The sequence below is a fragment of the Chitinophaga sp. sic0106 genome, from assembly GCF_019219075.1.
Taxonomy (GTDB): Bacteria; Bacteroidota; Bacteroidia; order Chitinophagales; family Chitinophagaceae; genus Chitinophaga.
The window spans coordinates 1-57,671 of sequence record NZ_JAHUWJ010000009.1 but is presented as its reverse complement, the minus strand read 5'-3'; the positions used below and the strand labels follow the sequence as shown (position 1 = coordinate 57,671).

Sequence of the window (57,671 nt, the reverse complement as noted above, 5' to 3'; positions counted from 1 at the left end):
CTGAATACTTCAGGGAAAGGACCAATGATGGTATTGACAGTGGAAGTGATGCTGGCAAATTTCGCATTGGCAATGGAGCCGCTTTTTACCAGCTTGCCATCTACATAAAAGGTGGTCATCAGGGAAGTGCCGCTTGGGCGTACCACACCGGTGAGTGCATGCCAGTTACCATCCGGATAGGTAGGATCAGATGGGAGCTCTGATTTCACCGTGCCATCTGCTACGTAAAACGCGAATTTCTCACCATTGCGGAAAAAGGCCCAGCCAGCGGTGGTACCTGATCTGGCAGATGTTTTACCAAAAAATGGCGGGTGGCCGTAACTGTAGTTACCGGAAGCATTTTTCAGCATTTTTATTTTGCATTCAAACGTCATTTCTTTTGTGGTGATATTGAATGCACCGGCATCATTGAGTTCAGCGCGATTAAAAGCACCGGCGGTTTTGGGATCTCCCTGCATGCGTACCGCTTTACCTTCATAGGCTACACGGATCTTTTCAGGTCTGGCGATAGGCGCTGCTACAAACCTTGGATTATAGAAGAAAGTAAAGCTGTTTACTTCCGGCATGCTGAATACGGTACCGTCGTCTTCTGCTGCGGGCAGCGTCCATTTACCGCCTTTATTGGAGGTAACGATCACCAGCCAGTCTTCCTTACCGTAATTTTTACGGGCGCGCAGGGCGCTCAGGAGTTTACCTACCTGCTGATCTGCTTTTTGAATGGCTGCCACGTATTCAGGAATGGATTCATCGTAGCCGTATTGCTTACCGGCTTCGTCCACATCGTTATATTCAGCGAAGATGATATCTGCTTCGTCTTTTGCCAATTCGGCAACGGTATTGGTGGTCACCTCTTCATCGGTGGCCAGTACCTTGTTTACGTCCATGCTATTGCCGATCAGTTGCTGGCTCAGGGCTGCGGAGGCACAGAAGGCTGCGCTGGACTGTATAAGACCGGCTTCTTTGAGGCGTTTGGTAAACACCGGGTAGTCGTTGAGGTTAGCGGTGGACAGATCCTCACTGGTGACACCGTTTTTAGCAGGCAGCACCCCTGTGAGCATAGCGGCCCAGTTGGCACCGTTGGTACCGGAAGCATCCGATACGCCCGCCCAGGTATATACGGCGCTGTCGCGCATGCCCCACAGCACGGCTGGCTGGAGCGAACGTACAGTATTTCCTCTCACCCCATCCAGTACAACAAACAGTACTTTTCGTTCTCCGGTAGTCAGTGCAGGATCATTTTTGTAATCGGTGCCGGACATCATATCGGATTTATCCTTGTTACAGGAAACCGTGGTGATGATAGCGGCCATTCCCAGCAATGAAATGATCTTTTTCATATGATTGAATGATTGTGGTGTTACAGATAATTATTTAGCCAGTACCAAACGGAACAGGTTACCAACAGTGGTGTTATCGAATGAAGGAATGAATCCGTAAATCAATACTGCTGTTTCACCTTCCGCAGAGGTAGTTTCCAACATACCTAACACCCCACCGTTTAAGTCGCCGGTGTTGTTATAGGCCGTAGCATAGGAGCCATCTGCATTCAGTATAACCAGCCCTCTTTTACTGCGGGTACCGTATTTTTCGAAGGAGCCGGTAATAACCACCATGCCGCTTTTCAGCTGCAGTGCATTGGACGGATAGCCGTTTACAAATACCTCCGTCTGGAAATTAGTTGCCGGAGAACCGTCTTCATTCAGCAACAGCACACCGTTGCAGGCCTGCCCGTTGAAGCTGGTAAACTTACCGGTGATAAGGAACTTGCGGGTAGTTTTATTAAACGTAATGGAATGAATATCTCCATTGGCACCGGCGCCCGCTTTGAAGGTATTGTCTACCTGTCCGTTTGCATCGAGGCGTATGATATTACCTGCGGCAACGCCATCAAAGCGCAGATATTTGCCTGCCAATACCAATTTCCCATCGTCCATCAGTACGGCATCCGAAACGTATCCATCGGCGCCCGGCAAACCTTCGTGGTTGGTCAGGTCGTAGTGGTAGGTGGAGTCCAGGTTACCTTCCAGGTCCATGGCTATTACGGTGTGTATTTTTCGTATATCCGTTACCTTGGCATTGCGGGTACTGGACTTATAGTAGACCTGCTGATAAAGGCTCATACTACCAAAAGCAATCACACGGCCATTATGCTCAAATATTCTGCTGGGCGAAGAGCTGGTGCCACCGTTGAAAGACGACACGGTATCTTTCGACAACGCCTCTGTCATATCCGGGAGTCCGGCATCCGGATCGTAGTTGTACTCTTCCGGGATAACGGTTTGTACAGTAGTATCTATTTTTCCGGAGATATTAATGCGTGCGAAATTGAAGAGGCCTTTTTTATAACCATAAGAGTTGAAAGGACCGGCTACAATGAAACGGCCGTCCTGCATTTCGGCGGCTGAATAGATGCTGCCATAGCGACCGGCAGCAGAGTCCGTACTCATATCGGCTACATACTGTCCATGCTTTTCGATTTTAGCGATGCCATTGAGCCAGTTGCCCTGACCGTTGCTGTTATATAAGCGGAAGTCGCCGGTGAGCAGGAAGCGGTTGTCGGAAGTAGGAATGATCTGGTAAATAATACCATCGGTACCGCTACCCGACTTAAAAGTATTATCCAGTTTAGCTTTACCGTTTACGCGAAACAGTGGTGCAGGAAATACCTGTGCGCCGATGGCGATCCATCCGGTGCCGGAGCTGGCGCTGGCCGGCACGGTGATGGTGAGCGTAGAATCGGTCACGTTGCTGATGACTGCTTCTTCTCCATTCTGAAAAAAGTGAATGGAATCTTTATACGCCAGCAGGCCTTTTACCTTATAGGTAATTTTTTCACCCGGACCACCGGAAACCGGGCTAGGCAGCGCTTCGCTGAACTTCACGCCCAACTGCGGTTTACCTCCGGCATAAGGATCAGGGAAGAATTTGTCATTATCTTTCTGGCAACCTGCTACCAGGCCGGCCGCCAGTGTGATGAACATTATTTTATTTCTCAGTGATACTGTCATGTTTGAAATTTGAAGGGTGACTACTTACCGGTGTAACCATAAAACAGGCAGCGATTGTAAAAATCAAACACCGAAAATCCGAAGTCGTGCGTGGCGGTGGCCAGTGCATGCACCACACCATTGGTGGGCTCAATATTCACCGATGCTACCGCTGAACTCATGAAGCCACCGGATTGCTGCGGTGTAGGCACATAGGACAGATACAGCTGCCTGTATCCCACGTATTTCGCGGAGCCCTCATCGTGGTATACCACCCCGATATGCATAATCACATCATCATAGGATTTCATGTACACACCCGGATAGGTGGTGAAAAATGCCCAGTCGACCTGTGGAAAATCATTCAGCTTATATTTCCCGCGGAAAATATATTTCCCCAGCATTTCCCGCCACAGTGCTGCCGGCACCTGTTCCAGCGTTTTGATAGTATCCTTTCCGGACTGGTACAAAAACGCGTTTGCTTCGTGAATGGTGCTGTCGATAGACATATCATTGGGTGCGAAGAATGTCACCTGTTCCTTACTCAGCACATCTTCCAGCTTGGCCAGTTTAATCACTTTCACCAATTTGGTAAAGTAGTCGCTGCGGGCTTCCAGGTACTGCATGATGGTGCCATCATATTGTCCTTTTGCCAGACCGGTATCCTGGTAATAATCCTTTTTGCAGGCACCCAACAGCATGATTACTGCTGCCACACCGATTACGATAAAGAAGTTATGTTTTTTCATTTTCAGCTGTGTTTAGGTTTAGCGCCAATATTCGTTGAGTGTCATTAATGGGTTATTACTGAGTGCACTTTCATCGATAGGCCATGTCCATGCGCCGCGCAGGAAGGCTGACTGGCTGATAGGTGCGGTGCAGTATTCTGAGTTCAGGATACGGTGCGTGCGTACCAGGTCGTAGTAGGCATGTCCTTCACCCATGAGCTCTTTGGCGCGCTCCCAGAAGATGGCATCTTTGAGGGCTTCACCGCCGGCACCCACGTACAACGGTGTTTCTGCCCTTGCGCGTATCAGGTTCATCAGGCGGATAGCTTCCGGCTCAGTAGCACTACCCAATTCCGCGTTGGCCTCTGCCGCGAGCAGAATAGCGTCTGACAAACGGAAAAAGATCAGGTTACCATCAAAAGCAATATTGCTACCTGCGTTAGCGGCAAACTTGCGGAACTCCACCAGGTTACCATTGGTATACAAGGTGTTTACATCAAACCAGAGGTCCCTTCTTTTATCGGCCACGCCCAGCGGATACATCTTCTTCATAGCTGCTGCTACAGGAGCTACATAGGCATAACCACTACCAGCCCCATGTTCCAGCACGTTATCGTTGAGGTACTGATAACCCAGGCCTCTTACTTCTCCATAGTTCACGTTCTGGGTAAATTCAAATAATCCTTCTTCACTACCGCCTCTGAAGAGCGTTTTAAATTCGGAAATCGTCAACAGGCGGTAGGCGCCGTTGTTTTTCTCCAGCAGCTCCTTGCCCAGGTCCACGGTAGCCTGGTAATACTTATCCTTGTTCACCTCATCAAAACCTGCATTCCACATGTTCATGTGCATCATCAGGTCCAGTGCGGCGCCACGGGTAGGCCTTACCGCTTTCATTTTGGTATTGGTATATGCCCAGGGCAGGTCATCTTTCACTGCTGCCAGGTCGGCAATGCAGGCGTTGAGCACATCCACAAATTTGGTACGGCCAATGATTTTATCGAAGTAAGGTTCATTGTAATAAGGCACGTCGCCGTATAAACGAACCATGATAAAATAGAGGAAGCAGCGCATCCATACGCCCTCTGCGCGATAACGGCGTTTATCCTCATCCGATAGTTCGGCTTTGGAAATATCCATCACGTTATCCTGCAGAATGCCGGCGGCCTGTATCACTTTGAAGTAGGGCGCCCATTTGCGGATTTCATCGAAATGGAAAAAGCCATTCCAATAGTCGTGCACGTTAAGCGTGCGCATATCGTTATACACGAGGTAATCGAAGTAATACCTGGTTCTCCACAGGCTCACTGATCGCGCTGTTTGGCGGTACACACCGCAACGGAATTCTGCTGCCAGGAAAAAGGAGTTGTTCAATAATATATCTGCTGTCTCCCCGTAAAGGTTATTGGTAAAACGCTCTACGTCATCTCTCGTTTTCCAGAAACTAGCACCGGACTCCTTCACAGGACTTTCCGCGTCCAGGAATTTTTTACAGCCCGACTGGCTGGTGCAGAGCAATACTGCCATTCCTATCCCGATTAGTAAACGCTTCATATATCTGGGTTTAATTGCTTGATTCGTTAAGGTTAAGTTTAGAACTGTACGTTAAGACCTACGGTCACTGTTTTACGTACCGGGTAGCCATCTTTCTGGTCGCGGCCCAGGGCAGATACTGCTTCCGGGTTAGGACCACTGTATTTGGAGAAGATGAACGGATTGGTAACAGTTAAATAGGATCTGCAGGAGGTTACTCCCCAACGGATCGTTCTGTCGCGCGGGATGGTGTATGACAGCGTGATGGTCTGTATTTTGAAATAAGAACCATCTTCTTCAAACAGTGTCTGGTCTACCCGATAAGGGCGCACCTGTCCCTGGCGTACATAGTCAAACGGATTCGGGTATTTGGCTATATCTCCGTTTTTGCTCCAGTAGTTATAATCATCCAATGGTACCAGCGCCACTTTGCTGTTGGTAGGATCGGCATATCCTTCAAAGCGATATTGCACCGCGTTATTCAGGATAGTTCTGATAGCTGTATAGCTGGCGGTCACGTTCATGGACCAGGCGCCATAAGTCAGGAAAGAAGTGATACCACCGGTAATCAGCGGCTGGCTATTTCCTGCGTAGATATAATCCAGTTCATCGATGATGTAATCCCCGTTGAGATCTGTCCATACCGGATCACCCGGGCGACCCAGCATCAGCTGATCACCTTTGTAATTCAATACCATGATAGGGCGGCCGGTGGCAGGATCTACCTGTACATTGGCCATAGTAGAGTAAGCGCCACGGGTGTTGAGCAATACGTTGGTGAATACGTTACGGCCTACACGGCGGAGCAAGCTTTGTCTGTTTGTACTATCATAATCCATCAGTTCTCTGGCACCATTAGGGAGATATCGTACATAGTCCTTGTTGATGGCACCGTTAAAACTCACTGTCCACTGAAGTTTGCTGGTTTTAGGAAGCGGGCGGTAGGTGAAGTCCCATTCGTAACCGATGTCCATCATACCGGCATCATCGCTCCATGTTTTCTCGAAGCCGCTGGTGTTAGGCAGGTCAATGCGGATAAGGCTGTTATCCACATATTTCAGGTAGGCATCCATCATGATGTTCAGCTTACCGTTCCACAAACCGATGTCGATACCGGTATTGTATTGCGTGGTAGATAATGCGCGCAGGTGGTTATTAGGCAACAGGCCATAGTCGATACCACTCATCGGCTTATCGTTATAGCGGCCACCGTTGCGGTCATCGTAGGTACCGTATGCGTAGAAGATGTTACCCTGCGGCACTACGTTACGGCCCCAGGTGAAACGGATATCCGCGTAGTCGAGCCAGGTTTTATCCTTGAAGTAGTTTTCCCTGTTGATGTTCCATTTCAGCCCAAAGGAAGGGTTGTTGGAGTAAGGCGTTTTACGACCCAGTTTTGAAGATGCATCTCTACGGAAGGAAACATCCACGATGTACTTGTTCATGAAGCTGTAGGTAGCACTACCGGCCAGTCCCATGTCGCGTTCGTCCGTAGCATTGTCCAGCACACCACCGCTGCTGAAGCTGGCAGATGATCCCAGCGGGCCTTTCAGCTCATCGCTGGCAGTACCGCGCAGGCGTAGCTTGCTGGCCTGGGAGCCTGATTTTCTTAACTCATTGAAGAAGTAAAAACTCAGGTTATGCTTTTCGTTGATAGTTTTGAAATAGTTCAAACCACTGCGGCTGTACAAGGTATGACGGCGGCCATTATACGCCGTTACCTCATCAAAGTTGTTGTTGATGGCAGCAGGGATGAAGTTATCTTCAGTTTCACCGGTGTAGTTGTAGCTGAAGTTGCTGGTGGCATGCAGACCGTTGAGTATTTCATAATCCACATCCACACTGCTGAGGATATTGGCAGTTTTGTTGATGTTATCATTACGCAATGCCGCTACCGCATTGGCAGATGCAGAGTAGAATGCCGGCGCCGGCAACAGCGACGACTGGTTACCTGCCTTACCTACATCCGACTGCGTGATACCGTTACCGCTACCCTTGCTGTTTTGCCCCATGGCAGCCTGTATAGAAGCATATACTTTCAGGCGGTTGGTTGGGCGGTACTGCATGTTGGTGTTCATGTTATAGCGGTTAAAATCTGTATTTTTCAGGATACCGCTTTCCTTGTAGTAGCCGAGGTTCACTTTATAGTTAAAGCGATCGTCACCACCGGAAACACTCATGTTATGGGTAGTATTGTAGGTGTATTTGTAGAACAGGCCCTGCCAGTCGGTAGAGTTGTTATAATAAGGATTCAGGGAATCAGCCAGGAAGGGAGTGCCGTTGATCAGCTCCTTTGCCCATGATAGTGTATCCGTATAGTTTAGTATCTGATTGATGCGCATGCGGCGCTCTTCGTTACCACCAATTACTTTACGCAAGGTTGGCGGGATGCTCACGAAAAAGTTGCCCGTGTAGGATACGATCGGCACTTTGGACTTTCCTCTTTTGGTGTTGATGATCATTACACCGTAGGCACCTCTGGAGCCGTACAAAGCAGTAGCCTGGGCATCTTTAAGGATTTGCACGCTTTCGATATCTTCCTGGGGAATCAGGGAGAGGGGGTTCAAACCCGGACCTGCCTGGTTGAAGCCATATTCGAAATTGGTGTTGGGATCTACCGGTACCCCGTCGATCACGAACAGCGGGGAGGTAGGTGTGAGGAAAGCGTTATCGCCGGAGCCGGTGATGCTCATGGTACTCAAACCACGCATCTGGATGGTACCGGCATAACCAGGGGCACCTGTGTTGTTCTGGATGTTCAACCCTGCCACCTTACCTTGCAGCAGTTCCATTACGTTTGCTACCGGAGCGTTTTGCAGTTCTTTACCGGAGATCAGCACCGTAGAACCGGTCACTGTTTCGCGGGATTTACGCTGGTAACCGATCACCACCTGTTCGTTCAGTTTATTTTCTTTCACGAGCAGGTATATACGCATCAGCTCTGTTTTCGCTTTTACTTTCATGGGGTTGTAACCCATGGACTGAAAAGTTAACTCCGCGCCTTCCGGTACCACTACTACGAAACTACCGTCGGCGCCGGTGGTACCTACCCCTTTGGGCGGCTTACCTACCAGAATGGGTACGCCCGGAATACCCGTATTGGCGCCCTTTTCGTAAACAATCCCCCGTACGGTTACCATATTCGTTTGTGCAGTTGCACAAACGCTCCACAGTAAAGCCAGTACCGTTAAGAGTTGTTTTATCTTCCCTGGTATAATTGCAGACTTATACATTAAGGTTTGATTTTTATCATTGATAATTTAAGTTCAGTGTTCACCCGCCAATTAGTTATTGCGGAAATCAGGATTACCTCTGTAAAACCAGAAGATAATTTTCCAGGCGCCTGGCTCGTGGATTTTGAATAAGGTACCGATGGTACAATCCTGACGGATGCCGCCTGCGCCGATGCGGTTAAAGCTAAATAAGCTTTGGGCATACAGTCCGTTTACAATGGTATATTGCGTGGTAATGCCTGCCAGCGGTATAGGATAGGCTACCTGGTAGGTAACGCTTTCACCGGTAAATACCGGCTCACCAAAGTGGTGGCATACTTTTTCCCATTGGGTACTGTTGAACTTTTTAGGATCGATTGGTGCATAGGCAGAATCACGGAATTCAAACGTGAGTGAATTTTCTGTGCTTTTAAGGTCTTTGTAAAAAACCATTTGTACATCCGAAGAGCTGAGGTAGCTATCGTCGTTATAGTTTTTGATACCACTTACCACAGAAGGGCGCAGTGTGCCATAGGAGTTACCTGTTACCGGATCGATGTTACTCGGCTCAAATGGTTGCGGGCGCAGTGGTTGCAGCTCCATGTTATGAATCACTTTGGAACCGCCGGAGTTGGATACTTCCACATCAAATTTGTATCCTTTATGTGGCTGCACTTTCACGGCGTTGAGATATTGCTGATCCTGGGGTGTCCAGAATACCAGCTGCCCGGAATGCTCCCGCACTTCAAACAGGTGGTGCTTTTCTATCACCCTTTTCTTTTCTACCTCTTCGCGGGTTTTCTCCAGGCCGGTGTAGGCTTCTTTCCAAACCAGCACATCAAAGGTTTTATTAAAGAGATCCACTGTATCGCCTGTTTCAGCATCTCTTACGCTGAGCATTTTAAACGTCAGGGGCAGTGTGGAGTTGTCGGCATTGAAGATGGTCGCAAACGGATCGTTAGGCATCACCGTGGTGCGGCCCAGTATAGGCTGGAAGTTGGATTGGGTATATCCTGCTCCCTTGCTGAGATAATCGGCATCCGCAGGCAGTTTGATACATGCATGCAGCAGGCCCATCGTCGTTATTGCTAAAAGTAATTTTTTCATTGGTACATCATTTATGAGCGTTCAGCAATCGGGTTTACTTGTTAAAGCGGGTGATGAATTCATTGAATCCAAATTCATGATCACCGCTCAGCACGTGCACTACGCCATTGCGCAGGTAAGTATCCATGGACATGGTGTTGGCTCTTACCCACTTGTTGATATAGAATGAACCTTTGGTATCGCTGTAAATAATATACTTGGGACCACCTGCTGCCATGCCGGAAGCCGTTTCCGTAAACAGCTGCATGTTGGAACCGCCACCGTATTTGAGTGAGGTGGTGGTGAAGCCATCAGGATAAGGTGCCAGGCTATCCGTGGTAAAAAATCCAGGAACGATATAGCGGCACATCAGGGTATCGAGGTTTTGCTGATCGAGTGAGCTCAGATTCACCGGGGCTTTCCCCTGTTTCTGGCGCAGGATGTTTAAGTTGCGCAGCGCCGCAGTATAGCTGGCGTTGGTAAGTGCAAACACGGTTACCTTGGTGCTGCTGAGGATACGCTTCAGCCCTACCCTGTCGATCACCAGTATCATAGAATCATATACGCCCGGCTTACTTTGCAGATAGTCGTATACGTTAGCATCTATCTGCGGCGGTTGTTTTACGTAGTTGATGTATCCGCCATCTTTCTGGCAGCTGGCCACCAGCACTACTGCCAGCAGCAGCAAACAGAGATATTGAAAAATTTGGTTTCTTTTCTGCATGGCACTAATTATTTATTCCAATAAGAATTTTGTGTGAGCTTAGGATTGGCCGACATTACGTCTTCCGCTACCGGCCAGTAGATAGCGCCATTCTGCACCATTGCTGCGAAGGCCGGATTGGCGGCCGGACGCAGGCGTGCATAGCGCACCTGGTCATACCAGCGCCACCCTTCTCCCAGGAGCTCTCTTCTTCTCTCCTTAAAAATTTCATCCAGAATATCCACTCCATTGAAGGTAGGGCTGGGGATACCGCGACTCACCATCACCTGACGCAGCCAGTTAATCGCTTCCGGTGTGTTGTTGGTGACCATGGCCGCTTCTGCACGAAGCAGCACCAGTTCCTCCATACGGGTAAACATCATGGTGGCGTTAAACATGCGGAAGGTGCCTTTATCCAGCTTACCGTCCTGCAGTACCTTGATTTTGGAGAACACCGGCGTATTGGTGTTATAGTTCACGAAGTAATATTCCGTTTTAGGATAGCCGGTGGCCAGGTCGATGCTGAAACGTTCATCCCCCGTCCAGTTGAACATACTGATGATGGTATCTTTCTGGATAAACAGGTCCGGCATCAGCTTGCTGGTAATGGGTTTAGCCAGTACATAGTCTTCCAGGTGGCCGGCAGTAATACCTTCTCCGTTATTATAATCGAAAGAGAAGTTGAGCATCTGGCTGGGGCCCATGCGGTAGAAGAAGCCGCTATCGCTTTCGCAGAGCAGCTCTGTACTGTTGGTGAAGGAGATGTCTGCTGTCTGGTAGTTGTCCAGGATGAACTGGGTATACGACATCACGTCGTTGTAACGCTGCTGCCAGGCTGCAATATGCGCCAGCACAGCGTATGCGCTGATCTTATTAAACAGGCTTCCTTTCCAGAAGCTGTAGCTCCGGTTATAATAGAGCCCTCCCAATAACGGGTCCAGGTTGCTGTAGATGACCGGCAAATTTTTGGCGGCTTCGATCAGTTCTTTTTCTGCGAAGGCCAGCACCTGTTGCTGCGGTGTTCTTGCCAGCTGCGGAAATTTACCATCGAAAGAGCTTACCACCAATGGCACATCACCCCAGATGCGGACCATATAGAAGTAGAGGAACGCGCGCATGGCCCTTACCTGTGCAATGTCCACGTTGTTGGTACTTTCAGGGTAGTATGCATCTTTTTTGATGATCTCCCCGGAGCGTTCTATAAAGAGGTTGGCAGCGTTGATGGCGGCATAAAAGCGGCGCCAGTTTTTAAGGCTCTGCAGCATGGGCAGCGATACATTCAGATCGTTGTTAACGATGGCTTTCAGATCGGTGCGGGTGATGGCAGAGAAGTCGCCCTTGCGGAACTCCCCGTACATCCAGAAGGCGGCATTGTCCGTGAGCGCGGCGCGGGAAAGACCGTACACGCCCATCAGGGCGCTACGTGCATCTTCCACGTTATTCCAGTAGTCTTTTTCACCCACCAGCCTGCTCGACGGTACATCCAGTGATTTGTTGCAGCTAACAGCCATGGCCACCAGGCCAAGTACCACCATTGCTGCTTTTATGGAGCGAGATATTTTCTTCATACTAGTATTGATTATAAATCCAGTTTCAATCCTACGGTATATGTTTTAGGTACCGGAATCGTATAGCCGTTATCGTAACCGTTGTAATAAGTCAGCTCCGGATCACCGCCTGTGTAGCCAGTGAACGTGAGAATGTTATTAGCGGTGGCGTAGAAGTAGCAACGGGTAATGGTGGGTGCTATTTTCTTCAGCAGTTTGGTAGCTGCAAAATCATATCCCAGGCTTACCGTACGGAGTTTTACGAAACTGGCTTTTTCCAGGAACAGGTCCTGATCGGCACGGAATGGAATGGTAGCACTCCATGGATTGTAAATCGGATAAGTTTTCATATCCTCGTTATGCTGCCAGTAGGTGATATCTTTTACGGAGCCCAGGTCCGTTTGTCCATCATGGTTAGCAAAGTCGAGGCGGGTAGCTGTTTTACTATTGAGAATTGATTGTCCCAATGCGTAGTACAAGCTAAAGGAGAGGTCCAGCTTACCATAGCGCAGGGTGTTGGAAATGTTCCCGAATACGGTAGGCATGCTATGTCCTGTGAGCACTTTATCCTTATCATCCACGGTGAAGTCGCCGTTTACGTCTCTCCATTTTGCATCGCCGGCTTCAAAGGCAGTGCCTTTAAAACTGAGCGGGGAACCGGTTTTGCTGTTTACCGGCACTTCTGCGTTGGTATTGTAAATCCCTTCATTCTGATAGAGCCAGAACATATCTACTGCCTGTCCAACTTCGAAATGGCGGTCGCCGATGGTGAGTGATTTAGCGCCACCAGGGAGGGCTTTGAGGGTATTTACGTTATAGGAAGCGGTGATCTCCGGTGTCCAGGTAAATTTCTTAGTGCGCACCAGGTCTACTGCCAGGGTCGCTTCTACCCCGCTGTTATTCACGAGCATACCATTTTCGTATATGCTGCTATAACCACTTTCTGCAACGGCTGGCATAGGCGCCAGCATGTTGCGGTCATTCTTATTGTAGTAATCACCATTGATGCGTACCCTGTGATCATATAGGGAGAAGTTAGCGCCGAGGGTGAATATATCTGTCGTTGCCCACGGTATGTTCTCTCCTACCCAGCCGAACGAGTAAGGCCTGGAAAGACCCGCTACGCCTGCATACGAAGCAGCATTGCGATTGCCGGTCCAGCCCATATCCACTTTATACTGCGGGCCTGCGGCAAAGCGCTCATCACCGGGGAGGCGACCAATACGACCGTAGCTGGCGTGCAGGGTGAGGTCAGATACGCGGGTCATTGCCGGCAGCAGGTGTTCTTTCACATCCCATTCTATGCCGGCGGATGGCGACAACAGCCAGCGGTGTGCCGGGTTAATCAGGGAAGAACCATCGTTGCGCAGTGTGAGTGACAGGCGCAGGTAATTATTATATACATATTTCACGTTACCGTGGAAAGAGAGCAGCCTGGTTTTTTGTCCGTCGATGAAGCGGTACACCAGTTGATTGGCGTAGTAGAGTGGCGCCAGGTAGTTGCCGGCATCCGGGTTGGATTCCACTACGTTTACCTTGATACGATCGCTGGCGCCGTTATAGGCGCGCTGGTAGTTGTAGCGGAAATTATCCGACTGGTACATCTGTCCTGCTTCGAAGCTGAACTTATGCTGTGCAGCGGGCTGCCAGTCGTAATCTACGGTGTTTTGAAAGCCTACGCGCTGGTTGTTGCCGTAGTAGTTGGATACGTAGTTAGCGCCATCCATGAGTGTGGACGGGTAAAAGATATCGCGGTCACTTTCGTTGTAGTCGAACAGCAGGCGGGTGGTATAGCGGAGGTTCTTTACATGGAACATCAGCGAAAAGCTACCCTGGATGCTGTTGAGGTGATTTTTATCAAATCCTTTATCCAGTTCGCGCAGATAGAGGCCGTACGCGTCCTTGTTAGGTGCGAGCGGGCTGGTGATGTCCGGTACATAAGCCGTTTCAATATAACGGTCTACCATACTCGTATTGCGGTTTCTATCCAGGCGGGTGGCGTTGATGAGAGCGGAGCCCATGAGCCATTCTTTGGGCGCCATGTTCACGAGGAAGTTCGCGTTATATTTATCCAGCCGGGTATTATCAGCGATACCATTGGCGGTAGTTTTATCTGCGAAGAAGCGGAAGTTCGCTCTTTCGGAGCCCCCGGAGATGGCGGCATTGATACCGTGGCTGGTGGTGTTCTGAAAGTAGAGATCCGTCCAGTTGGCATTACCATAATAGGCGGCGTTGGAGGAGTCGCGCAGGTATGGCGGGAATGCCAGTGAGTCCGCGGTGGTAGCATACTTATCGTAGTATGGTTTACGTGCGCGGTTTTCGTACTGGCCGTTGGTGGTAAACACCGGATCGTAGAGGTTTACACCGAAGTAGCTGTTGATGCTGATCTTACGTTTACCGAAGGTGGGCGTTTTGGTGATGATGTTGATGACGCCGTTGGCGGCTCTGGGTCCGAACAGGCCGATGGCGGCGGCATCTTTATATACGTCTATGGACTGTACGTTATCGAGGTTGATGATATTGAGCAGGTTGATAGCGGGGCCGAGGCGGTTTTTATCATTTACCTGCACATCAAATACCATGGAGTTATCGGAAATGAGGGGGATACCGTTGAGGTATACGGCGGGTTGCACCTGGTATACATCCTGCTTGGAAAGCAGTGGCATGGCGAGTCCGCGGATATACATGAACTGTTCTGTTCCGGGTTCTCCGCTGGGCTCCTGTACGTAAAGTCCTCTGATATTACCTTTCACCGACTGCTGAAGGGAGGTATATGGGTAGAGGGCTACCTGTTTTACGTTCAGGGTATCGGCGTTGGTAAATGCTGCGGGGGACTGCCGTTTATCAAAGACCCTTACCACTTCATTGGTCACGGTGCTGTCGGCAGCAACTGGTAAGGAATCCTTATTAACAGGAGGTAAAGTATCCCTTGCAGGTAACGGGAGATTTAGGCCTGCTGCGCTGGCGCCGTGCGGGTTCATGCACAGGGCTACCTGGAGCGTACAACAGGCTGCCACCAGCGACTGCACCCAGCGACGCTTTCTGTCAGACAACCGCATGGATAGATGATCTCTCATTGGTAAAAAAGATTTAATTGGATTATTAAGGCAACAGCGTTCCTTTCAGGCGTTTTTCAACACCTGTGCACAAGCGGAACACCGCTGTTATTCAGCGATATGTTAAGCGTTTAAATGCCGGTAAAAAGGATATTCGGGCACGCAGAGATTACGCATGCAGGATGCCTTAAGAGAATAGTAGCATTTATTCATTGTTCATTAATTTTTTTAAACGTTGTGTAGCATCGCAATGCCCGTGACTCATTCCGGGAAACTGAAAGCCAGGCCAGAGCGAGGAGCCGCAAGCATTGCGGCTCTACACTAGCATACAAAATGAGGTTGACGTGATTCACGTGTTTTACAGGGTAAGCAAAGCAAGCGCTCCGCTCTTATAGGCACGAGTTCTTCATCGCACGGAATTAACGTTACAAACTCCCGTCGTTGTCGGGCATTTTGTACTCAGGGTGTGTTACATGATCGAAATTTGATTACGGCTACGACTAATACAATTTATTTGGTTGATACTTCATTGTTCACGTACAGCACTATATCTTCTCACAAAGTAATAAGCGTAAGTGTTACCTTATAACGGTTGTAAAAAAAGTGAAAATTCTATGACAATGGTCTTTTAAACCTTCCGTGTTCACTGATACTTTCAGGACATAGGCATGACATAGAATGATGTTAAATTACCGCACTAAAGCCAGGAACAATTGATGATTAATTGGTTGCTCGCCCTAAAGATATATTTTTTTCAATGTGGTTCTTAAATTTGCAGAAATATTTTTTTGATGAGACAGATTGTATTGGCAAGTACCTCTACTTTATTTGGGGAAGAGTACCTGGCTTATTTAAAGCCAACCATGAAGGATTTATTTGCAGGCGTCACTGAAATTATATTCATCCCCTACGCAAGGCCGGGTGGCATTTCGCATGATGATTATACTGCCAGGGCTGCAGCGGGATTTAACACACTGGGAATTTCCGTAAAGGGATTGCATACATTCGACAACCCTGCTGCCGCAGTGGAAAATGCAAAAGGGATTTTCACCGGTGGTGGCAATACCTTCCTGCTGGTAAAAACTTTACATGAACAAGGTTTGATGCCACTGCTTAAAACCGTAACCGATAAAGGCACCCCTTATATGGGTTGCAGTGCCGGCACCAATATTGGCGGGGTGAGCATGAAAACTACCAATGATATGCCCATCGTATATCCGTCCAGTTTCGTCACTGCAGGGATGGTGCCTTTTAATATCAATCCGCATTACCTCGATCCTATTGCCGGCAATCAGCATATGGGAGAAACCAGGGAAACACGTATTCGTGAGTTTCATACGCAAAACAGCACACCGGTGGTTGGCTTGCGCGAGGGCAGCTGGATTCGCTTGAAAGGTGCAGCAATTACGCTGGAGGGAACGCTTACAGCGAGAATTTTTGAACAGGGGAAAGAGGCGTATGAAGTGGCAACCGGAACGTCACTGGAGTTTTTAAAATAGATTGTCCGGGCCTTCGGCCCATCCTATAAGAAAGGCCCCGACCAGTTGGTCGGGGCCCATTCAAAATCGGGGCGTCCGCCGGAGGCGGACTTAAAAAGATGTTGGAACCGAAGGCTCCGGCACTTTCCCGGTTATCTCGCTATCTCTATTTTCACTTTCTTATTCTTGATCTTCTCTCCTTTGATCACTTCCAGCGTGTGCCCTACTTTAGAACGCACTACTGCTACAAAAGAGAAGAAGTCTTTCACTTCTATCAGTCCGATATCTTCTTTTTTCAACCGGCCTTTATTACCGAGGAAACCTACGATATCGATTTTATTCACCTTATCTTTTTTACCTGCAGCAATAAACAGTGTTACCCATTTTGGCTTTTCAGGAAGTACTGCTTTTTCCGGCAGTTCTATCGTTTCAATATCCGGTGATACGTACGGCATCAGCTTTTCTTCAGGGCCCAGCAGGATGATGGCGGTACCACTGGCTTCCATGCGGGCCGTACGGCCGTTACGGTGTACAAAGCTATCTTCGGTATGAGGCAGGTGATAGTGAATAATGTAGCGGATATGCGGGATATCGAGGCCACGTGCAGCCAGGTCCGTTGTTACCAGTACATTTACAGTACCGTTCCTGAACTTGCACAGGGCGCTGTCGCGCTCCTGTTGCTCCATAGCACCATGGTAAAAAGTATTCAGGATACCTTTTTCAGAGAGCAGGTTGCTGGTTCTTTCCACGGATTCGCGATGGTTGCAGAACACAATGGTGGAGCGGTTACCCAGGTGGCAGATCAGGCGGAATAAAGTTTCCACTTTGTCAGCTTCGGGAGACTTCACCTGTTTGATGTCCAGCCGTTCCGCCGGCGCACCACCTTCAGGGAGGAAGTTGAGCTTTTCCGGGTTTTCCAGTACCACAAACTCAGGAATTTCCACTGACTCTGTAGCAGAGGTAAGCTGGTGACGCTTTACGTTAGGCAGGGAGGCTACGATAAAACCTACTTCTTCCTGAAAGCCTAATTCCAGGGTCTTATCAAACTCATCCAGCACCAGTGTTTCAATACTATCCACAGTAATATTACCGCGACGAATATGATCTCCCAGACGGCCGGGCGTACCCACAATCACCGCTGGTGCTTCTACCAGGTTATTTTCTTCCGTTTCGCGGAGGTGACCACCATAGCAGGCGGTAATCTTGTAGCCGGTACCCATCTGGCGGAATACCTTTTCTATCTGTAAGGCAAGCTCACGGGAAGGCACCACGATTAATGCCTGGGTGGACTTCACGCCCTGTTGTAAACGTTCCAGTACAGGCAGCAGGAATGCCAGCGTTTTGCCGGAACCGGTGGCGGATAACAGGATCACATCATTGTGCGTCCTGTTGGCCTCCAGGGATGCCAGCTGCATGTCATTCAACGCCGCTATCTTCAGATTGGCAAGAATTGCCGATATTATTTCTTTTTGCATTTGCCGCAAAGGTAGGGTATTTCCGCCAAAGCGCCTGCCGTTGAGTATCAGTAGGTTTTGCCATTCCAAACACATTTTTGTATTTTAGCCCGCTATGAAAAATCTGATTCCTATCGCCGCTTTAATGCTCTGTGCCTGTAACTTTAAGAATACCGATACCAAACAGGACTCCGTCACCCTAACCGCCGATACTGTGGTTACCACCAATACCGCTACCATTGTGCCGCTGGCACCTCAGTCACATGACACCATCGCCGGCCAGTTTTCCGGCGCCGGGCAAACCGACACCCTCTTCATCACCATGGTCACCCCCAACGCGCAGGAAGTCCAGGAAGATGCTGAAGCACAGGATAAATACATCGTTTCCTTCAGCAAAGGTATTCCTGCACTCCCCGTTTTTTTCGGTGGCATCACCATTCAAAATGAAGGGGACCTCAATGGGGACGGTCGCGACGAAATCTCCGTATTCAATGAACCACTCCATGGCTGCACCTTTCATTGTACCACCTGGTCCTTTAACGGTACCGAATGGAAACAGCTGTTCTCTCCTATATTAATCCCCACCGGATGCGACCCGCTCACCGACTCAGCCATGAAGGCGCGGGTATTTACAGAAGATGGAAAGGTGTACCGCTGGGAAGAAGATTTGAATGATGAGAGCTTTACACAAGAGAAGAAAGAAATGAATTTTTAGGGAGAGTATCTTTTTCTCACCAGGCAGCTAAGACCTGCTGTTTGTTCGAATAAGTTTGTTTGATTTAGAAGAGACCTTCGGTCTCTCCCAAATGGTTTATTGGCCCGCCGAAGGCGGACCAATAAACCATTTTAACAACAAAGCACAAGTCTTAGCTGCTTATGCTGCTTTGCGAGAAAAAAGATCGCGTCTACCGCTTCGGCATCTCATTAATCCACGCCGCTATCAGCGCCACTCCTTCCTTATGCACCAGCGTCCGTGCCAGCTCCGGCATGGCCGTACCTGGTTCCACACTGTTCATGCGATAATGCAAAATACTGTTGCCTGCATCTCCCGGCACTACGTCATAATCCAGTCCACCGGCGCCACCACCGGCTGATACCGGCGATTTCAAAATCCCCTGCACCTGCGCCGTAGTTTCATAATCCAGGAACAGGCCGGTGTTAAACGCATCCCCCCCTTTGATATGGCAGTGCGCGCAGTTCACATCCAGGTAGGCGCGGGCACGTTCACTAACGGTGTAGTGTACACTATCATTCCAAACTGGTAAGGCAGCCAGTTCTTTCGGCAATCCTTTGATCAGTCCCATTCCTGCCCAGGCCTGCAGCTGGTTCTGGCTATGGCCTGTCCGGGTGAAGTTCAGGTTACGCCATTTAGGTCCTATAGGCGTGAGCGTGCTGTTGTTGATGTGGCAACGCTTACAATCGTTGGTATTAGGCATCTGGTACAAGGTAGTGTGTGCCTGCCCGTTATCATCCAGCAGGGTGATGGGAATACGCTTACCCAGCAGCCAGCGTTCCGCATCCGTTTGTTCCTTGTTCCATAGGTAATTCATCACTTTCCAGCCATGATCGTACGGGTCCTTGTAGAGGAGGCGCGTTTCAATCATGATCTTGCGGTGCAGTGTATCTGTATACGCAAAGTTTTTGATGATAAAAGTAGCATCGGGAAACTGCGGCAGTCCGTCGCCGGCATAGGTGAGCACACTGTCGGCCGGCAGCACTATAAACCGGTCTTTCACGGAATAATCGGTAAATAAGGGAGTGGCCAGTTCATAACTGGTTACTCCCTTACGCGGCTGTAATGATTTCAGATCACCCTCAAAAAAATGATAATCCGATAACCTGTCCAGGAACTGGAAAGGTCCCTGCTTTTGCTGCGCCCCATTATTGCAGCTTATTATACATGCCAATAGCACCACAGCCATCACATAACACATTCTCATAAGCAATAAAATTTATTTACACACAAAAGGCGTCACGTCAGTAGTAGGTTTCCAGTTTGGTTTACCGATGTTTAAAGCATCCGCGTTCACAAACAGGTTGGACTGCTGCTGACTGATGCACAATGAATCCGGGTTCACGCCTGTGCCGCCGGTAAGTATATTGGTGGTAATGCCATCCCAGGTGATAAACGGCAGCCGCGCATTTTTACGGGCAGGGTCCTGGGCATTCAGCATCTGCTCAATACCTACAAGCACTTTGCCGGTATGGTGCGCATATACGGCAGTTGGAAAACTGTCGGCCACCTGCATTTCATTATCGTGAATTTTTACATTGCGGGGAATCGGGAAGTAATGATCGTTCATTTTTTCCGCTGCTTTTTCATCTATAAAAAATCCTGAAACAACTGCAATGGCAGCTGAATTATTATTGATAATTTTATTATGATGCAGGTGGATATCAGAGGCCGCCAGCACAATGATGCCGCTGCCGGGGGCGGCGTTACCTACGCCCCAGGTGCTCCCGAAACTGCCTGATTTTGCGAAGTTGCGCTCGTTGTTATCATGCATATTATTGTTATAGGCTTCCACATGGCCCCCGCGCTTGCTCAGGTCCGGCAGGTCGAAGATCAGGAAGCCGGCCGTATTACCCCAAAACTCATTGTCATACACTTTAGCGTTGCTGGTGTTTTCAATTTCGCAACCGGCCACATTTTTATAGGCCTTGCAGTTGCGCACGATGGCGCTGTCCGACTGCCCCACATAAATACCTGCATCGGAGGCTCCCTGTGCATAACAGTTTTCTACCAGCACGCGTTTGCACAGCACGGGATAGATGGCGTAGCCACCACTGGCGCTATCCGCCTTTTGCCAGATAGCTCTTACATTGGATACCACCACATCTTCACTCTTATTAATTTTAATCAGGTCGCCCTTGGACTCCTGCAGCGTTAGCCCATCGATGGTGAAGCCCAGCACGTCTGTTACACGCAGCCCTTCCCCACCCTGGCTTTGGGCAGAAAAGTCGAGGATGGTTTTTTCTGCGCCGGCACCCTGGATGCGGATATGTTTCAGCTGGGCGATGCTGAGGTTATCGAAATGATAAGTGCCCTCTTTGAGTTCCACCTTACTGGAATCTTTCAGGGTCAGCAGGGCTTCAGCAATTTTCGTTTCCTCCCCGGGGCCGAAGCTGTGGTGATTCACATAGCCGTCACTGTTAGTGGGCTGATTGGTACAGGCATGCAGCGAAACCGCCACCATACCAGTTAGTATCAGATTGTATATACGCATGTTGTATGATTTTTAAAATACGTTATAAGCAAAGGAAACATAGTACATGCCGCCAATGGCCGGACTACCAAAGCCAGTGCGATAATAGCTGTTCGTCAGGTTGGTAGCCCCCAGTTTAATACGGGAATGTGCCTGCAGTAATTTATAACTGATCTGTGCATCCAGCACCGCACTGGCATTTACCGTACCGCTGGCAAAACCGATCTGGTAGAAATACGCCGGGCGGTAACGGAAGGTGGTACTGAACGCATACCGCTGTTTCTTCCCAAAACCTTCATTGCCAAAATCGATATTGAATTTATAGTTAGGGGTGTTGAAATTGTTGATCTGACTATTATTCCTGTTTTTGAGGAAGTCGGAGCTGAAGTTGGCTTTTGCCAGGAAATTATGGGAGAGATCCACACTCACGCTGGCGGCGTAGCCATAGGTATTTACCTTTTCCGCGCCATTATAAGCGATGTTATATTGCACATAGGTGCTGTGATCTTTAAAGGCATTCGGATCATCGGTGCCGGGCGTGTTAGCCACATTCGTATAGCCGATGAAGTTAGTCCAGGTGGAATAGTAGCCCAGCACATCAACCAGCACACAGCCACCAATCAGGGACGACCAGCCTAACTCAAACGCATCTACGGATTGCGGCATGATATCCTTTGGTGCAAACTTCACGAGGGAGTCAGGGTTTTCGGATTTCTGAAAGGCCTGTACGCTGGTGAGGGTATACGCAGGATATTTATCAAACTGGTACACGCCGTTGAGCAGCCGGGTGGAGCCTCCGGAGGCGAAGCTGTTATAATCCACCGGTGTGGATTGCAGCGCCTGTATGTTTGACGGGAAGCTATACGCATTCTGGTAGGAAAAACGCAGGTAACTTTCTTTTGCCAGTTCAAACACCGAGGAAGCGCGGGTGGTCACGCGGGGCTTTTCGAAGAGGGTATTTTTATCTACCCGGAAAGCCAGACTCAAACTCAGTTTATCATGTATTACTTTTTTGGTGCCTTGCAGGTAGCCACTGTATTCGGCTACGTGGATAGGACCATTGTCGTCCGGGAACAGGGTACCTTTTGAATCCAGCATATAGAGGCGGTAGTTGATGCCCGCGATGATAGTAGCAAAGGGGATCAGCTTACTGAAATTATACTGCGCTTCGGCGTTGAAGAGGCGACTACGATCCTGGAACAAGGTACCACCTTCGCGGGTAGGTAGCCCCGCGATACTGTCTTTCAGGTGATTGAAATACCCGCTGCCGGCAGCCGGACGGCCCTGGTCAGCAAACTGACGGGCCATCCAGCTGGCATCTTCATAGCTCTTCCCCCCTGCCATGGCTTCCAGCAAGGCGCTGGTGTACTGCGGGTACCAGCCATCGCCGGTATTGGCGTTGTAGCTGGGCTTCCAGGCCTCGTTGATCAGCTGGGCGGTAGGACTGGCAATTACGGTGTTACCGGAATTCTCCCGGGTGGTGTAAGCGCGCACAAACCATTGTGGCGACTTCACCTCTAACCGGTATTGGGATAAATGGTAGCCGGTGAGGGCATAACGGGTATCGTTGCTGTACACGGCGTTGCCCTGGCCGTAGGTGGCGCTGGCAATAGCTTCCAGCTTAGGTTTTATCTTATAGCGCAGCTCTATGTTGCCTTTAAACAGTTTGGCGTCGGAGCTGAGGTAATCGTATTCGGGGTAGCCGGTGCGGGCTACATAGTTGGCCGTATCCAGCATGGGCTGGATCAGCGGTGCCAGGTCAGGAATCATAGCCATGGCGCCTTCCAGAAAAGGATTGATATCTACGGAGGTTTTACTGCCGTATAAATTCACCCCGTTGTAGTTAGGGTCCTGGTAGCGGGAGCGCTGACTGTTGGTATTGGTAGTATCTGCTGCTACCCAGTCGCGGGCTTTAATATATTGCACATTCACTTTAAAGGCGAAACGTTCGTTTACTTTCTTCGCCCAACGCAGCGTGTAGTCGTAATAGGGAGAAGGGCCCAGCGGGTCATTGCCTTTTCCTTTTTTGATGTGGTTAACCCCTTGTGTTACCTGGAAGCTCAGCCCCTGGTATTTGAACGGGTCTTTCCCTGTCATCACCATGGTACCATTGAGTCCGCGGCTGCCATATAGTGCAGAGGAGGCGCCGGAGAGGACTTCCAGGTTGTCCACATCCAGCTCTGTAAGGCCAATGGCGGCGCCGAGGGCGAAGTTAAGGCCGGGGGCCTGGTTATCCATCCCATCTACCACCTGGGTGAAATTGGTGTTACCGCTGGTATTAAATCCGCGGGTGGTAACGGTGGTAAAAGTGAGGCTGGAAGTGGTGATATCCACCCCTTTGAGGCCCTGGAGCATGTTGTAATAACTGGGTTGCGGGGAGTTGATAATCTCCCGGTTACCAATACTTTCAATAGTTACGGGAGACTCTATTTTTTTCTGTACACTACGGCTGGCGTTTACCACCACCTCCTTCCCCAGCACGGAGGCAGGGGCGAGTTCTACCTGAATCGGAGCGGTGGAAGTGACTTCCATAGTAAGGGTTTCGTACCCTACAGAGGAAAATATCAGGTGCAACGGAAACTTAGTGCGTGCGGTGAAACGGAAATGCCCCTGACCGTTGGTATAGTCGCCGGCGTTACCATCTCTCTCCCTGACAGAAACTGCAGGAATAGTTGCTTTTGTATCCCGGTTACGGACAGTTCCGGAAATAATTTGTTGGGCCATCAGCGGTGCGCTGAACAGCAACATCATCGTAATCCACTGTGCGACTTTAAACATGGAGAGCGTAGTTTTTGATTTTGGCGTTGCAGCGATATTACTCAAAAACTATTTTCAAAAGCATGTACTACAGCGGATTTGGGGCGAAATCAGTGCTATACGGGGTGAATCAGCAGGCCGGGGAAAAGCGCTCGGTGAAAAAGGACAGATAGGAACCCGACACCGGTACTTCCACATCATCGAGCCCTTCGAGATGCAGGATGTACCCTTTGTTTTGTTTACGAAATAAAACCACCCGGGCGGTATTAATTATATAGGAGCGGTGACTTCTGTTAAACCCGAAACCAGCAATTTCTGCTTCCACCTTTTTGAGGGAGGTGCGGATCAGTTCTTTTTTCATGGTGGCGCCGGCGAGGTAAAACACATGCACATAATTATCTTCTGCTTTTACCATCAGGAGCTTTTCGGGGTGAATGCTCAGCACCGGCTTATCATGTTCATCGCGGATCTGTACGGTACTGTCGGCCGGTACCACCTGCTGCCGGGTATGCTCCAGTGTTTTCACTTCCTGGATTTTCTGGCGGGTATAAAACCATAATAAGGAGAGACAGTAAGGAATGGCGATGATCAGGGCTATGTAAGGGAGCGTGGAGCAGAATTCAGCGAAGGTCAGGAAGATATTGGTATTGATGGCGGAGTTGACTACCGTTACCACTACTCCGATCAGCGCAATTTCTGCGAGGACCCATAACAGGTAGCCGGCGTTGCTGATATGGCGGCGCCATTTGAGCCGGTACAGCACAAACTGGCTGCATATCATGGCGCTGCTGCCGCAAAGGGTAAAAATTCCCAGTATAGCGATGAGCGAGAGGCGCTGCCCTTCGTACCAGGTATTGATATTAAATGGCAGGAAGATATACATAAAGCAAAAGGAAAACACGGCGCTGAACCCGATAAACGCAATGCGGTTGGCGGTGTTATCCAGCAGCGTGAATGGCCGTTTCATCTCTTCCTGAAGCAGGAAAATGCCTCTCAAAGTTTTCATAACATAGGAAGTTTGATTTAAGATAAAGAAAATTGTTGTAATTCGGTTGCGGGGGATTTTTTTGGGTAGCCCTAATTTTTACCGGCACCTGCGGTGCCGGTAAAAATTAGGGAGGAGATGCCACCGGCATCTCCTCCCTTTATAAATATTAATATAAACCTTTACGACTATTGGATAGTAGCCACCAGGCTGCCGGAAATACTTACCGGGTTACCATTGGCATTATCAATTGTTTGACCACTGATGGTAACAGTTACCTTGTTATTGGCCACAGATGTTACCTGATACGTTGTTAATACCGGATTGGAGGCCTGGGTTTGATAAGCAACGTCCGTACCTTTAATCACCATTAGCGCACAACGAATGTCGTAGTCGGTTGACTTATAGGATTGCACTGCCAGCACACCACCTGAAGTTGGTAAGGTGAGCGATATAACAGATCCATCTTGTGCCTGCCCCATGATAATGATAACATCAATGATATTATTTTTAGTGGCAATACAGGAGGTTATTGTAAAATTTTTACCATTGATCGTTACAGCATTAGTACCTGGTGTACCTGTTCCCGGGTTACCCGTTCCCGGATTACCTGCACCAGTACCTTCCGTTACATTAATCGCCAGCGGGCAGCTCGTGTTACCAAAAGAAAGGGTATAGTTAGTAATGATCGCCTGTTCGAAAATACCTACGGGCAGCAATTTGATCTGCTGAATACCGGTAGCGGTAAACTTGCCGGCGGCGGCAAAGGTGACACCGTTTTGTTTGTCGGTAGAAATGGCGTAGGTACCTGGTACCAGCACATTTACATTCGCAATGATAAAAGCCGTGCCTGTTTGTGCATCTTTGGTGGCAAAGGTGCCGGTAATGGCAGTTTGCAGACACTGATTATCGCTGCCTTTCAGCGTACCGCTGGCACTTTGGAACTCATTTGGGTTGAGCGTGAAACTGCCGTCTCTCACCATTTCTGCGCTACAGCCCCAGCAAAGTATGGCCAGGCATATTACCAGGTATCGGGAAATTATCTTCATGGATAACAAGAGTTTGTCGAATTTGATATACAAATATATAACAAATAGTAAATATTATTCTGTAAAACGCAGGAGGCCGGGATTTTATTATACAGTTTATCATGACCGGGCTTACCTCCCTAATGAAATTTCTATTATTTTGGTGGCCAATCAAAATCGCCCATGCAGTTGAGTGGAAAATTTGACGAAAGGAAGCTATTGTCGTTACTGGCAGAAGGCAGCGAGTATGCGTTCACGGAGTTATTCAGCCGGTACAGATCCAGGGTGTATACCTTAGCCTTTCGCTTTTTACAGAGTGAGGCCGCGGCCGAAGAGGTGGTACAGGATGTATTTTTGAAGCTCTGGCTCAAGCGGCAGGAGCTCCCGCATGTATTACAGCTCGATCCCTACCTGCGCACCATCACCAAAAACCTGGTACTGAACCGCTTCCGCAAGCTGGCGAATGAGGCGGCCGCCCATACAGAGCTGGGCCGCCGTAACCTGCCCGTAAATGATACAGATCAGCGGTTACTGGATCACCAGTATCAGGACATCCTCCGGGCTGCCCTGGATACCCTCCCCCCGCAACAAAGGGAAGTATACCGCCTGGCGCGGGAAGCCGGCATGAGCCACGCCGACATCGCCCTGCAAATGGGCATCTCCACGGCCACCGTAAAATCACATATGGCCAGGGCCCTGCAACAAATCCGTAAATACCTCAGCTCCAGCATGAGTATACTCCTGATCATTACCCAATGCCAGGAGGTTATCAAAAAAATTTTTTAATCCGGCTCCACCCTCCTGTCCACTGAGGTGTCTTTAATACAGATCGGACGCCTGTAATTCCTGTTAAGCAATCGTTATGATGAATGAAAATGAGTTCAAGCAATTATTGAACAAACACCTTGCGGGCAATGCCTCCGGGGAAGAATGGAATAAACTGGCGGCGTTGATCCGGGAAGGAAGCTACGACGACATTATACAACACCATATGGATGCTGCCTGGGAAAACGAGGAGGTGCTGCTGGATGCGCCATATGAAAAGTACCATGATATTGCCGCCAACATCCTGCAAACGGAAGCACAGATTTCCAGGATGCTGCCGGCACACAAACCACTGCTGCGCCGCAGCCTCACCTGGATGAGCGCCGCCTGCGTAGTGCTGCTGCTAACTGCCGCAGGCTTATACCTGCTGCAAAAGCAAACGGCACCAGCCGTGCCGGTAACTGCCAGCGCACCGGAAATGGTAGTGGCCGACACCACTATCATAGACGTACAAACGAAATTTACCCGCCTGCCGGATGGCAGCACGGTATTGCTGGCCGACAACAGCCACCTCCGCTACCAGGGAAACCTCACCGGCAACACCCGGGAAGTGATATTGGAAGGAGAAGCTTATTTCGATATTAAAGAACAGCCCGGACGCCCCTTTATCGTTAAAACCGGAAAGGTAAGCACCGTAGTACTCGGCACCGCCTTTAATGTAAAAGCCTGGCCCGCGGAAGACAAAGTAGTCGTAACCGTTACCCGCGGTAAAGTGAAAGTAGAAGAAAGTCAGCGCTCCTACGGCATATTAACCGCCGATCAGCAGCTGACCGTCAATACCATCAGTAAAGTGGCTTTCCGCGCACAGGTGGAAAGTGAAACCGAAACAGCGTGGAAAAATCAATACCTGGTGCTGGACGACATCACCATGGAACAGGCTGCCCTGCTGATAGGAATCAAGTATCATGTTAAAATCGTTTTTGCTAATGAAAAACTGAAACAGTGCCGCATAGCCGGCACCTTCTCCGGCAACCAGTCGCTGGAAAAAGTATTAAACATTGTATGCGCAGTGATCAATGCGTCATATACCATGCATCCTAACGACCAGGTGATCATCGCCGGCGAAGGTTGCCAATAGCCAGCAATAAAAACCAATATAGTTATCAACCAATATCGGTAGTAAAGCGCGGTGCACAGCGCCTCCACTCCTTTTACTTCGTAACAACAAAAACCAATCACGTAATGATGGAGCTACAATCCATGGGGGAAAACTATGCCCCCGGCCTGCCAGGTCGCAACCAACTAAAAAGTAGACGGAAAACGGGTTTAATTATGAAGATGAGTATTTTTTACACCGTGCTGATGGTCATCCAGATACAGCTGCTCAGCGCAGCCCCTGTATCTTCACAAGACCTCACCGGTAAACGTATCACCATGGAGCTGAAAGATGAACCACTCCTGTCCGCCATCAAAAAAATTGAATATGCCAGCGGCCTCCTCTTCGCCTATCCGCCCGACGCTGTCAGAAAATACAGTCATATTTCCCTGCACAGAGCGGAACGGACAGTTGCCGCTACCTTGAATGAGGTGCTGCACCAAACGGATTTCTCCTACCGCGTGGTAGACAGCAGCGTGGTGCTTTACGAAAAGCGGAATGCCCTCGCCGACAATGAGGAAGATGCCACCCAACAGCGTATAGTCGTTACCGGCAGCGTCACCGACGAAAAAAATGGGGACCTGATCGTAGGCGCCACCATCATGGAAAAAAGAAGCGGCTCCGTCAGCGGCACCACCACCAATGAACTGGGCATATTTAAATTACCGGTTACCCTCACCAACGGGGTAACCACCCTGCAGGTGCGCTATGTAGGCTACGACTCCCAGGAAATACAAATCCGTAATGCCGGCCCTGTCAACATCCGCCTGAGCGCCAGCACCAAATCACTCAACGCCGTAATTGTTACCGGCCTCTACTCCCGCCCCGCCGAAAACTTTACCGGCGCCGCCGCCTCCTTCACCAAAGAAGACCTCAACAAAGTTACCGGCAACGGCGTCATGAACGCCCTCCGCGCACTGGACCCCTCCTTCCAGATTCCGGATAACCTCCTCAACGGCTCCAACCCCAACACCCTGCCGGATGTAACCATCCGTGGCGGGAATAGTCTCGGTGGCCTCAACGGCACCACCGACGCCAGCCAAACGTTTAACTACACCAATAAACCTAATACGCCCCTCTTTATCATGGATGGGTTTGAAGTAAACCTGCAACGCGTAGCAGACCTCGATCTGAACCGCATTGCGAAAGTGACCATCCTCAAAGATGCTGCGGCCACCGCCATCTACGGCTCCCGCGCCGCCAACGGCGTAGTGGTAATAGAAACCATCCGCCCCCGCGAAGGCCGGCTGCGTGTAAGCTATACCGGTAGCCTGATCGTAGAAACGCCAGACCTCAAAGGATACGACCTGCTCAACGCCAGTGAAAAACTGGAGCTCGAAAAACAAGGCGGTATCTATAACGGCTATGGTGTACCGGTACGGCAAGAGCAGCAGGACTTCCGCTACAATTACCGCAAAGAGCTGGTAGCCAAAGGAGTGAACACCGACTGGCTCGCCATCCCCCTGCGCAACGGCGTGGGCAGCACCCATAACCTCTACCTCGAAGGAGGTAATGAAACTGTGATGTATGGTATGTCCGGCACCTTCAACAATATGCAGGGCGTCATGAAAAATTCCGGCAGGAGAAATATTACCGGTAATACCTACCTCTCCTACCGGTATAAAAACTTCCTGTTCCGCAACGACCTTACCCTTAACTATAATAAAGCCCAAAACTCCAACTACGGTAACTTTTACGACTACACTAAACTAAATCCTTACTGGTCGCCGTACGATGAAAACGGTAACCTGAAATACCTTTTGGAGGACATCCGCTTTTTCGACAATACGGTATTATCTACCTATACCAACCCGCTGTACAACACCACCTTGCATACCGTGAATGCAAGCAACTACGAAAATATTACCAACAACTTTTTTGCCCAATGGCAGGCTAAAGAATGGCTGCGGTTTTCCGGCCGCTTTTCCTATCAGCGCCAAACAGATGGCAGCGACGATTTTCTGCCGGGACAGCATACCTCTTTCAATGACATTCCTGCGGAAGAATTCTACAAAAAAGGCTCCTATACAAAAGGCTATGGCCTTAAAAATGTGCTGGACGGATCTTTCACTGTGGATATGAATAAGTCGTTTGGCAAACACCTCTTCTTCAGCTCCCTGGGGGCCACCCTGCGGGAAGATAAATTCAGCACACAGCAGTATACCGCCACCGGCTTCCCCAACGACCGCCTCGACGATATCACCATGGGTGCCACCTATAAGGAGAACGACCGGCCGCTGGGCGCCGAAGGTATCACCCGCCTGCTCGGCTACTTCGCTAACGTGAGCTACGCTTACGATAACCGCTACCTGCTGGATGTGTCCTATCGCCTGGACGGTTCCTCCCAGTTCGGTTCCAATAAAAGATTTGCGCCTTTCTGGAGTGTGGGCGGCGGCTGGAATCTCCATAAAGAAAAATTACTGGCCAATTCCAATATCATCAACCGCCTGAAACTACGTTACTCTTACGGCTATACGGGATCTTCCAACTTCAGCAGCTACCTGGCCCTCACCACCAGTAAATACTATACCTCGCAGGACTACCTGTATAACATCGGTACCCTGGTGATGGGCTTCGGTAACCCTAACCTGGCCTGGCAGCAAACTGCGAAAAGCAACGTGGGGCTGGATGCTACCCTGTTTAACAAACTCGACATCGTGGCCAACTACTTCGTGGAAAAAACACAGGGAACAGTGGTAAGCATTACTACTGCCCCCAGCACCGGCTTCTCCAGCTATATGGATAATATGGGAGATGTGGTTAGCAAGGGATATGAACTCAACCTCCGTTATACGATTTATTCCAATCCACGGAACCGCGATAACTGGTCCGTATTCGTGAATGCGTTCCATACCAGCAATAAGATAGAACGTATTTCCAACACCCTGCAAATGCTGAACAAAACCAATACGGATTCCAGCAGCACAGCTCCCCTGCCGCGCTATGCGGAAGGCCGCAGTACCACTGCCATCTGGGCAGTTCCGTCCCTGGGTATTGATCCTGCCAGCGGCCGTGAAATTTACCTGAAAAGAGATGGCACTACCACCAATACCTATGATCCCCTGGACCAGGTGATTGTGGGAGATAGCAGGGCCAAAATTGAAGGCACTTTCGGTACCAACCTGGAGAAAAACGGTATAGGATTAAACCTGTATTTCCGCTTCCGGCAAGGGGGATATGCCTACAACCAAACGCTGGTGGACCGGGTGGAAAACGCTGACCTGAATTTTAATGTGGACAGAAGGGTGTACGAGGAGCGCTGGAAAAAACCGGGAGATATCACCTTCTACAAAGGCATTGTGGACAACGAAGGTTACAGCATCACCGCTGCCACTTACGCCACCTCCCGCTTTGTACAGGCTGATGACTGGCTGAGCCTTGAAAGCGCTTCGGTGTATTACCGCTTCTCCAATGCGCTGAACAAACGCATCGGACTGCAGGACACTAAAATCTCCCTGTATACCGGACAAGTATTTTACATCTCCAGTATTAAACGGGAGCGCGGCCTCGATTATCCGTTCAGCAGATCCTTCACGCTTCAGTTACAGACCACCTTCTAAAAACCTTACGCATGAAACACCGTTCAATTTTATATATACTGCCCATCGTGCTGCTGACAACTTCCTGCAAAAAATGGCTGGAGGTGGAACCTGCCACACAGGTGCGCGAAACAGAGCAATTCAGCACTGCCCGTGGCTTCAAAGACGCGCTATATGGCGCTTACACAACGGCCGCACAACGTTCCCTCTACGGGGAGGAACTCACTTTCGGCGCCATGGAAATTATGTCACAGGGATATGATAATACCACGAAAGTAGACCATGCCAGGCTGCGCTATGCCACCTATGATTATACGAACATCGCCGTACAAAATACCATCAACACTGCCTGGAATCAAATGTACAGTGCCGTGGCGCAGCTAAACCTTATCCTGAAAAATGTGGATGCGCAAAAAACTGTTTTCAGCGGATCAGATTACAACCTGGTAAAAGGAGAAGCGCTGGGCATGCGTGCCATGCTGCATTTCGACCTGCTACGGCTCTTTGCTCCCGCACCTGCCAGCAAAGCAGATGCACACGGTATCCCGTATATGAAACTGTTTACCGTGCAGCCACAGGCCAAACAAACCGTACAGGAAGTAATTAAGAATTGCCTCGCGGATCTGAAAGAAGCAGAAACGCTGCTGAGCGTATATCCGCAGCAGGATAGTATTACCAGTCCGGCCGGCAGTACTACCGACAACTTCCTGAGCTACCGGCAAAATCATTTTAACTACTGGGCTGTGAAGGCATTGATTGCCAGGATTTCCCTGTACAACAATGATAAACCTACCGCCCTGAAATATGCACTGGAAGTGATCAACAGCAAAAATTTCCGGTTTATCACTACTCCTGAAGTGAATACCGCCGAGGCTACGCTCAACCGTACTGCTACCTTTGAACATATCTTCTCCCTATATGTATCAAACCTGAAAACCGCTACGGATCTGTATTTTAAGATGTCGCCCGGCCAAAATGCCAATACGAAATATACCATTTCGGATGTGCGCAGAAAAGAGGTATTTGAAATTACAAAAGGTAACAGCACAGATATACGTTATGCAACTACAGCCCTTTGGAATACCAGCAATGGCATTGTGTTTCCCAGCAAGCTATGGCAGGTAGATGAAACCGGAGAGAATTACAAAAAGCGCATTCCCCTGATCAAGCTATCAGAAATGTATTACATAGCAGCGGAAGCGGCGCCTACAGCGGCAGAAGGTGCAGGCTACCTCAACACCGTGATACGTGCACGCACTATTCCACAGCTGGCAACAAATATTGACCAGGCTACGCTTACCAATGAAATCTATAAGGAATACCGCAAGGACTTCCTTTGCGAAGGTCAGCTTTTCTTTTACTATAAGCGGTTAAACCAGAGCAAGATCACCGGGGCGCTCAACAGCAGCATCACGGATGCACAATATGTATGGCCGATGCCTAACCAGGAAATCGAATTTGGCAAGTAATCTAAATCACTGCACATGAAAACGAAATTATTACTGCTCATCGCCGCTGTGGTGCTGGTATTTACGCAAGCCTGTACCAAAGAAGACCGGCTGATGTACGACCAGGAACCCAGCGTATACTTTTATAAACAAATCGTGAATCCGGATAGTGTGAACTACAGCTTTGTGGTGAAGCCGGATTCCGTTACCCAGGACACCATCTGGCTGAACCTGCGCATCACCGGTAAGGCTGGCAATACCGACCGGAAAATAAATATTCAGCTGGACGACAGCAGCACTGCTACTGCCGGCAAACATTTCATGATGCCACAGGCGGTGATTGCTGCCGGCACCTACAGTGTACGCACGCCGGTGATTATACTCCGTAGTCCGGATGAAAAAGATTCCGTGTTCACCGCTTATTTCAGTATCGGTGATTCACCGGACCTGCAGAAAGGCTACAGTGATAAGCTGTCGTACAAAATCAGTGTAACCGATCAACTGGTGAAGCCCAGCGACTGGAACGGCATCACGGAGTTGTTTTACGGCAGTTATTCCAAAGTAAAGCATCAGTTTATGGTATCGCGTTTAGGTACTACGGCAGTAACGATGTCGACCGGCGCCCAGTTTTCCGAGCTGATGTCGATCCTCCAGAAAATGCGCGTAGACCTGCTGAAGTATGAAGCAATCAACGGTCCACTTATCGATGAAAACGGCACCAGGGTTACCTTTCCGGTGATATAAACTGCATAAAATTCAATTACATGAAAACTAACATCTCCCTGATATATACCCTGCTGCTGGCGATGATACTCACCGCCTGCGTGAAGGATAAGAGCAACGATGGTTTCCTGGATATCAATACCATCCTCATTTCCGACAGCACGGCGCCTAAATCGCTGCTACAGTTTGATACGTTAAAAATCAATCCGGCCATTGCGCAGCTGCATGGCAGTGGTGAATCGGACCTGGCATTTGAATGGAGCCTGCATCAGAATGATGTGACGGACCCTTATCCGATTTTTATACTCGACTCCACCAGGAACCTGCGTAAAAACATTGACGTGCGCCCCGGCATTTACAGGGTGGTGTATAAGGTGACCGTGAAAAGCACTGGTGTCACGTATTTCCACTTCTTTCCGCTCACTGTGATCAACCGTTTCAGCGAAGGATGGCTCACGCTGGAGGAAGAAAACGGCGGGGGCGACCTCTCCATCATACTGCCCACCGACACCGTGTTTCATCACATATTCAGCAGCATTAATCCGGAAGTAAATATCAGCAATCCTGTACAGGTGGACGTTTCCAACAGCTACGGCGTGAAAAAGCTCTACCTCTTCACCAAAAATAACGGCCTGGAACTGGACTACACCGAAATGGTAAAAGTATCCGATTACACTTCCTGGTTCTGGGAAACACCTGTCGCTTTCCAACCGCAATTGTATAAGCGTATCAGCGATGGTACCAGCTTCATCATTAACAATGGTTTGTTTAATGTGCGGGTAGAAGGTGGTTTTCCGGGAGATGTAAAGTATATGAATGCTTTGCCTTATCCGGACAATAAAGGAGACAACTATTTCCTGGCCCCTTTGGTAGCCGTTGGTCCGCAACCTTACACCGGTGGCAAATCCCCTTACACCGCTATTATTTTCGACACCCGCTCCAAAGGCTTTGTGTACCTCAGTGGCGCCTCGCTGGTAGCCTCCTTTGCCTCCTTTGGTGCGCCAGCAGCTGGCAGTGCGTTTGACATGCGCAACATTGGGATGGACATGGTGAGTATGGACGAGGGCAATGTCCGGTTTCAGCATAATGCCGTGTTTAAAGATGCCGGCGGGGAATACTACCTCTATCAGTTTGATGCCAACAGCAACAATGCATCGATGAGCAAGCAGCTGATTACCGATGATGCGCCGGAATTAAAAGGCGCTGCCAAAATTGTAAGCTCCAAAACGCTGCAGCAAATGTATTTCGTGAACAACGGAAATATTTACCTGTACGATATTCCTTCCGGCAAGGCGCGGGTGATATATACGCTGGCGGGAGGCGAAACGGTTACTTATCTGACCTGCACTACCAAATCATTGCTGGTGGCTACCTGGAACGGCACTGCCGGCAAGGTGTATAACCATAGTATCAGTCCCCTCGGTGATTTTGCAGCTACCAAATCCTTTACTGGTTTTGGGAAGATAGTAAGCATGGTCAATAAAATACCATAGTACATTTTAACTACATCAAAAACCAAATAACATGAAACGATTCATCCGACTAGCGGCAGTTACGACTGCCCTCACCGCCGGCAGCATGGCTGCCATTGCAGATAACGGTAAAGGTTATACGCTAAAAGGCAATATTGCTGGTTTGAACGGCGGTTACATCTACCTGAGTTATGGAGAAGGCAAAACTGATTCAGCCCTGGTGAAAAATGGCAGCTTTGTGCTAAAAGGGAAGCTGGAAGGTGCGACGGTGGGCTATTTGCGCCTGGCACCCAAAGGTTACGACAACTCCCGCGATATTTTCCTGGAGAACGGAGATTACACCATCAGCGGTAGCAAAGAAAAGCTGGCGGATACTAAAGTAACCGGTTCTCCTAACCAGGTATTGTATGATAAATGGGATGCCCAGTGGCAGGCATTGCGCATGCGGGCAAAAAAGGTATATGACTATTCCGGCGAAGCGGAACAGAAAAAGGATACGGTGGCCCAGCGGGATGCTGCCAAACAGATGAAAGCGCTGGACTATTCGCTGGACAGTACGGTGACGGCATTTATCACTGCTCATCCCAACAGCCCGGTATCAGCGATGGTGATTGTACATCGGTATATACAGTGGTCCTATCCGGAAAAGGCGCAGAAAAATTTCCCTTTGCTGGGACCTGTGGCGAAGAACAGCAGCTTTGGCAAGGAAATTAGCGCCAGCGTGCTTAAAACCGGTAAAACAGCCATTGGCGCTACACCTGCGCTGGCACTGGCGGATAGCACCGGTAAGCTGGTAAAGCTTTCTGATTTCAAGGGGAAGGTGGTAATGGTAGACTTCTGGGCCAGCTGGTGCGGCCCTTGCCGTAAAGAAAACCCTAACGTAGTAAAAGCCTACCAACGTTTCCACGACCAGGGATTTGAAATCATTGGCGTATCACTGGATACTGACAAGGCAGCCTGGATGAAGGCCGTAGCCAAGGATGGGCTAACGTGGACGCATATATCGGATTTGAAAGGCTGGAAGAGCTCTCCCGTGCTGGAGTTTGGTATCAGCAGTGTGCCTACCAGTTTTATTGTTGACAAAAATGGAAAGGTGATTGCGAAGGATTTGCGTGGGGAAGAGCTGGAAGCGAAGCTGGCGGAGATATTTAAATAAGTAATACTTATCCTTTGGTAATTGAAAATCCAGGGCTTGCAGGCCCTGGATTTTCAATTTTATAGAGAAGTTACCAATGCAGCAATCCTGTTGGAGATGCCCACTTCATTATCATACCAGGCCACTACTTTGGCGGTATTTCCAATCACCCGTGTGAGCTGACTATCTACAATGGAGGAATGTGTATTTCCGATGATATCGGCAGATACCAATGGCTCCGTTGTATAGTCCAATATCCCTTGCAGCTCGCCGTTGGCGTGCTGTTGCAGGAGTGCATTGATTTCATCCACGCTGGCGGTTTTGCGCAGGTTTACGGTAAGTTCGGCGATGGAGCCGTCGATCACCGGTACGCGGAAGGAGTGCCCGTCCAGGCGGCCTTTGAGATTAGGCAGTACTTCGCCGATGGCTTTGGCGGCGCCGGTGGTGGTGGGGATGATGGACTGTGCGGCGGCGCGGGCGCGGCGCAGGTCGCGGTGAGGGCCATCCTGCAGCATCTGGTCCATCGTATAGGCGTGTATGGTAGACATATACCCTGATTCGATGCCGTAGGCATTATCCAGCACATGCAGTACTGGTGCGATGCAGTTGGTGGTGCAGGAGGCGGTGGACAGGATAGTGTCTTCCGGTGTGATGATGTTATTGTTAACACCATCTACAATTGTTTTAACGCCACCGGATGCCGGTGCGGTGATCAGTACTTTTTTAGCGCCGGCGGTAAGGTGTGCGGCGGCCTGATCGCGGGCGGTAAAGCGGCCGGTAGACTCTATCACTACATATACATCCAATTCTTTCCAGGGGAGGTTTTCGGGATTTCTTTCGTTTACCAGTCGGATGGATTGCCCGTTAATCACGAGATTATTACCGTTGATGGTAACGGTGCCGGCGAACTTGCCGTGTGCGGAGTCGAATTTAAAGAGGTGAGCAAGGGTTTCGATATCGGCCAGATCGTTGATGGCTACTACTTCTGCTCCCGGTTGGGCAAGCAGGGCTCTCATGGTCATCCGTCCTATGCGTCCGAATCCATTGATGGCTATTTTCATAATATATCGTTTAAGTAATTAATCAATCTGTCGCTAAAACTGTTCGAAAAGTGCTGCGGTAGGTACCGGGCGACATATCCAGGTGCCTCAGGAAGGTGCGGCGCATGGATACGAGGCCTCCGAGGCCGCATTTCAGCGCTATTTCCTCCAGGGCGAGGCTGCTATTCTCCAGGTAGTTGCGGGCCAGTTCTACCCGTATCTTTTCGATGAATTTAGCGGGCGTGATGCCGGTTTCTTTGAGGAACACCCGGGCGAAGTTGCGGGCGCTCATATGTACCTGTGTGGCGAGGCGTTCTACGGCCAGGTCTTCAGCGATATGTTCCATGATCCAGGGGCGCAGTTGGAGCACCAGGTTGCTGTTGAGTTCATACTCCGGCAGCAGGCTGCCAAACTGTTTCTGGTTGCCGGGGCGTTTGAGGTGGATCACCAGTTTACGTGCAATTTGCAGGGCGAGGTCGCGTCCATAATCTTCTTCTACCATGGCCAGGGAGAGGTCGAGGCCGGAGGTTACGCCGCCGGCGGTATAGATGTTACCGTCTTTGATGAAGAAGGGTGTGGTGTCCACTTTCACGTCCGGGAAAGTTTGCTGGAAGTGATCATAGCGCTGCCAATGTGTGGTGGCAGATTTATTATGCAGCAGTCCCGCTTTTGCCAGCACATAAGTGGCTACACATACCCCGGCTACCCTGCGGATGGCGGGTGCTTTACGTTGCAGCCAGCGGTAAAAGCGGTCCGTATCCGGATCATGTTCCGGGAGGTTATGCCCGGTGATGATAAGGGTATCTATGGGTCTTTTAATATCCAGGAGAGATGTGGTGACCAGGAGGTCGGCACCGCTGTTCATGCGAATATGGTTGCCTGGCTGTGCGCTGGCTATCACGAGTTCGTACGATTGGAAATTAGGTCCTTGCTGCGCTTCCAGCATGGACTGCGCGAAGGAGAACACATCTGCGGGGCCTGCCATGGTGAGGAGGCGGCTGCCGGGGAGGACTACTAAAACGACTAATTTCCGGTGTGAGGTCATGGGCTGTTTCGTTTGATGTTTCAAATGTACAGCTTGGGCGGGTTGTCTGCAATGACAAAATTTATACAGTTTCCGCCAAATGATATGTTTCCCGTTGCTGATATCATCTCCCACAAAGTCAGACATCCCCGGGGCTGACTAAAAAGTAAAATGATGGCTTTAAGCCTCGCTTAAGCGATAACACCCCTATAAATCAGAGCTGACCGATATTTTATGGTCAGCTCCGGAATTATTCTCCGTAATCTTTTTTAAGCACACTCACCAGGTAGTTGACAGCCTCCGCGGCTGCATCCGTCTGACAATTGGCAAATACGATATAGCCGCGGTTAACTGCCGGGATTATGTGTACGGCGGTAAGGAAGTCGCCGGGATTACCGATGTTATGTGCTTCCTTATGTTGATTGGCATTGCGTTCCCAGAACCAGCCCATGGCGAAGGAGTCGTAGCCAAACAGCAGGTAGTTGGCGGTAATGATTGTAAGGATATTGGAATTCCCTTTGAAGGCCTTTAGTTGCAGTTGTAAAAACTTCGTATAGTCGGTGAGGGTAGTATTGATATTGCCTGCGGCCATGAGCCAGTTGAATTTATAATTATCTGATGGCGGCTCCGGTTGTCCGTTAGCGTTATGTCCCCAGGTTTGTGTATTGTCGGCATTGTTGGGGCTGCCGGTGCTGAAACGGGTATGCAGCAGCCTGTTAAGGTCGGCGAGATTTTCTTCATAGGTTTTGCCGCTGATGCGTTCCATGCACAGGCCAGCTACTATGTAGCCTGCATTGGTATAGAACAGCGGGCCTTCTGCGGTGCTGGGTGGCTGTTGCAGTAACCAGGTGGCGAACTGGCGGCGTTGTTCGGTGGCATTGCCTGTAAAATGGCTGCTATCCGGGTTGGTGGTGGTGTAGGTATATGCAGGCAGGGGTATGCGGAGGCTGAGGAGGTTTCCCAGGGAGATGTTGGTGTAGGCTGGGTTCATCTGCCCTTTAAGCTCCGGTAAAAGCTCGTGTAGTTCGGTTTGCCAGGAGATCCCTTTGGCTTGCAGGAGGTGGGCCATCATAAAAGCGGTGATGGCTTTGGTGTTGGAGCCGATGCGGAAGCGGTCGTTGGCGCGGGCTGGCATATTGGAGCCGGCTTTACGGGTGCCGGCATAGTACAACTCCATGATATCATTATCGGATATAACGGCGTAGCTCAATTCGGGGATGTTGGCGGCGGTACGGATACTGTCGGCCAGGTGTGCATGGCGTTGTGCAAATGCCGGTAGGAACGTTGCTATGGTGAGCAGCAGGATTGATGTCTTCATAAAAAACTAAAAGAGGGGCAATTTAGGAGAATAGTATAAGGATTTTCAGTTTTTCTTAGGCGGCTGCATCAAATCTTTAGTCCGGTACCTGATGGCATCGGGATGTACGTTTATTATTGCAACATTCCCTGGGGAAAGCGCTATTCGGCAAACCAACGGTGGACGAACCAAAGGTTTTACAGCGCAGCAGAAAGGATATTAAAAACACAAGCCACTTTTACCGGTTGGTACACTGCCAGCATGACTCCATTGCTGAAAATACGGGAACGTATAAACGTAAGCTGCCGGGTATCCTGGAGGTTATGGAGCAGGCGCCGGCCTTTGGTGAGGAGCACCGGGTAAATGAGCAGGCGGTATTCATCGATGAGGCCGAGGTTGGTAAAGCTTTGGATAAGTCCGGTACTGCCAACGATAGCGATGTTTTTACCGTGCTGGCGTTTGAGTGCATTTACTTCCTGGGCGATGTTGGAAGAGATGAGGCGGGTGTTATGCCAGGTAGCTGTGGTGAGGGTGGTGGAGAATACAATTTTGTGTGTGTTGTTCATGCGGGCTGCTTCCGGATTTTTATTGTACTGGTGGTGCCAGTAGGCAGCGAATTGCTGGTAGGTGTATCTGCCGAGCAAGAGCAGATCTGTATCTTCATATGACTGATAGATATACTCTCCCATTTCTTCATTGAAGTTATGCAGCTGCCAATCGGTTTCACCATTGGGGCCGGTAGTAAAACCATCGAGGGTTACAAATGCCAGTGCTACAACTTTTCGCATGAATAGAGAGTTAGTCGATACAAAAGTAAAGATGTTACAACTTGCAAATAGGTAGGATTTGCGACAATCCTGTGGGTTGATCCCGACAAAATATTTCACTAACTTTAGAGCATGAAACACGTATCCATTTTGATCCCTTTTGGTGCCAGCAGTTTATCTAATATAGAGGGAACCTGGCATATACTAACGGAAGTGAACACCATTCTCAAACGCATGGATCGCGATCCTATTTTTGATGTACACTTCGTTGGTATATCTGCGTTATCAACGCAGCGCAATGGTTTATTTACCATACAGCCTGACTTGCTGGTACGTCAGGTGAAGAAAACAGATATGATTTTCATTCCGGCGATGCACCAGGATCCGCAGGAAGCGTTGGTACGGAACCAGGCTTTTATACCATGGATTAAGGAGCAGTATAAGGATGGTGCGGAGGTGATTAGTTATTGTATTGGCGCCTTTTTCCTGGCGGGCACAGGATTGCTGGATGGCAGGCGTTGTGCGACACACTGGGCGTCGGTAGGTGATTTCAGGACGATGTATCCGGATGTGGATGTGGTGGATGAGCGTATTATGACGGAGGAGGAAGGCATTTATACCAGTGGGGGTGCTTATTCCTATTTAAATCTGTTGTTGTATTTGGTAGAGAAATATGCGGGCAGGGAGGTAGCGATTGTGGTGGCAAAAACATTCATGATTGATATTGACCGTGATAGTCAGTCGCCCTTTATTATGTTCCAGGGGCAAAAGGCGCATGCCGATGCACCGGTGAAACAGGCGCAGGAGTTTATAGAGCAAAATTTTTCTGACCGTGTAACGGTGGATCAGTTGGCGAATATGCTGGCGTTGGGTCGCCGTAGTTTGGAGCGCAGGTTTAAAAAAGCTACGAGCAATACGGTGACGGAGTATATTCAGCGGGTGAAGATAGAGGTAGCGAAAAAGAGTTTTGAGAGCAGCCGGAAGAATATCAGTGAGGTGATGTATGATGTGGGGTATGCAGATATCAAGGCTTTCCGGACTATATTCAGGAAGGTGACGGGGTTATCTCCTATTGAGTATCGTAATAAGTATAACAAGACTGCGGCGGCAGCGGCGGTATAATCATATTTGTTGGTGATTGGATGTTGATGTGTAGAGAATGGATAAGACAGAAAGTTGGTAATTATTTCCTAATGAACATTAAAGATTAAAAATAGCCCGCAGCGTTTTTACGCGCTACGGGCCGGAATAACCAAAGCTGGAGGAATCCAGCTCTTTCATATTTTAATTTGTTTGTTAACCCATCTTTTCCGTGTTGTAAAGCACGGATACATATTGCAGGGTGAACTGTATATGTAGAATGACTTTAAATTAGTAGTAATGAGGTGGGAAAGAATTCCCACCTTTTTCTTTGGCAAAAGTACGTGTTGGTGTACTTGTGGTTTGTAATTTAAGGGTTGTGACCTTAAAGTTAACGGAAACTATATGCAGAATAGAAAACGCTTAGGATAAATAGCAGGCTGTAGGATTAGCCTGCTATTATGGGTTGTGTTGACGTATGTGTATGTTAACCCTCAATACCGAATACGAAAACATCTTTAGGTCTATAGCATGTGGATGACTTCTTCCTCGGGAGTTGCTTTTTCACAATCAACTCGCCGAACTAATCTTACTGAAGGACGTCCTGGAATGACCGGTTATAGCGTAGAACTCCCGATTCAGAAGTACAGCGTTACGATGGCATTGACCTGTAATGGCTGAGCAACTGAAATTGGGGAGCTGGTGGGGTTTCCAGCATCCCCATTTTTCAGAATTGCAAATATATTGATTACCGTTGGGTGGTCCCTTGGGAGGGAGGCCCCTTGCGGGGCCTGGGGAACGCCTTAAGCCATATCTTATAAGGCGCTCACACAACACTGAAAGGGTAATTATCGACACAAAACAACGGGCGATAGAAATCACCCGTGAAATCTATGGAGAAAAAGATAGATGGGGATACAGTAGGATGAGCACCCCATTACCTTTCAGCAACTCATAGAAATATTGTCTGGCTGAGACAAATATTTTGATCCTGTGCAGGAAAGTTATTCAAAGAACTTTTTGTTTTCAGTTATGTAACGACACTAACCACAAAAAGGTACTATATAAAATCAGACTTTATTTATCCACATTTTTTGGGGAATGTGCATAACATCTGACTTACTATCGTTAACATCCAATCTATCAAAGAGCAATTTTATCAGCAGAAACAGTATTATCTATCTTTATAAAAAATGCTGTTTTCTGTGCTTTCAACTATATGACATCTAAAACCTGCAAATGGTACTCTGTTTTTTCCCACTTTTTTGAAATATTTATTTTCTTAATGTTTATCTGTCATATTATCAGGAAAATTTCAATTTACGGTATCAATTGGCGGACAGTGAATAATGAAGATATTTTCAGAAATATTGAAATCCATATCACATTCATTGTACAATTCCTGTTTGTGAAATTCCGTATCTACCCATTCACTCAGGTGTTTATCTGCCCAATTGCGCTTAGGGGCATTTTTAACTGCTTCCACGGTAGCTTCCTTAATAGCCAAAATCTCAAACAGCTCTTTCGGACATCTACCAGCTTCCACTTCTAAAAGCATTTCTATGAATTTGCGTTCGTTCAGGAAAATCTTTTTCATGTCTATGGTAATTTTTTTAGGATTTATAGAATGAATGGAAAAAAACAGATTGAATTAGTTAGGTTTCCTACATAAACGTAATTAACGACGGTTTGGATTTTTAAGTTTGAAAAAAAATTGTCCCGGGAAGAATCCAAAGACTTTGGTTATTTCGAAAAGCACAAAATACTCTCGAGGGGAAGCTTATTCTCGTCATCCCTCTTTTGGGGGTAATTCTCCACGATGAACCGATTAATGATCCACATGAAGCCGTCTAAAAGCAATTTCGTTTATGATAAAGGAATTTCTTGAGTTGTAATCGCCACACTTGCGCGCTCACTGGTTGATGATTCAAAACTATAACTCTTTTTAATTCCAGCCAAATTTATTTTGTGTTTTTTTATAATTATTTTTTAATCTCTTTGTAAAATCAATCTCCTCCTATCTCTCCGCAAAAAAATGATAATCTCCGTATCAGTACTCCTTTTAGAAGGGAGCCAGGAAGAGTCCCGGCTCCTTACCTTAAGTTACTGTACTTTATCTGACATCAGAGAAAGACAGATGTACAACACAATAGTTTAACTTTTATATAGCAGAACTCAACATTTCAGATTGTTGAACCGGGAAGAATCCCGGTCCTTGACACCAGGTGCCCCTCTCTTGTTAAGGACACCATTCGATGTAGAAAGAAGTAGTTTTCACTTCATTTCATTTTTAGCGGAAATCCATGATCAATGACTCTTTAGTTTCTTTGTGTGGAATCGACCGGCCAGGTGGGGAGCCCTCGTTGCATCTTATCGAGAACTTCGGCTAATTCCTTTAAGTCGGGACGCACAGCAATGGCTCTCTTTTGTAGTGCTATGGCTTCTGATCGTTCGCCTAGTTTATACAACAAATTCGCATATGTATCTAATGCAATTGCAGAATGATCTTTATACTCACAATTATATTTACTTACTTGCATAGCAAATTCCAGAATTACGGTGTCGGATATATTTTCGAATACAGTCCAACTCATATTATTAATATGATAATCACTGTGATCAAGTGCCACCTCAAAGTACTTTTTATAATATGTACCAAAATCCTTCCAATCCTTGCGATTTAGATTCTGGATCATGGCTGCCCCCCAGACATATTCCTTTTCTTGGTCACCATATATACGTGAAACTTCGGCGCCGATAGCCTCCCAATCAACATCTTCTTTTGATCCCATAACTGGCTTAATAAATCTATTTTGAATAACTTGTTTTTTCCATTTTTTATACCTTTTTTGTCCTATTACTTGCTGTACCTTAGCACTATCCTTTATTAAAATGGAGTACCCCATATTATTAGGCTCGATCGAGACAGTTGTAAGTAATAAAACATTATCATAATTATATGGATCTTTTATTAACTGAACAAAACTCGTGGTTAGATAATTAAGATTCAATGTATCCTTTTTTTTCAATGCCAATAAAATCATTCGACGTAATAATGAAGAATCTGACCGCCCACCTTGAATTTCTTTTAAATAATCGGTATACCGATCATCTGTATCCATTACATTAATCGGTTTAAAAGCCCTTGCTATCGACCCATCAATGGGAAGCTTCGTATTTACATGTGTTAAATGTGCATTGATGGAACGTAGTGTATCTAGAGGGATTTTAAGAATAGCCCTGTCATATGAAACTAATCCATTCTCCTCGGTTTCAACATCAAATGGCTGAGTATAAATGGCGGCACTTAATCCTCCCCTTTCTAAATTCTGAATAGAATCTATCATTTTACGATAAATACTCATAAATTGCAAAGGTGTTTTAGTGTCATACCCCCATGTTTGTAAATCATTCCAACTATGATTTGGCGCAGAAACTGTAATACCGCCAAATTCACCAATGACCTCCACTTTTCCATACCCACCTTTTACCGATCGAGGAAAAGGATATGTATGAATATCAGCAATATCACTTCCCGCCCATGGTACTTTTACATCTTTTCTAAGTTTATTACTTACATACAATAACTGACCTGAATGCCCGTTTACCAGGCGGGAAGTATCAAGTTTTTTTACTAATTCTGTTATTCTTTCCTGATCAAATTCCCCCCAACCTTCATTAAAAACGACCCAACATATAATTGACGGATGATCATTCAACTGCTTAATTGTTGCTTTTAATTCATTTTCAAATTGTCCTTTTGAGCCTTCGGGAAGGCCATGTGGAGGATTAACAAAGTCCTGCCACACAAGCATACCCAATTTATCAGCATAATAATACCATAACTGTGGCTCAATCTTTATATGTTTGCGTATAGTATTAAAGCCCATCGCCTTTATTGTGGCTATATCAAATTTCAGAGCATGAGCAGTCGGAGCTGTATATAGTCCATCTGGCCAAAAGCCTTGATCCAATACCCCTAAATTGAAAATGTATTTATTATTTAATTGAATTCTAGGAAACCCATTCCCATCCTTTGCAATAGAAATTTTACGCATACCAAAGTAACTAGCTACTTCATCTAACACTCTTCCCTTATGAATGAGCTGTACTTTGACATCATATAAAAATGGATCATTAGGTGACCATAATCTGGGTTGGTTTAAAATCAGCTTAATAGGAGTACCTGCAACACCTTTACCAATTGCCACCTGATGACCATTCTCCATAATGGTAACTCTAACGATTTCATCTAATTCTCTATTCCCTGCAATAGTTGGAGTAATAATAACTGCATTTTCATCAATATCAGTAATATAATCAACATTTTCTACTCGACTTTGGGATACTTTTTCTAACCACACAGTCTGCCAAATTCCAGAAGTGGGTGTATAGTAAATATTACCCGGATTCAAAACTTGCTTACCATGTGGGTTAATCCCCTTATCAGTTGGATCAACAACTGAAACAAGTATTGTATCGACCCCCCTTCTATGAATAAAATCAGTTATATCAAAACTAAACGAATCATATCCGCCTGTATGAGTTCCCACCGATTTTCCATTAATGAAAACTTCCGTATGCCAATCAACCGCGCCAAAGTGCAACAAACACCTTTCACCATGATTTAATATTAAAGAAGCTACTTCTCGAAAATACCAGAGCGTTTGTGCAGGAAGTAAGCTTTTCCTAACACCAGATAATTGTGACTCTAATGGAAATGGCACTACAATAGTATCTTCAAATTCTTGAAAGCTAATCATATTGGAATCGGATATCTGGTACTTCCAGGCCCCATTAAGATTTTGCCAATTAGATCTTACTAAAGTAGGCCGAGGATATTCATCCCACCAGTCCATCGCCCCACGAGCATAATTACTTGTTTGCATTTTTGCATTCGAAATACTCTTTTCAAGATCCAAGGTTTGCCCTATGGCAACAGCGAACTGCAAACAAGAATACAAGAGTATACAGAAACTTTTAAAGACTTGCATTAACAAATTATTTTAATTTTTAATAACCTGGGGTTTGTTCTATATTTGGATTGGCCTGTACTTCAGATTGAGCCAGAGGGAAAAAAGAAAAATACGGCTGCCAGGTGGTCCCTTTGTCTATAGATACGCTTGGCATAATTAGGTCAATTTTATTAAATCTTTTCAGATCTATAAACCTATTACCGAATTCCGTAAATAATTCCACTTGCCTTTCATGAAGAATTGTATCAATCAACTTATCTTGCGCAACTCCCATTACCTTCCCTAACCAAGCACGAGACCTTACCTGGTTTAAATCATTAAGCGACAAGTCAATTTTCCCTTGCCTGGCCCTAGCTTCTGAGCGATTTAAATAAACCTCTGAAAGTCGAAAAACAACCAAAGCTTCTGATGGACTACCAACGGAATTGGCAACCTTATACTTAAAAGCGTAGTTATAACTCCGCGCTGTACCGATCCAAGCCTGCTTTCTTCTATCATTCTTTTCAAAAGCTGCTACCAATCGTGGATTTAAAAATAATGGAGCAGACTCACTCGCCCCGGTTGTCGGTAGAATAAATTTATTTCCTTCTTCAGTAGCACCGTTACTAGATGTAACCTGCAACTGCCATATTGCCTCCTTGCTTGTTGTTAAGAAAACAGCATTCAATGAATCAAGTGAAAAAACTTGAGAATTTGAAATTACTCTATTAGCTTCTAACTCTGCATTTATCCAATCCTCTTGCAATAACAATACTTTTATCAGTAGCGCCGAAGCTGCATATGACGTCGGTCTAAACCTCGCATTGTTGACCGTTTTAAGTAGGGATGCATCTAAATAATTAAGACTTAGAGAATCCTTAGCTTTTGTCAAATCGGCCACTAAATATTTTAGTATCTCAGTACTGTTATTCCTTTTAACATGGGAATTAATAGTATAATCAATCCCATCAATCCAAGGTATATTCCCATAGAAATTCAGCAAATAATAGTAACAAAGTGACCTTACAAATAAGACCTCTCCTATTAACTGTTTTTTGATACCATCTGGTATATTTATACTATTGTTTATCCCAACCAGCAAGGCGTTACATCTATATATCCTTGCATACATAAGATTCCAATACTGCCCTCCATTTCCACCTTTTTGAGCTGACAGTGAATTAGTAAAAAAATCTTGATAAATGCGATTAACGTTGGGACTCGGAAATAACGATAACTCATCAGTATACAAACCAGCATATACATTAATAGTTCTTATATCTCCAACCGCCGAAAATGTGGCGCTCGACATTGCTGCATATAATCCAGTCACTGCAGAAATAGTTGTAGAAGTATATTCAAATACATTCTCCCCATTCGTACTGGTGACAGGTGGCGCTACCTCTACTAATTTCTCGCATGAAACAACACACATGTATGACAAAATGAATAAAATTAGCAACGAGCTTTTCATGTAGTTTTTTTTAATTAAAATCAAAGAGAGATACTTATACCAGCAACAATGGTCATAAGTGGCGGAAGGGTTACCGCTGTACCTGGATTCTCTGGATCCAGCCCCTTATATGGTGTTATTGTCAATAAATTCTGCCCTTGTACGTATACTCTTGCTTGATGAATATGAATCTTTTCAAGCCAATTTGTTGGCAATTTATAAGAAACATTAACATTTTTCAGACGCACAAATGAGGCATCATGATAAACCAAATCAGAGGTATACGCAGCAATAGTGGAATTATTCAACTGACTAGAGTTGGCTACTTTCTGAACATTTGTAATATCACCCTTTTTCTGCCATCGATTCATAATCGATTCTAATACATTTATCATATTTCCGGGAACACCACCTCCACCAGCTATTGCAAGATCCGCGTTTCGCTGTTTGGTATATTGAATAAAGAAATCAATTTGAAAGTTTCTATATGAAAATGTATTTTGAAATCCTCCATACATTGTTGGAGCAAAATTTACATATGTCAAATCGTCAATATTGGTTTTAGGATTGGAAGTTTTAGTACCATCCGCTGCATAAAATTCATATATCCCCGTTTCAGGATTAACTCCTGCATATCTAAAAATCCTGACAACTGTGATTGGCTCACCAATCTTATACTTAGCGGCATAACTAGAAGACTCAATATTTTCAAATCTTACCAATTTATTTCTGGGAATGGTTAGATTTATATTACTAGACCAGGAGAACTCCTCCCTCCTTATATTAATCGTACTAATAGTACCTTCAAATGAGCTATTTTGAATTAAACCTGGAAAATTTTGATTAATTGATGATGCACCAGTCGTGGCGGGCAAATCATAAGCAACAATTTGATTGCTCGATCTATTTCTTATATATCCCAAACTTGCTATCAACCTACTTTTCAAAACAGCCAGTTCTATTCCAATATCAAGTTTTCTAGTTTCTTCCCATTGTAAATAAGGATTCGGGATACCACTTGTGGCTATTGTCGTAATACCCTGATATGAAATTGGAGCACTTACAACGTTATACAAGTTGTAGAAAGAATAATTACCTATTTGATCATTTCCCGTAGTTCCGTATGATGCTCGCAACTTTAAAAAATTCACCAAATTCCCAATCCTCTTGAACCAACCTTCTTCTGATATTATCCACGCTCCACCTATACTTCCAAAGTCATGAAAACGGTTTGCCTTTCCAAACCTTGAACTACCATCTCGTCGAAAAGAAAGGTTTAAGATATACTTGTCGTCTAAATTATAGTTCAGTTTAGCGAATAGTGCGTTATACTTATAAGTTGAAATTTCATTTGTATTTATTGTAATACTACTAGCCTGCTTAATATCAAAAATGCTCAAATCTGAAGAAAAAATAGTCCCGTTAATTGCAAGTCCGCTTCTATTTTCTTGCTGGATACTCATACCTACAATTGCATCAAAATTTCCAACACCAAGTCTATCTGAGTATTGTATTTGTGGTTCTATATCCCAATTATTTATATTATATGAACCTTTTATCGCTGTTGTATTAAGTATTGTCCTAGTTTCAGGAGAAAATGATTGTTTGGTATTAAAACTGTAATCGTCAGTCTGCAAATTATTATAACCAAATAAAGTTTTAAACTGTAATCCATTCAGGAAGTTATAACTTAACATTAATGAGGAACCAAGATTCGTTGTATTGTTAAAATAACCTGTATATTTTTGTGCCAATGGATTTGTCCATGAACTATTTCCGTTTATATCAGGTTCCCAATTTAAAGATCCATCGTTGTTATACAAAGCAGGTGCATTAGGTGGGAGTCGATACGCAGACGCAGTATAATCGGTTCTTGACATTTTATTGCCATCAAACATATACCTTACATTTAAATCTACTTTAAACCTATTATCGGAACTATTTGAATTCAAACTTGCACTCATAGAAGCTTTACGATCGTGATCAAGACCATAAGCATTTTCAAATAGTGATCCCATATAACGATATGTACCAGAAATTCTATATCGAAGATTATCACTACCACCCGAAACTGAAGCTTCTAAAGTTGAAAAGGGAACATAGCTTCCAAGTAGCTCCTTCTGCCAATTCGTATATCGCAAAGAATCCCATCTTGTTAAATCCACAGCATAAGTAGGAGTACCTGGAATCGCGCTTGGCGTAAGTCCGTAATTTTTGAAAGCTTCCTTTCTTAACGTAATATAATCCGGTGTCCGTAACAAATTCGCAAATTTTACAAGCTTGGAGAATCCAGTATTTGCATTGAACTCTATAGCCATTTTACCAGATTTACCTTTTTTGGTTGTGATCAAAATGGCTCCATTCGCCGCACGACTCCCATAAATAGCAGTAGCATCTGCATCCTTTAGAATATCAATTCTCTCGATATCAGAAGGATTAATGAAACTCATAGGGTTCCCGTAAGTTGTAGTTGTTCCAACGGTACCGGATGACCCTAAAACTAAAGACTGAGGACTATTCATTAACTGTGAAGTATATGGCACTCCATCAATAACGTATAAAGGATCATTGCCTACTAGTGCACTTAAGCTAGTATTTCCCTGTATTGTAACCCTCACTCCCCCATTATTCACGCCGTTGCTGGGTGTAATCACTACACCAGGAACTTTTCCTTGTAATGCTAAAAGTGGATTTGATATAGGCTGGGCAGCAATTTCACTTGCTTTTACACTTCCACTGTTATTTGTATTAAATCTCTTTGTTGTTGACCCGTAAGCAAGCACAACTGCTTCATCGAGTTGATTTTCAGCAGTTTCCAAAATCACAAGCATCATTCTGGTAGTTGGAACATTCAACATTTGTGATTTATATCCAACATAACTAAAAACCAAAATAGCAGAACTACTTATTTTCTTAAAAAAAAAGTTGCCTTGGTTATCTGTTACTGTGCCCATTTTGGTCCCCTTTATACTCACACTAACACCGGCTAATAAATTGCCATGCAAATCTTGTATTCGCCCTTTTAGAAAGCTCGCACTACTTGTATCGCTACTCTCTAGCATAATTGGTATGGCCTTCCCCTGAGCACTTATAAATAAGAAGATACCCCATAGAAATGTGATATAAACTATTTTCATATACATATTCATCTTTATATCAATTAAGGATCAGAAGAATTAGGTAAGCAGCGAAAATATTACAGCTGATTTACAATTAAGTTAACTTCTCATTTGGGTTTTCGTACTCAAATATTAACAAATACATAACAAGTGAGGTCAAAAACATACTGGCTTTGAAATGCAATCGCAGTAGAGAATAATATTTTTACAATGGCACCAGTAATTCATCAATAAAAACAAGGTAAACCTAGCCGAAAACATTATAATTCTTATAGTATGAAAAAAGCGAAACTTACTTTAGTGGCAATGGGACTTTTAGGGATAGTTGTAGCAGCGGTTGGAAGCAAAGCTAAGGCTATCTCAACATTTTATGCACCCTCAATACATGGAGGGCCTTGTTATATTACCACATTATTATTTTTGACTACCACAGACTACACTTTAGGCGATGCATACGAAATTGCTCGTCAAGAGACTGTAGATTCATGTGTTGAATTTTGTGTAGGCTACGAATAAACGGAATACATAAGTCAAATTCCAAAACTAGCTTAGTTAAAAGAATAATACTCCACCCAAAATAGCAGCAAAAAAAACAGAATGGAGCATTTTAATAAAGACATTTCCTCTAATCCATCTATAAATTCATCAGATAGGCTTACTACAAATATTGAACTTAAAAAATTCATTGATGAAAACAACGTTCCAATTAAAGAGGAGCCACCATATCTGACTGTTGGTGAAAGAAAACATGAAAAAGGATGGATAATAGAATTCACCACGGTAATTTCACATATAGATAAAGTGATACCTAGTATCATATCCTACCTTTTAATGAACAACTTATGCTTTCAGATGCCCACTAGCGAGGAGAATTACCAGAAAATTCTCTTTGGTCATTTTGGTCCTGAGTTACAAAATAAACTAATATTAATCTACCCAACTTCGGAAAATGAAGCCATTGAAATTGTAAAGAACCTAACCTCATTAACAACATCTAATAGATTTCCACTAATTCGAGGGAGTTTTCATCTACTCCAGGGAATACACGTGAGGTATGATTACACAGACTGTGCTAGTTTTAACGGCGAAGATGGCAGGAAGAAACGTTATGCAAGGCTCAAAAATGGCAATTTGGTTCTCAACCCACTAACAAATCCTTATAGGCATACTAAAAAAGTTAGATGGATCTGGAATGAATACAAGCAATACAATTACTTAAAAAACTCAATGGTAATTGGTAAAAAAACCGTTGGTATTGAAATCCTGCGTGAGGACGCTAAAGGAAGAGTGCTAAAGGGGATCTTTTTCAAGAAATGGTATTTACCTACAACTTGTGTAATAAAAACTGGACGAAGAAATGAAATATTAAACTCATCTGGCCTAGACGCAGCCGACAACATAACATGGCAATATCATGTATTAAATATTCTAAAAAAATACAATATCACTTCCTCACCGTTAGATTTGGTTCATGACGAGATGGAAACATCCCTCGTAGTAGAAAAAATACATGGGATGAGCCTTGCTAGTTTTGTATTTAGGCTCCACACTATGGATGGTTGGAAAAGTATTTCCACAACTAAAAAACTTATAATTCTTGATATTGCCTTACAGATTATTAATATTATAAAATTAATACATGACAATAACATTATTCATAGAGATATTAATCCATCCAACTTCCTAATTTCTAATCAGAAGGCTGTGAAAATAATAGACTTCGGAATGAGTTACAAAGTTAATCCGGATAAACTCGGTCCTATTTATATTGGTATAACACCAGGTTACACAGATCCCCAGAGATCATTGCATCTTGGATATGTACCGGACATAGCAGAAGACATATATTCTATAGGAACATTATTAATATTCCTATTTACAGGAATAAACCCAGCATTACTTGACCTTGAGCAAGAAGACAATTTACGCATACAACTTCAAAAGCTCATTAATGACTCAGATGTTGTATGTATAATCGCCGAATGTGTATCAAATAATAAAATGGAAAGACCTCAACCAGAACAAATAATAAAAAATATAAATACATACAAAACCGAACTAATAGATTCACCATCACTAAATGCAACTAAGCAACCCATATTTCAAGATATAATAGCGAGAGGTATGCGGGCAATAAATTCTTCATTATATAGTAATTCATTGAAATTATGGTTATCATCAACAGCTGATGAATCGAGGGAACTACAATATGACGAGAGGCAAAGTATTATAACAAATTTATACAGCGGAATATCAGGAATTATTATCGCACAATTCTATGTAAGCTCAATATTAGGTGCCGACAAAATGATGTCGAACGATGCATTCCTACGCGAAAACATTGAATACCTACTAAGAGTATATATTGATTCCAAGGACCTACAACCAGGTCTTATGACTGGCACATATGGAATTGGAATGGCTTTAGCTCAAAGTATAAAGAATAATAAATTAAATGCATCCAACGAAATAAGGAAAGTGACAGAAAATATTTTACTGACACCAGTACGTGAATTAAATCTTTGGAGCGGATTAGCAGGCAAAGGGATATTCCTATTAAAAAGCTTTAACGAACTAAATATAACCGAATATAAAAGTCAGCTACAGGATATTAACAATATACTTAAAGACACTCAAAAATCCGACGGAAGTTGGATTTTTGAGGCTGCTTCAAGCAAATCAAATGAGTGTATCGCAACTGGGAATGCCGGCATTGTTCTATATCTCCTAATGCACAGAAAAGATATGCAGAGTTCTTCAATGGATATCCATATACACAGATGCTTAAAGAACATTATGAAAATGAAATCCGATAAGTGTGACAACTCTTATCTGTTTGGGAAAACCGGTATAGCCTATGTATTACTGCAAGCATACGATGCATTTAAAAAAGACGAATATAGGAATTTTGCTAAAACCATATTAAACAGCGTAGATATAAACAACATGAGGGAAATATTTGGCATCGCAACTGGCATTTGCGGAGTAGGTCACGTTTACCTCGATGCCTTTTATATATTAAATGATGATAGTTACTATTATAAAGCATTGTTAATAGCCAATTATCTTGAAATACTCAAAATTGAAAAACCTGAAGAATTAACATACTGGCACAACAATGTAAGTCGTTCTAAAACTCCTGATATGTTTCATGGGAATAGTGGGATCATTACCTTCCTTGCAAGACTTTCTTCAACTAGGAGTCAACACCCGGTTTTTGAAATAATGTGATGATTGTAAAAAAAGAAATCGTCACTGCATGTTCATAGCAGATACTATAGCTAACTTTAATAAGTTAACACCGATGCTGACAAAATAAAAATTCAAAATAAAGTATTAAGAAATCCGGATATACAATTTAGGTTATTGTTCTCTTCCTAAATTGCTATTATTATAAATGAGAACACTAACTACAATTTAGCTTTTTAATATAAAAGCACCATTATTATGAACAAAGCAAAATTCTTATTATCAGCTGTAGGTTTATTCGCAATCGTTGCTGGCGCATTGGCTTCTAAAGCTAAACAATTTGACAGAATCTTCGTTAAAACTTCTCCTGAAACCACAATTTGCTCTTTACCAGTAAATGCAACTTTAGACGGAGCTTCATTCCTGACTAATACTGCAGCTACTACAATTCAAAGCGCTCCTTGTGTTACTGTTCCAGTTTACGAAGGCCTGTAAGCATTTTTTATCTAATATCAAGAATTAGATAAGAATTTTAATAGGAAGAGGTTCTGATTGCTATATCGGAATCTCTTCCGCATTAATGTTCATATGGTTGCAGTCCATAAATAAAATACTATTTAACGTTCCAACAAAATAAAATTCAGCATTAACATATGCATAACATATAAATAACAATCCAGAATAATAATCAAGTATACATTTATTGGAATAAATATAATAAGTGAAATGACATTCAGCCATGACCAATTGAAAACATCTCGTATTTTGAGTTTCATATTAATCACTCTTGCCACAATAATACCTAGAGCTCAAGGGCAAGATAAACCGACAATTACACCTTCTGATTATGAAAATTGGCCTCAATTGCAAGTCAATTCTACTAAACTAAGCTATTCAGGTAAATACTATGCCTATCAAATAAACAATATACCTACACAACATACCTCAACCTGTGTCGAATCGATAGATAAAAAATGGAAAGTAACACTTTTGGATATAACAAAATTTGAGTTGGTTAAGCTAGGGCAACATGAATCTTTTATTGGTTTAAGAAACGACACCCTTATCATACTAAATTTAGGGAAAGACACACCCTCATACACAGCTAATATTAAAAATATCACTCTATCCAATTCAATAAATAGTGAAGAATACTCAATTCCAATTAGTAAATGGTTACTTGTTGAAAAAAAAAATAAGGAAATTGAGCTTATAAATTTAAAAAATGGAAAATCATTAGGAATCGACTCAATAGAGCAATATAGATTTATTCAAAATACGGAGGTACCAATATTAACAAGAAACCGAAACCTACTAAAAATTTCGGAATCATTTCGAATTGATACTATTTATCATTTTAATGATAAATCTGAAATATTAAGCCAAATAATTCATTCAGAGCTATCGAACCGAATGTACGCTTTAATTAGCCAAACACACAAACAAAACAATTCTTCAAAAATATTAGAAATCAATAAAAATCCAACTGAAATAATCACCAGCAAGAATATCCAAGGCAATATTGACTTTAATATATTACCACATAACTTGAGCTTATCACAGGACGATAGTTGCTTAATATTTTCTGTTTCAATAAAGAATAACATTGAAACTATTGATACTAAGAATGCGTCACTGGTAATTTGGAGCTATTTGGACGATCGAATGGCTCCTGTTATTCAAGCTAATAAAGAAAAACCTATTACACTTTTATACTCCTATAATCTTTATGATTCCACGATGTATGCCTTAGAAAATGACTCGATGGCTAATATTATGCGACCTAGAGACAAATGGTCCATAGTGGCATCAAGACCCGAGGTTGAAGATTTTGGTAGTACTGCAAGATATAACCACAAACCGATCCAAGCGATCTCTTTAAAAAGAAATGAGATAATTAATACAGATATAACATATGGAGACATAAAAGAGATCTCTCCATTATCAAAATATATTATCTATAACACTGACAGTACCCTTTCCTTATTTAACATACAAGCTAATCGCTATTTGACAATTCTAGATTTGCCCAAACCGCTTTCAGAGAAAACACAAGAACTCAACAATATACGTGTAGCTGGATGGTCCCCAGATAATGATACTCTATTCATCTACTACAACTATGACATCTACATGGCTGACTGTAAAGGATTATTCAAAACGAAAAACTTAACAAATGGATATGGATCAACCAACAAAACACAATTTTATTTTATATCGAATTTTATTGACAAAACTATAAACTTACAAAGTATAAAATACTTAATGGCAATTGATAAGAAATCAATGGAGCATGGATTTTATTCTTTTAATGCTAATAATATTAATACGCTAACTAAGCTCGAATCAGGTCCGTATTATTACGTTCGAACATTGCAATCAAGTATTCTAGGTGTAGCACCTATCAGAATACCGTTAAAGGCAAGAGGGGCAGATATGTATATTATCACACGATCCGCTATTAACGAGGCACCAAATCTTTATTGTACTAAGGACTTCAAAAAAATCCGTAATCTTACCAAGCTAAATCCACAATCGCATGTCAATTGGATGCAAAATGAACTTATAAGCTATACTCTGCCCAATGGCCTCAAAAGTTACGGGGTACTTTATAAACCAGAAAATTTTGATTCTACCCAAAAGTACCCAATTCTAATTTGTTCATATGAAGATGTAACTCATACAATGAATGGATATATTACTCCTCAAGCACTTACCGGAAATTGTATGCCTAATATTGCTGTCTATGTAAGCAACGGTTATATGGTATTTGCACCAGACATTTATCGGCCAAAAGGCAACACTTTTATGGGAGCGACACAGACAATTGCGTCAGGAATAAACACATTATCACACAGAAATTATGCAGATATGGATCATATTGGCATAGCTGGTTGCAGCTTTAGTGGCATCACAACGGAATTTATGATTACGCAACTACACATGTTTAAAGCTGCTGTCGTAGCCTCTGGCTGGGCAAATCCCATAAGCGGATATAATTCCATGCATAGACTTGGATCGAACAATGGTGTTTTCATGGGTGCACAACCAAATTTTGGTCAATCCTTATATGAAAATCCTAATCTCTATATAAATAATACAGCAATATTGAAAGCCGATAAGATTCAAACTCCACTGCTTTTAATGCATACAACAAACGATGACAGGTGCCCATTTGAAGATGCAGTTCAATTCTATATAGCATTAAGAAATCTAAACAAGAAAATATGGTTTCTCGAGTATCAACAAGGATCGCATGTATTAACTGGAAATGGGGTTCCAGACTTTAGCCAAAGAATGTTCGAGTTCTATAATCACTATCTAAAAGGATATCCGGCACCAAGGTGGATGACAGAAAAAACCGTTGACAAGTGGAAAAATATTAGGAACGATTTAAAACTGCACATAATAAAGAATCAAGCTCAGATTAAACTATAGCTGACGTTGATTTGGGTTTTAAGCCTATGATTGCACCTAAAATGGAAGGGATTGCACAGGGTCTGGAAGAAGTAATTATCTCCTTTTACGCAAAAGGAATGAGTATATCCGACATTACGGAGCAAATCCGGGAGGTATATAAATTTGATAGTATCTCATAAACCGTGTAAATCATAAAATCGGGGGTTTGGCTTAGTCATGGTCGGAAGAAATTCCGACCATTTCTTTATGTTTTGAAGTAAATATCAGGATTTCCGCCACATAAGACAACGATTTGAGCAATTGCCAGATCCCTGACTTCCATAGCCATGCGC

At 45.5% G+C, this 57,671-nt stretch carries 37 protein-coding genes (1 of these 37 running past the window's edge); 14 read left to right on the top strand and 23 right to left on the bottom strand.

Features of this window, described 5'->3' with window-relative positions:
* The 9 genes in view from KW844_RS15055 to KW844_RS15015 are tightly spaced (at most 51 nt apart) and all read right to left on the bottom strand, a layout consistent with a single transcriptional unit that may run on beyond the window.
* A protein-coding gene (locus tag KW844_RS15055) for a LamG-like jellyroll fold domain-containing protein (protein ID WP_218377614.1) crosses the window boundary here: on the bottom strand, window positions 1–1,337 show its 5' portion. The gene continues 412 nt to the left of window position 1, outside the view; only the first 1,337 of its 1,749 coding nucleotides appear in the window; the start codon lies at window positions 1,335–1,337; the stop codon falls past the left edge of the window.
* A gap of 30 nt (window positions 1,338–1,367) precedes the next feature.
* Window positions 1,368–3,008 carry a DUF5008 domain-containing protein gene (locus tag KW844_RS15050; protein ID WP_218377613.1) on the bottom strand — a complete coding sequence of 547 codons (1,641 nt, stop codon included), beginning with the start codon at window positions 3,006–3,008 and terminating at the stop codon, window positions 1,368–1,370.
* Window positions 3,009–3,028: 20 nt separating this feature from the next.
* Complete coding sequence (locus KW844_RS15045) at window positions 3,029–3,736, bottom strand: fasciclin domain-containing protein (RefSeq protein ID WP_218377612.1); 708 nt, start codon at window positions 3,734–3,736, stop codon at window positions 3,029–3,031.
* A gap of 18 nt (window positions 3,737–3,754) precedes the next feature.
* A complete protein-coding gene (locus tag KW844_RS15040; protein WP_218377611.1) occupies window positions 3,755–5,266 on the bottom strand; it encodes a RagB/SusD family nutrient uptake outer membrane protein in 1,512 nt (503 codons plus the stop codon).
* A gap of 38 nt (window positions 5,267–5,304) precedes the next feature.
* Complete coding sequence (locus tag KW844_RS15035) at window positions 5,305–8,478, bottom strand: SusC/RagA family TonB-linked outer membrane protein (RefSeq protein WP_218377610.1); 3,174 nt, start codon at window positions 8,476–8,478, stop codon at window positions 5,305–5,307.
* A gap of 51 nt (window positions 8,479–8,529) precedes the next feature.
* Window positions 8,530–9,564, bottom strand: a complete 1,035-nt coding sequence (locus KW844_RS15030) for a DUF5007 domain-containing protein (protein WP_218377609.1) — start codon at window positions 9,562–9,564, stop codon at window positions 8,530–8,532.
* Window positions 9,565–9,598: 34 nt separating this feature from the next.
* Window positions 9,599–10,267 carry a hypothetical protein gene (locus KW844_RS15025; RefSeq protein ID WP_218377608.1) on the bottom strand — a complete coding sequence of 223 codons (669 nt, stop codon included), beginning with the start codon at window positions 10,265–10,267 and terminating at the stop codon, window positions 9,599–9,601.
* Between the two features lie 8 nt (window positions 10,268–10,275).
* Complete coding sequence (locus KW844_RS15020) at window positions 10,276–11,814, bottom strand: RagB/SusD family nutrient uptake outer membrane protein (protein ID WP_218377607.1); 1,539 nt, start codon at window positions 11,812–11,814, stop codon at window positions 10,276–10,278.
* A gap of 11 nt (window positions 11,815–11,825) precedes the next feature.
* Entirely contained in the window at window positions 11,826–14,870 is a 3,045-nt protein-coding gene (locus KW844_RS15015; RefSeq protein ID WP_218377606.1) for a SusC/RagA family TonB-linked outer membrane protein, read from the bottom strand.
* A gap of 770 nt (window positions 14,871–15,640) precedes the next feature.
* Here KW844_RS15015 and pepE point away from each other — a divergent pair.
* Entirely contained in the window at window positions 15,641–16,348 is a 708-nt protein-coding gene (gene pepE / locus KW844_RS15010) for a dipeptidase PepE (RefSeq protein ID WP_218377605.1), read from the top strand.
* Between the two features lie 131 nt (window positions 16,349–16,479).
* Here the strand turns inward: pepE and KW844_RS15005 are convergent, their stop codons facing one another.
* A complete protein-coding gene (locus KW844_RS15005) occupies window positions 16,480–17,877 on the bottom strand; it encodes a DEAD/DEAH box helicase (RefSeq protein WP_255578465.1) in 1,398 nt (465 codons plus the stop codon).
* Between the two features lie 19 nt (window positions 17,878–17,896).
* Between KW844_RS15005 and KW844_RS15000 the strand changes: the two genes are divergently transcribed.
* Complete coding sequence (locus tag KW844_RS15000; RefSeq protein WP_218377603.1) at window positions 17,897–18,496, top strand: hypothetical protein; 600 nt, start codon at window positions 17,897–17,899, stop codon at window positions 18,494–18,496.
* Window positions 18,497–18,686: 190 nt separating this feature from the next.
* Here KW844_RS15000 and KW844_RS14995 read toward each other — a convergent pair whose 3' ends face one another.
* From KW844_RS14995 to KW844_RS14975, 5 genes are all read right to left on the bottom strand, one after another.
* The gene (locus KW844_RS14995; RefSeq protein WP_218377602.1) at window positions 18,687–19,721 is read right to left on the bottom strand and encodes an SO2930 family diheme c-type cytochrome; all 1,035 of its coding nucleotides are present in this window, start codon (window positions 19,719–19,721) and stop codon (window positions 18,687–18,689) included.
* 12 nt (window positions 19,722–19,733) lie between these two features.
* The gene (locus KW844_RS14990) at window positions 19,734–21,008 is read right to left on the bottom strand and encodes a parallel beta-helix domain-containing protein (RefSeq protein ID WP_218377601.1); all 1,275 of its coding nucleotides are present in this window, start codon (window positions 21,006–21,008) and stop codon (window positions 19,734–19,736) included.
* Window positions 21,009–21,020: 12 nt separating this feature from the next.
* Complete coding sequence (locus KW844_RS14985; RefSeq protein WP_218377600.1) at window positions 21,021–23,765, bottom strand: TonB-dependent receptor; 2,745 nt, start codon at window positions 23,763–23,765, stop codon at window positions 21,021–21,023.
* A 109-nt stretch (window positions 23,766–23,874) separates the two neighbouring features.
* A complete protein-coding gene (locus KW844_RS14980) occupies window positions 23,875–24,750 on the bottom strand; it encodes a LytTR family DNA-binding domain-containing protein (protein WP_218377599.1) in 876 nt (291 codons plus the stop codon).
* A gap of 167 nt (window positions 24,751–24,917) precedes the next feature.
* Window positions 24,918–25,778 carry a hypothetical protein gene (locus tag KW844_RS14975; RefSeq protein WP_218377598.1) on the bottom strand — a complete coding sequence of 287 codons (861 nt, stop codon included), beginning with the start codon at window positions 25,776–25,778 and terminating at the stop codon, window positions 24,918–24,920.
* Window positions 25,779–25,946: 168 nt separating this feature from the next.
* Between KW844_RS14975 and KW844_RS14970 the strand changes: the two genes are divergently transcribed.
* The 7 genes from KW844_RS14970 (at window position 25,947) to KW844_RS14940 (ending at window position 36,016) form a co-directional block, all read left to right on the top strand.
* Entirely contained in the window at window positions 25,947–26,543 is a 597-nt protein-coding gene (locus KW844_RS14970; protein ID WP_218377597.1) for an RNA polymerase sigma factor, read from the top strand.
* Between the two features lie 76 nt (window positions 26,544–26,619).
* The gene (locus KW844_RS14965; protein ID WP_218377596.1) at window positions 26,620–27,660 is read left to right on the top strand and encodes a FecR family protein; all 1,041 of its coding nucleotides are present in this window, start codon (window positions 26,620–26,622) and stop codon (window positions 27,658–27,660) included.
* A 194-nt stretch (window positions 27,661–27,854) separates the two neighbouring features.
* Window positions 27,855–31,238 carry a SusC/RagA family TonB-linked outer membrane protein gene (locus KW844_RS14960; protein ID WP_218377595.1) on the top strand — a complete coding sequence of 1,128 codons (3,384 nt, stop codon included), beginning with the start codon at window positions 27,855–27,857 and terminating at the stop codon, window positions 31,236–31,238.
* A gap of 11 nt (window positions 31,239–31,249) precedes the next feature.
* A complete protein-coding gene (locus tag KW844_RS14955) occupies window positions 31,250–32,686 on the top strand; it encodes a RagB/SusD family nutrient uptake outer membrane protein (protein WP_218377594.1) in 1,437 nt (478 codons plus the stop codon).
* 15 nt (window positions 32,687–32,701) lie between these two features.
* Complete coding sequence (locus KW844_RS14950; protein WP_218377593.1) at window positions 32,702–33,409, top strand: DUF4843 domain-containing protein; 708 nt, start codon at window positions 32,702–32,704, stop codon at window positions 33,407–33,409.
* A 20-nt stretch (window positions 33,410–33,429) separates the two neighbouring features.
* On the top strand, window positions 33,430–34,881 hold the full coding sequence (locus KW844_RS14945; protein WP_218377592.1) for a PKD-like family lipoprotein: 1,452 nt from the start codon (window positions 33,430–33,432) through the stop codon (window positions 34,879–34,881).
* 31 nt (window positions 34,882–34,912) lie between these two features.
* Window positions 34,913–36,016, top strand: a complete 1,104-nt coding sequence (locus KW844_RS14940) for a TlpA disulfide reductase family protein (protein ID WP_218377591.1) — start codon at window positions 34,913–34,915, stop codon at window positions 36,014–36,016.
* A gap of 59 nt (window positions 36,017–36,075) precedes the next feature.
* Here KW844_RS14940 and gap read toward each other — a convergent pair whose 3' ends face one another.
* The 4 genes from gap to KW844_RS14920 all read right to left on the bottom strand — a co-directional run bounded on the left by gap (window position 36,076) and on the right by KW844_RS14920 (window position 40,144).
* Window positions 36,076–37,056: a type I glyceraldehyde-3-phosphate dehydrogenase gene (gene gap / locus KW844_RS14935; protein ID WP_218377590.1), complete on the bottom strand. Its 981-nt coding sequence runs from the start codon at window positions 37,054–37,056 to the stop codon at window positions 36,076–36,078.
* A 22-nt stretch (window positions 37,057–37,078) separates the two neighbouring features.
* Window positions 37,079–38,104, bottom strand: a complete 1,026-nt coding sequence (locus KW844_RS14930; RefSeq protein ID WP_218377589.1) for a GlxA family transcriptional regulator — start codon at window positions 38,102–38,104, stop codon at window positions 37,079–37,081.
* Window positions 38,105–38,309: 205 nt separating this feature from the next.
* Complete coding sequence (locus KW844_RS14925) at window positions 38,310–39,377, bottom strand: serine hydrolase (RefSeq protein ID WP_218377588.1); 1,068 nt, start codon at window positions 39,375–39,377, stop codon at window positions 38,310–38,312.
* Between the two features lie 176 nt (window positions 39,378–39,553).
* Window positions 39,554–40,144: a dihydrofolate reductase family protein gene (locus tag KW844_RS14920; protein WP_218377587.1), complete on the bottom strand. Its 591-nt coding sequence runs from the start codon at window positions 40,142–40,144 to the stop codon at window positions 39,554–39,556.
* A gap of 111 nt (window positions 40,145–40,255) precedes the next feature.
* On the opposite strand from KW844_RS14920, the gene KW844_RS14915 reads away from it, so the two are divergent.
* Entirely contained in the window at window positions 40,256–41,245 is a 990-nt protein-coding gene (locus KW844_RS14915; protein WP_218377586.1) for a GlxA family transcriptional regulator, read from the top strand.
* 1,273 nt (window positions 41,246–42,518) lie between these two features.
* Here KW844_RS14915 and KW844_RS14910 read toward each other — a convergent pair.
* From KW844_RS14910 to KW844_RS14895, 4 genes are all read right to left on the bottom strand, one after another.
* On the bottom strand, window positions 42,519–42,800 hold the full coding sequence (locus tag KW844_RS14910) for a hypothetical protein (protein ID WP_218377585.1): 282 nt from the start codon (window positions 42,798–42,800) through the stop codon (window positions 42,519–42,521).
* Between the two features lie 721 nt (window positions 42,801–43,521).
* Window positions 43,522–46,197: a glycoside hydrolase family 2 protein gene (locus tag KW844_RS14905; protein ID WP_218377584.1), complete on the bottom strand. Its 2,676-nt coding sequence runs from the start codon at window positions 46,195–46,197 to the stop codon at window positions 43,522–43,524.
* 19 nt (window positions 46,198–46,216) lie between these two features.
* The gene (locus tag KW844_RS14900) at window positions 46,217–47,632 is read right to left on the bottom strand and encodes a RagB/SusD family nutrient uptake outer membrane protein (RefSeq protein WP_218377583.1); all 1,416 of its coding nucleotides are present in this window, start codon (window positions 47,630–47,632) and stop codon (window positions 46,217–46,219) included.
* A 20-nt stretch (window positions 47,633–47,652) separates the two neighbouring features.
* A complete protein-coding gene (locus KW844_RS14895; protein ID WP_218377582.1) occupies window positions 47,653–50,748 on the bottom strand; it encodes a SusC/RagA family TonB-linked outer membrane protein in 3,096 nt (1,031 codons plus the stop codon).
* Window positions 50,749–51,006: 258 nt separating this feature from the next.
* Between KW844_RS14895 and KW844_RS14890 the strand changes: the two genes are divergently transcribed.
* The 4 genes from KW844_RS14890 to KW844_RS14875 all read left to right on the top strand — a co-directional run bounded on the left by KW844_RS14890 (window position 51,007) and on the right by KW844_RS14875 (window position 57,357).
* Entirely contained in the window at window positions 51,007–51,246 is a 240-nt protein-coding gene (locus tag KW844_RS14890; RefSeq protein WP_218377581.1) for a hypothetical protein, read from the top strand.
* A gap of 81 nt (window positions 51,247–51,327) precedes the next feature.
* Complete coding sequence (locus KW844_RS14885) at window positions 51,328–53,961, top strand: lanthionine synthetase LanC family protein (protein WP_218377580.1); 2,634 nt, start codon at window positions 51,328–51,330, stop codon at window positions 53,959–53,961.
* A gap of 216 nt (window positions 53,962–54,177) precedes the next feature.
* The gene (locus KW844_RS14880) at window positions 54,178–54,414 is read left to right on the top strand and encodes a hypothetical protein (RefSeq protein ID WP_218377579.1); all 237 of its coding nucleotides are present in this window, start codon (window positions 54,178–54,180) and stop codon (window positions 54,412–54,414) included.
* Between the two features lie 231 nt (window positions 54,415–54,645).
* A complete protein-coding gene (locus tag KW844_RS14875; protein ID WP_218377578.1) occupies window positions 54,646–57,357 on the top strand; it encodes a S9 family peptidase in 2,712 nt (903 codons plus the stop codon).
* Window positions 57,358–57,671 lie beyond the last annotated feature (314 nt).

What these genes read in the sequence shown, in the direction of transcription:
- KW844_RS15000 (WP_218377603.1), top strand. Translation starts at nt 17,897, where the DNA reads ATGAAAAATCTGATTCCTATCGCCGCTTTAATGCTCTGTGCCTGTAAC.
- KW844_RS14990 (WP_218377601.1), bottom strand. Translation starts at nt 21,008, where the DNA reads ATGCGTATATACAATCTGATACTAACTGGTATGGTGGCGGTTTCGCTG.
- KW844_RS15025 (WP_218377608.1), bottom strand. Translation starts at nt 10,267, where the DNA reads ATGCAGAAAAGAAACCAAATTTTTCAATATCTCTGTTTGCTGCTGCTG.
- KW844_RS15020 (WP_218377607.1), bottom strand. Translation starts at nt 11,814, where the DNA reads ATGAAGAAAATATCTCGCTCCATAAAAGCAGCAATGGTGGTACTTGGC.
- KW844_RS14965 (WP_218377596.1), top strand. Translation starts at nt 26,620, where the DNA reads ATGATGAATGAAAATGAGTTCAAGCAATTATTGAACAAACACCTTGCG.
- pepE (WP_218377605.1), top strand. Translation starts at nt 15,641, where the DNA reads ATGAGACAGATTGTATTGGCAAGTACCTCTACTTTATTTGGGGAAGAG.
- KW844_RS15040 (WP_218377611.1), bottom strand. Translation starts at nt 5,266, where the DNA reads ATGAAGCGTTTACTAATCGGGATAGGAATGGCAGTATTGCTCTGCACC.
- KW844_RS14960 (WP_218377595.1), top strand. Translation starts at nt 27,855, where the DNA reads ATGAAGATGAGTATTTTTTACACCGTGCTGATGGTCATCCAGATACAG.
- KW844_RS15030 (WP_218377609.1), bottom strand. Translation starts at nt 9,564, where the DNA reads ATGAAAAAATTACTTTTAGCAATAACGACGATGGGCCTGCTGCATGCA.
- KW844_RS14950 (WP_218377593.1), top strand. Translation starts at nt 32,702, where the DNA reads ATGAAAACGAAATTATTACTGCTCATCGCCGCTGTGGTGCTGGTATTT.
- KW844_RS15050 (WP_218377613.1), bottom strand. Translation starts at nt 3,008, where the DNA reads ATGACAGTATCACTGAGAAATAAAATAATGTTCATCACACTGGCGGCC.
- KW844_RS15005 (WP_255578465.1), bottom strand. Translation starts at nt 17,877, where the DNA reads ATGTGTTTGGAATGGCAAAACCTACTGATACTCAACGGCAGGCGCTTT.
- KW844_RS14920 (WP_218377587.1), bottom strand. Translation starts at nt 40,144, where the DNA reads ATGCGAAAAGTTGTAGCACTGGCATTTGTAACCCTCGATGGTTTTACT.
- KW844_RS14925 (WP_218377588.1), bottom strand. Translation starts at nt 39,377, where the DNA reads ATGAAGACATCAATCCTGCTGCTCACCATAGCAACGTTCCTACCGGCA.
- KW844_RS14910 (WP_218377585.1), bottom strand. Translation starts at nt 42,800, where the DNA reads ATGAAAAAGATTTTCCTGAACGAACGCAAATTCATAGAAATGCTTTTA.
- KW844_RS14915 (WP_218377586.1), top strand. Translation starts at nt 40,256, where the DNA reads ATGAAACACGTATCCATTTTGATCCCTTTTGGTGCCAGCAGTTTATCT.
- KW844_RS14880 (WP_218377579.1), top strand. Translation starts at nt 54,178, where the DNA reads ATGAACAAAGCAAAATTCTTATTATCAGCTGTAGGTTTATTCGCAATC.
- KW844_RS14955 (WP_218377594.1), top strand. Translation starts at nt 31,250, where the DNA reads ATGAAACACCGTTCAATTTTATATATACTGCCCATCGTGCTGCTGACA.
- KW844_RS14975 (WP_218377598.1), bottom strand. Translation starts at nt 25,778, where the DNA reads ATGAAGATAATTTCCCGATACCTGGTAATATGCCTGGCCATACTTTGC.
- gap (WP_218377590.1), bottom strand. Translation starts at nt 37,056, where the DNA reads ATGAAAATAGCCATCAATGGATTCGGACGCATAGGACGGATGACCATG.
- KW844_RS15035 (WP_218377610.1), bottom strand. Translation starts at nt 8,478, where the DNA reads ATGTATAAGTCTGCAATTATACCAGGGAAGATAAAACAACTCTTAACG.
- KW844_RS15045 (WP_218377612.1), bottom strand. Translation starts at nt 3,736, where the DNA reads ATGAAAAAACATAACTTCTTTATCGTAATCGGTGTGGCAGCAGTAATC.
- KW844_RS14875 (WP_218377578.1), top strand. Translation starts at nt 54,646, where the DNA reads ATGACATTCAGCCATGACCAATTGAAAACATCTCGTATTTTGAGTTTC.
- KW844_RS14945 (WP_218377592.1), top strand. Translation starts at nt 33,430, where the DNA reads ATGAAAACTAACATCTCCCTGATATATACCCTGCTGCTGGCGATGATA.
- KW844_RS14995 (WP_218377602.1), bottom strand. Translation starts at nt 19,721, where the DNA reads ATGAGAATGTGTTATGTGATGGCTGTGGTGCTATTGGCATGTATAATA.
- KW844_RS14985 (WP_218377600.1), bottom strand. Translation starts at nt 23,765, where the DNA reads ATGTTTAAAGTCGCACAGTGGATTACGATGATGTTGCTGTTCAGCGCA.
- KW844_RS14890 (WP_218377581.1), top strand. Translation starts at nt 51,007, where the DNA reads ATGAAAAAAGCGAAACTTACTTTAGTGGCAATGGGACTTTTAGGGATA.
- KW844_RS14940 (WP_218377591.1), top strand. Translation starts at nt 34,913, where the DNA reads ATGAAACGATTCATCCGACTAGCGGCAGTTACGACTGCCCTCACCGCC.
- KW844_RS14900 (WP_218377583.1), bottom strand. Translation starts at nt 47,632, where the DNA reads ATGAAAAGCTCGTTGCTAATTTTATTCATTTTGTCATACATGTGTGTT.
- KW844_RS14885 (WP_218377580.1), top strand. Translation starts at nt 51,328, where the DNA reads ATGGAGCATTTTAATAAAGACATTTCCTCTAATCCATCTATAAATTCA.
- KW844_RS14905 (WP_218377584.1), bottom strand. Translation starts at nt 46,197, where the DNA reads ATGCAAGTCTTTAAAAGTTTCTGTATACTCTTGTATTCTTGTTTGCAG.
- KW844_RS14980 (WP_218377599.1), bottom strand. Translation starts at nt 24,750, where the DNA reads ATGAAAACTTTGAGAGGCATTTTCCTGCTTCAGGAAGAGATGAAACGG.
- KW844_RS14895 (WP_218377582.1), bottom strand. Translation starts at nt 50,748, where the DNA reads ATGAAAATAGTTTATATCACATTTCTATGGGGTATCTTCTTATTTATA.
- KW844_RS15015 (WP_218377606.1), bottom strand. Translation starts at nt 14,870, where the DNA reads ATGAGAGATCATCTATCCATGCGGTTGTCTGACAGAAAGCGTCGCTGG.